This is a genomic window from Bacteroides sp. 1001136B_160425_E2 (assembly GCF_015559655.1).
Taxonomy (GTDB): domain Bacteria; phylum Bacteroidota; class Bacteroidia; order Bacteroidales; family Bacteroidaceae; genus Bacteroides; species Bacteroides luhongzhouii.
In genome coordinates, this window is sequence record NZ_JADMQH010000011.1 from 1 (window position 1) to 57,671 (window position 57,671).

The window sequence follows — 57,671 nt, forward strand, 5'->3', positions numbered from 1 at the left end:
TTTTATAGATAAAAAAGGAGATAGTATAGAAAATAATAAAATAAAAGGTTATAAATCTACCCTCACCACCCCTCACCTTTGACCCATATCTTATAATAAAAAGATAACGGGGAATCTTAAAAACTCAATCATCTTTTTCAGATTTACCACAACGTTTCCAGAATACTCCATTATTTTATTCAAAACTGTGCGGATATGAATTAAATTTTGGTGCGGTTGCCCTGGATAAAATATCAATAGACTAACTCAATAAAATGCATTGTTCGACACCAATTTCCTGAATAAAATAATTGTCGTGTGAGATTGCTATCACAGTACCTGCATAATTTTTGATAGTAGCGGTGATAATTTCAATACTTTGTATGTCCAAATTGTTGGTAGGTTCATCCAGGATAAACATATCAGGGGTATTGTTACTAATCATCAGACAGCAGAAAGCGAGACGCATTTTCTCACCACCACTAAGTTTCCGGCAGGATTTGTCCCATTCGGATGCAGGAAACAAGTAACGGTTTAGAATAATCTTTATTTCATGCTCCGGCAGATTCCGGCTGTTGAAAGCGTAAGCCTGTTCAAGAATACTGTTCCGGTCGTCAATGATCGAATACTCTTGATTCAAATAGACATAGCTAAAGTCCGTCCGTGTCAGGGTTCCTTCCTGTGGTTGAAGTTGGCCGGTGATTAATTTCAATAGAGTTGTTTTCCCGCTACCGTTGGCTCCTTCTATACGGAGGCGGTCTCCGCTCTTTAGCTGAAAGCTGACAGGAGCTTGCCAAAGCTGTTGTTTTGAGATACTATTTTCCTGAATATCATTGTTAATCGAATTGGAATGATAACTGAAGTTAATCTCTTTTGCTGTCACTAATATCTTCCCGGTATGAAGCGAGGAACTGTTGAAATCGGTTTTTAATGCCGCAGTCGGAGAGAGCGAACCTCGAAGCTGGTTGCGTTCATTTGTTAACTTCTCGGCTTTCTCCTGATGAACGCCAGTCAGTTTACTAGTGCTCTTCTCGGATTTCCCTTGGAGTGCGTTCAATACAATGCGTGGAACTCCTTTTTTTATATTACTCTTTTCGCCGCGTACATTCTGTTTGTCCCTGCGTTCGGCCGTTTCGCGAGCCACTTTACGGGCAATACGTAGTGCCTTTTCTTTTTCTTCAATGCGTTGTTGCAATGCTTCCTGCATCAGCGTTTTTTGTTCTTTGTAGAATTCGTAATTTCCGCCATAATAATTGATTTGATGCTTCTCCAATTCGCAAATTTCGGGGAGAAGATTGAGCAGAGTACGGTCATGACTTACCACCAACAGGGTGGAACGATATTTTTCTACCCAGTCATATAAACGTTGTCTGCCGGAAGAGTCGAGATGGTTGGTCGGTTCATCCATAAGTATGACAGATGGATGATGAATGTCCATACCTGCCAGGAATACGCGGGTCTTTTCACCACCACTAAGCAGATTCATCGGGTAGGATAGCGTAAACTGTCCTAATCCCCATAAATCGAGAGCGGCGATGGAACGTTCTTCGATATTCCAGTCATCATTTAGAATGGTGAAATTCTCGTTTGAGACATCTCCTGCCAGGATAGCGTGCAGAGCTTGCTGTTTGCGCTCTATTTGAAGAGCCTGTGCGATGGTCAGTGAATCATATTGCCCGAAATGTTGCGGGATATAATATAGGTCGTTCGGGCGGACAATGACACCGGAAGAGGGTGATAACTGTCCGGCAATAATTTGTAGCAAAGTAGACTTGCCACAGCCATTGTTACCGACTAATCCCAATTTCTGCCCTTTACTGATGGCGAAATTGAGGTCACTGAATAATACTTCTTTATCCGGATGGATATAGCTGATTTGTTGGATACTGATAGACATGATGATCTATTGGGTTTGAGGTTGAAAATAGAGTGAAAAAAATCACAGGATAGGGGAACGACAAACACAATACTGGCTAAACAACACGGATTTCGTGATGCTTAACAAAATAGAAAAAGCATATAAGAAAAGTGATGTTTACTTAGAAGTGTTGTCTTACTTAGTAATTCTCATTGCGGTAGGTATATAGTTTAACTTGGCTGCAAAGATAACACTTTCTATTAGATTTTACTCTGTTGAAGTTGAAAAAAATGAATTTCATTTATTTAAAGGTTCCGTTTACCTCATTCAGAGCCTTCGATTACTACAAATAGAGCCTCTGTTTATCCTATTCAGAGGCTCTGTTTTAGAAATGAGTTATACTCTTTCTTATTCTTATACATCAAACAGTTGATTTAATCCCTCACTCATACTGGGATGCGTGAAGATAAAATCGCGCAAGAATGTAGAGGTTTGCCCTGTTTTTATCGCCATAGCTACGATATTGATGATTTCTGAAGCATCGGCGCAGAATAGAGTACAGCCCATAATCTTCCCGTTATGATTATTGATGATAGCTTTTAGCATACCATCAGTCTGCCTCAATGTACGGGTACGGACGATGGAGGAAGCCGGCAACCGGGAAACCTTAAATGAATATCCTCTTTTCAGAGCTTCTTCTTCACTGATTCCGATATGTGCCAATGGCGGATCAATAAACACTGCATATTGCACAGGATCACGGTCTCCGATATCACGTTTCTTGTCGCCGAAGAGCTGGTCACGGATAATCCGGAAATCATCCAGCGAGAGATATGTAAATTGCGATCCGCCTTTCACATCTCCCATTGCCCATATATGAGGAACAGTAGTGCGTAACTGATCGTTTACGATGATAGCTCCGTGAGCATCAACTCCTACACCCGCTGCTTGCAGATTCAATCCCTCAATCATCGGTTTACGTCCCGTTGCGATAAGAATGGCATCTCCATCTACATAATAAGGAGTACCGTCGGATATGTCCGAGTAAGTCAGTGTCACTCCGTCATTCGTGTCATGGATAGACTGCGCACGAGCGTTCAGATGGATTTCAATACCTTTCTTCTCCATCACTTCTTTGACGCTGTTTGCAATATCCCGATCTTCACGAGGCATAAATTTGTTTCCTCCTTCGAGTATCGTCACTTTACTGCCGAAACCGGCATACATAGAAGCGAACTCCAGTCCGATATATCCTCCACCTATGATAATCAGGTGATGAGGAAGTACGCTTAAGTCCAGAAGCGTGCTACTGGTATATACATGCTGACTTTGCTGAATGCCATCTATTGCCGGGATAATAGGAGTAGACCCCGTATTGATAAAAATCTCTTTTCCTTGCAGCTCGATATATCCTTCAGGTAGTGTTACCTTTATAGTATTCGCGGATATAAAAGAACCCATCCCGGTGTAGATAGTCACATTAGGACGTTTGCTTAGTCTTTCGTAATTATCATTCCTAAGAAAGGAAGTGAGGCGGTTCTTTCGGCCGATGGCCTGTTTGTACATATTCGCCTGCTTCGGAAAATCATCGTGGTAAAGCAAAGCGGAAACCTCGGCTTCATGCACCAGTGTCTTTGTTGGGACACAGGCTACATTCGGACAGCTTCCTCCATACATCATGTTGGAACGTTCTACGATGGCCACTTGCCATCCGCGGTTGGAAAGTTCGGCAGCCAGGGTTTTCCCTGCCTTGCCGAATCCTATAATAATTGCATCATATTGTTTCATAACTTCTTGTATTAACGATTCGTATGAGACTATATAACAGTCTGAAAATACGATTTGTTCCGCAATGGCAAGAAGTCAGAATCCTCTTTAGTGGTTGTCTTAGTCTTTTTTAAGTGTTTTGAGTACGCGTTGTGACGAGTCGGATAATAACACTACGGCACTGGCCAGGATCACAATGTCTTTAATCACCAACCGTCCTGCACCGGACAGTAACGGGAAACCGAATTCTCCGCTTCCCAAGTCGGGGACCCAGACTTCCGGGGTGGTGACAAGAAAAGAAAGTGTTCCGAGCGTCATGATAATAGCCAGGGTGTCGCCTGCCAATCCCACTTTTGGGAAAAAGATTCCCAGGAATACCAGTATGCCAATGCTCATAATAAGAGCTCCCAGTCCGTAAGAGAAAGTATAAGTGCGGTTTGCTTCGTGCCATGCACGATTTTCCGGGACGAAAGCACCCTCCGCATTTTTATGTTCTTTGTATTCGGGTGCACCTTTAGCATAGAAGAAACTCATAAAAGGACTGTTGGCTACAAACGGAACAATCCCGTCGGCTTCATAGTGGAAATACTTCAATCCGCCTATCCATACAAATACTACCAGGATGGCAACGCGGATAAATTTAATACCAAAACTTTTCAGACTTGAAGTGAAGGTCAGTAAAGCGATCAATTTCTCTTTCATTTTGTTGGGGTTTTAATGGGTTTATCTTATGTGGCAAAGGTCGTCCATTCCCACTACCCCCCAAATAGCAATACTTCCGTATACCTTATCAATTTTTCCCTTCCTGTGTATTTCTGAATTGCACGGCGCTCTGTCCGGTCATATTTTTGAAGAAACGGCTGAATGAAGCCTGGTCTTCAAATCCCAGAATATCGGCAATTTCTTTGGCACTTTTGTTGCTGTAAAGCAGGAGACGTTTAGCTTCCGCTTCCACCCGTTCGTGGATAACCCGAAGCGGCGAAGGCAGTTTGCAGGTAGAAAAGATGTTCGATAGTGTCTTGGGAGATTTATGAAGCATATCGGCATAGTCCTGTACCTGTTTTTTTGTCCGGTAATGCTCGTCGACCAAGTTATAGTATTGGCGGACAATCTCGAAGCCGGATTCTTTTTCACGGGTGATATTCATGCGATGACGTGCAATCCGGGTACATTGAATAATGAAACGTTTCAGCAGGATGCGCAACATCTCTTCCTGCAGGCTGTCGGAAACAGTAAATTCGTTTTCCAGTGCTTCGGTAATAGTGTCGAGTTCTTTACGTTCTTTTTCATTCAGTGTGAAACGGATCAGGTGAGATGAGCCGTTGAACAGGAAACCGCTGCATGACACTTCATGGTCGTTGCCATAGATACAATAGAAATTGCTGTTGAACAACAAAGTCAGGTATTCGCCGTCAATCGATTTAAATTCGAGATGTTGCAGATGGGTGAGTGAAATCACTTCATCTTTGGTAAGCGTCATTTCCTGGTGGTCGATTTCTACCGTGATGCTTCCGTTGCGTACCCATATAAATTTATAAAGCCCTTTTTCTTTTTGCAGTGCTTTTTCTGTCAGATAAGAGTCTGTAAGTGCGAGTGTCCCTTTTAGTTTCGTGTGATATTGTTGTAACATAATTAATCCTCCATTGCTGATGCGTCAAATGATAATGGCAGTAGATCGCCTATACTTTTTACTTCGTAGATACATTCTTTGCCATATAATAGGATGCGGATGGGCTGTTTGTAACGCTTTTCCGTTTCCAGAATCACTTGCCGGCAAGCCCCGCAGGGAGGAATCGGATGGTCGATAAAGTCCTTTTCCGTTCGTGCCGCAATGGCAAGAGTGACAACCGGTTGGTCGGGATATTGAGAGTTGGCATAGAATAATGTAGTACGTTCTGCACAAAGTCCCGACGGATAGGCCGCATTTTCCTGATTGGTTCCTGTCACCACCGTCCCGTTGCCTAATAGCGCGGCGGCACCTACGGAGAAATGGGAGTACGGAGAATAACTACGAGCTGTTGCCTCCATGGCAGTCTTCATAAGTGCCCGATCGGCCTCATTCAACTCATCATATTGATATACTTTAATAATAGCGGTAATTGTGAGGTCTTTCATATACGTCAGGGTATTGGTTTCTACAATTAATGTTACAAAGTTAGGAAAGAGATTGATAATCCCAATTATTTTTCGGATTTTTGTGCCATCTAATCCACATCTGAATAAAAATGGAGAATAAACTGCATAGACTTATCTTTTTAACCGTCGTTTTCTTCTTTGCCGTAGGAGTGCAGGCGCAGAAGCGGAATGCCCGTTACATCGAATATATAAATAAGTATAGTGATTTGGCTGTTGAACAGATGAAGCTTCATAAGATTCCGGCTAGTATCACGCTGGCACAAGGATTGCTGGAAAGCGGTGCCGGATATAGCCAGTTGGCGCGAAAGAGCAACAACCATTTTGGTATTAAATGTGGAAGCAGCTGGCGGGGACGTACGGTTCGTCATGATGATGATGCACGCAACGAATGTTTCCGTGCTTATAAGCATCCCCGTGACTCTTACGAAGATCATTCTGACTTCCTTAGAAGAGGTGCCCGTTACGCCTTTCTTTTCAAACTCGATATTACCGACTATAAAGGCTGGGCGCGTGGACTGAAAAAAGCAGGCTATGCTACCGATCCTTCTTATGCTAACCGTCTGATTACAATTATCGAAGATTATGACCTGTATAAATACGACCGTAAGGGGGTATATTCGGAACGGAAACTGAAAAAGAATCCTTGGTTGATGAACCCGCATCAAGTGTATATCGCTAATGATATCGCTTATGTGGTAGCCCGCAACGGTGATACCTTTAAAGATTTAGGCAACGAATTTGATATTAGTTGGAAGAAACTTGTGAAGTACAACGACTTGCAGCGTGATTATACTCTGGTGGAAGGAGATATCATCTACCTGAAGAGCAAGAAGAAAAAGGCTTCCAAACCTTATACTGTATATGTTGTGAAGGATGGAGATTCCATGCATGGCATCTCTCAAAAATATGGTATCCGTCTCAAAAATCTGTATAAGATGAATCGTAAGGATGGTGAGTATGTTCCGGAGATAGGAGACCGTTTGCGTCTGCGATAGAGACTTCTCTCAAAAGTTTCGAATTTCGAAAACTTAATGACTCATTCATGTGTTATTATCTGGATAAAACATGATTAGAATATGAGTCTTAACATTACAAAAACTAATAAGAAACGTGTCGTCATAGTAGGCGGTGGTTTCGGTGGCTTGAAACTGGCTAACAAGCTGAAAAAGTCAGGCTTTCAGGTTGTACTGATAGATAAAAACAACTATCATCAGTTTCCTCCTTTGATTTATCAGGTGGCCTCGGCCGGTATGGAGCCAACTTCCATCTCTTTCCCCTTCCGTAAAATATTCCAGCACCGGAAAGATTTCTATTTCCGTATGGCGGAAGTACGTGCCATTTTCCCGGAAAAGAATATGATTCAGACTTCCATCGGAAAAGCGGAATATGACTATCTGGTGTTAGCGGCAGGTACCACAACCAACTATTTCGGTAATAAACATATCGAAGAGGAAGCCATGCCAATGAAAAATGTGTCAGAAGCGATGGGATTGCGAAACGCTCTTTTGGCTAATCTGGAACGGGCGCTGACCTGTTCAACGAAACAGGAACAACAAGAACTACTGAATATCGTAATTGTAGGAGGTGGAGCAACCGGAATAGAAATAGCCGGAATACTTTCCGAGATGAAGAAATTCGTCTTGCCGAATGATTATCCTGATATGCCCAGCAGTCTGATGCATATCTATTTGATTGAAGCCGGGCCGCGATTGCTTGCCGGAATGTCGGAAGAATCTTCTGCACACGCTGAACAGTTTCTTCGTGAAATGGGAGTAAATATCCTGTTGAATAAACGTGTTGTGGATTATCGTGACCATAAAGTAGTACTTGAAGATGGTACAGAGATTGCCACGCGTACTTTTATTTGGGTGAGTGGTGTCACCGGTGTGACTATCGGCAATCTGGATGCCTCTTTGATTGGACGTGGAGGACGTATTAAAGTCGATTCATTCAACCGTGTAGAAGGGATGAGCAATGTGTTTGCTATTGGTGACCAATGTATTCAGTTGGCTGATGAAAATTACCCGAACGGGCATCCTCAACTCGCACAAGTGGCGATCCAGCAAGGAGAACTGCTGGCAAAGAATCTGATTCGTATAGAGAAAGGGCGGGAAATGAAACCTTTCCATTACCGTAATCTGGGCTCGATGGCGACTGTCGGGCGCAATCGTGCCGTGGCAGAGTTTAGTAAAGTAAAGATGCAGGGATGGTTTGCCTGGGTGATGTGGCTGGTTGTTCATCTGCGTTCTATCCTTGGAGTGCGTAATAAAGTCATTGTGCTCTTGAATTGGATCTGGAATTATTTCACTTACGATCAATCTATGCGTATGATTGTCTATGCCCGTAAAGCAAAAGAAATTCGTGATCGTGAAAAGCTGGAGGAGACTAATCATTGGGGAAAAGAACTGATACAGGAACCGAAGCAACACTCTCCGCAGGAGAGCCGGGAACCTTCCGGACAAGAGAAAAAATAGTAAATGAGAAGTCATTATACCGTAGTTGACAATCCGTCATTATCCAGGTATACTGACATTCCGCCAACAAGTGGATAGATTCATATTCTGAACGGTAAATTCGTACAGGGTGTCCGATATCGGACACCTTTGTTTTTTGTTATATTCTATTTATCAATCACTTACGGTTTTGGCATAGATTTGGTATATGAAATGCTAAATTGATACATGATAAAATCGTAAACGATCAGATATGGACAGAGAAATTCCTAAAGAAGTACGTCAGAAAGAGCGTAATAAGAAGATCATTCGTTATTCATCCATTGGAGCGGCAAGTATTATTGTCGTTGGTGTACTTATATCTGTACTAAGGGCAGGAGTGGAGGCAAAAGATCTTGTCTTTTCCACAGTCGATAAAGGAGTTATTGAGGTAAGTGTCAGTGCTTCCGGCAAGGTGGTTCCTGCATTTGAAGAAATAATCAATTCTCCAATCAACAGTCGTATTCTTGAAGTTTATAAAAAAGGAGGAGATAGCGTAGATGTAGGTACTCCGATTCTGAAACTCGACCTTCAGAGTACGGAGACCGAATATAAAAAGTTGCTGGACGAAGAGCAGATGCGTCGGTATAAGCTCGATCAGCTTCGTGTCAATAATCAGACGAAGCTTTCCGATATGGCGATGCAGATTAAAGTTTCGGCTATGAAATTAAACCGGATGAAGGTGGAGTTGAGAAATGAACACTATCTGGACAGTCTTGGTGCGGGAACAACGGATAAAGTGCGCCAGGCTGAATTGAGTTATCATGTTGCCCAGTTAGAGTACGAACAACTCCAGCAGCAATATAAAAATGAGAAGGAGGTGGCGGCTGCCGAACTGAAAGTCCAGGAACTTGATTTTAATATCTTCCGCAAGAGTCTCTCCGAAAAGAAACGTACTTTGGATGATGCGCAAATCCGTTCTCCGCGCAGAGCTATTCTTACCTATATTAATAACCAGATTGGTGCGCAGATTTCTGAAGGCGGGCAAGTCGCTATCATTTCCGATTTAAGTCATTTTAAGGTAGAAGGCGAGATTGCTGATACGTATGGCGACCGTGTGGCAGCCGGAGGAAAAGCAATTGTTAAGATAGGAAGCGATAAACTGGAAGGAACGGTCAGTAGTGTAACACCGTTATCCAAGAATGGCGTCATATCATTCACGGTTCAGTTGAAGGAAGATAATCACCGTCGTCTGCGCTCCGGATTGAAGACAGATGTTTATGTGATGAATGCTGTAAAGGAGGATGTGATGCGTGTTGCCAATGGCTCATTCTATGTTGGACGTGGTGAATACGAACTGTTTGTCTGCAACTCTGACGATGAACTGGCCAAACGTAAAATACAGTTGGGTGATTCAAACTTTGAATATGTAGAAGTTTTGAGTGGATTGCAACCGGGTGACAGGGTAGTGGTAAGCGATATGAGTGCATATAAGAACAAGAATAAGTTGAAGATCAAATAAATTAAATACTAGAAGTTATGATAACATTGAACTCTCTTTCCAAAATCTACCGTACTGATGAGATTGAAACGGTAGCGTTGGAAAATGTGAATCTGACGGTAGAACGTGGGGAATTCTTAAGTATAATGGGACCTTCCGGGTGTGGAAAATCTACGTTGTTGAATATAATGGGATTACTTGACACACCTACTATGGGAATGGTAGAAATCAATGGGATACGTACCGAAGGGATGAAAGACAAAGAATTGGCCGTTTTTCGTAATAAAACGCTTGGTTTTGTGTTTCAGTCTTTCCATTTGATTAATTCGTTAAATGTTATGGATAATGTGGAGCTGCCTTTACTTTATCGTTGTGTTGGCAGTAGTGAGCGAAAGCGGTTGGCACAAGAGGTATTGGAAAAAGTAGGGTTAAGTCATCGTATGAGACATTTTCCTACACAACTTTCCGGTGGTCAGTGCCAACGTGTGGCTATTGCCCGTGCTATTATCGGTAATCCCGAAATAATCCTTGCCGATGAGCCGACAGGTAACTTGGATTCAAAGATGGGAGCCGAAGTGATGGAGCTGCTTCACCGGTTGAATAAAGAAGATGGACGCACCATCGTCATGGTCACCCATAATGAAGAACAGGCGAAGCAGACTTCGCGTACCATTCGTTTTTTTGACGGACGACAAGTGCAGTAGAACCTGCGTTTTATACATGAAACTAAATAGAAAAACAAATTGATATATCTCTAAATTAAAAACCACCATGACAAAGAATATTTTCATCATTGCGATAGCTATCCTGTTAAGTGCTGCTTTTTGTTCGCTATCAGCACAAAATGTGAGTAAAGATTATAATGTAGGCGACTTTTCTGCCATCAACCTGCAATCTGTCGGAAATATTATTTTCGCTCAATCGGCAGAATGTACCTGCCGTTTGGAAGGACCTTCCGAATTTGTAGAGAAAACCCGGGTAACGGTGAAGAATGGTACACTGGTTATCGATTATAAAGAGAAGAATGCAAAGAATGTCAAGAATCTGATTTTTTACATAACTGCTCCCGATTTGAGTAAAGTGAAAATCGACGGGGTAGGGAACTTTGATGCAAAGGAAAAATTGAATCTTAAAAATATAGCTTTCAAACTTGACGGAGTGGGAAATTGCAACGTGAAAAATCTTCATTGCGATGAACTGAAACTCGATGTCGATGGAGTAGGCAATATGAAAATGAATGTTGACTGTGGTATTATCAAGGCTAAAGTGGATGGAGTAGGAAATATCACTTTATCGGGTAAGGCTGATACTGCTTTCTTTAAAAAGGATGGTGTTGGTAAAATCAATCACAAAAACCTGAAATGTAAGGATATAACAAAGAAGGGCTGGAATTTCTAATGTGGAACGTTCTTTGACGAACTCCTGTGGAACCTAATCGAAAAAGAATAAAAAAGACGGGTAAGAAATATACTGAACTCTATACTGGTAACGATAATGATAAAACTCTATTTTAAACAAGCATTCCATCTGTTGGGAGAAAATAAACTGCTTTCTTCTATTTCCATTATTGGTACAGCTTTGGCTATTGCTATGATAATGGTGATCGTGATTACTTTACGTGCGACTATTACTCCCTTTGCGCCGGAAACCCATCGTGACCGGATGCTCATTTTCCGGTTTGTCGGACTTCAAAGTAAGTCCAACGTGAATTGGCAAAGCAATGGCCCTATCGGATACAATACGGCAAAGGCTTGTTTCAAAGCAATGACAACTCCCGAAGTTGTTTCCATTACTAACATTTCACAGGAAACAATGCTGGCCGCTAAACCGGCAGGTGAGATGAAAAGTTGTAGTGTGTTGCAAACAGACGATGCCTTCTGGAAAATATTTGAATTTGAGTTTCTATCCGGCAAACCATACGATAATGCCGATTTTGATGCCGGAGCAGCAAAAGCTGTGATTTCCGAAGATATGGCTCGCCACCTGTTCGGGACATCAGAAGTGGTTGGAAAAACATTCCTTCTGAATCATTCTGCCTATATTGTTTGCGGAGTGGTACGTCCGGTCTCTAAACTGGCGAAGTACGCTTATGCGCAAGCCTGGATTCCTTTGAGTTCAACAAATGCCTTTACAGAAACTTGGGGCAATGACGATATCATGGGCATGACTGCCGTTTACATTCTGGCTAAATCAAAAGACGATTTTCCGGCTATTCATCAGGAAGCAGACCGCTTGCGGGCTATCTTTATGGCAGGGCATCCCAATTTCGATTTACTCTATCGTGGACAGCCTGATACTTATTTCGTAGCCGCGCAACGCTATTCCGCCAACAATCCTCCGGCTGTGAAAGAAGCAGTACGGCAATACATACTGACATTGCTTGTCTTGTTGATTGTCCCTGCCGTCAACTTGTCCGGACTCACTTTGTCACGTATGCGTAAGCGTATTTCTGAAATAGGAGTGAGAAAAGCCTTTGGTGCACCCAGACGGGAGCTTATGATGCAGGTATTGTCCGAAAATATGCTTTATTCCCTGTTCGGGGGAATTCTTGGACTGGTATTAAGTTATGTCGCTGCCTTCCTTTTGGGAGGAATGCTTTTCTCCATAGACTTTGTATCCAATGGGGTGGAAGATTTGCGGACCATGTGTGTCGACTTACTGTTTGACCCTGTCATGTTCCTATTGGCATTTCTGGCTTGCTTCTTGCTCAATTTGCTAAGTGCCGCCATTCCGGCATGGAAAGTAACTCGCACCAATATTGTGGATGCCATCAACGAAAGATAATTCTTCAACTCATTAATTCTAAAGAAAATGCAACTATTAAAACAAATATGGAATGAACGCCGGTCAAACGGATGGTTATGGTCAGAACTATTAATTGTTTTTGTTGTCCTGTGGTATGTGGTCGACTGGACGTATGTGACGGCGCGTACTTATTACGAGCCAGTAGGATTTGATATTACCGATACGTATTATTTAGAGCTAAGTCTGAAAAACGACAAGAGTGATTCCTATCTTTCGAAAGAGCAAAAGAGTACAACTTTAGGACAAGATATCATCGAGTTGGCCAATCGTCTCCGGAGGTTGCCGGAAGTGGAAGCTGTTTCTGTATCCAGCAATTCGCGTCCCTATATTGGAAATAATTCCGGTATAATGCTGCGTCTTGATACATTGGTTAGTAACCCGTTGCAGCGGGTGATGACTCCCGATTTTTTTCAGGTATTTCGTTATCAAAGTACCGATGGACGCGGTTATCAGCCATTGGTGCAGGCTTTAGAAAATGGCAATGTGGTAGTCGGTGAAAATTTCTGGCCCAAAAAATATAAAGGAGACCGCATGCTGTTGGGTAAGGAAGTAGTTGATGTGGATGATTCTACGGAAGTATATAAAATAGGAGCTTTGTCAACGAAGGTACGTTATAATGACTTCTGGGCTAATTATAGTGATCGATATGTGGCTATTGCTTTTACGGAAAAGGAAATGGCGAAACTGGAAGGAGAATTTTATCCTTCAAATATAGAAGTATGTCTGCGCGTGAAACCAGGGACCTCCAAAGACTTTGCGGAATATTTGATGAAATTGTCCGCCAACCAGTTGAGTGTCGGCAACTTGTTCATCCTGAAAGTGCATGATTATGAAGATATACGAAATGACTTCCAGCAAGAGAGCTATAACCAGGTACAGGTACGTTTCTGGATGATGGGCTTCTTATTACTCAATATCCTGCTGGGTATTGTCGGCACATTCTGGTTTCGTACGCAACACCGTCGTGCCGAGTCTGCGCTTCGTATAGCAGTCGGGTCCAGTCGGATGCAGCTTTGGCAGCGTTTGAATAAAGAAGGACTACTATTATTGACTCTGGCCGCTTTGCCTGCCGCCGCCATATGTTATAATATAGGCTATCTGGAATTGACTGGAGGGGTTATAGAGTGGGGAGTAGTGCGTTTTCTAATCACGTTTATTATAACCTACTTCCTGATGGCTTTGATGATTCTCATTGGTATTTGGTTTCCTGCTCGTCAGGCAATCCGCATACAGCCTGCCGAAGCGTTACGCGAAGAATAAAAAACTTAGGCTATCTATTTGTTTTCAATAGATTTAACGTATCTTTGTCGGCATAATATTGAAAACACCGCAGGTTTTAATTATATGAATCGACGCTACTATTGTATGTTTATAGTTCTGTTTTTTGCTGTTCTTACTCAGGCGGTGGCAGCGGAACGTACATTCAATATCCTTTTTATACAGTCTTACACCTCGCAGACCCCTTGGCATAGTGACCTTAATCAGGGCTTGGCAAAAGGATTTAAAGAGAGTGGCCTGAAGGTGAACATAACAACGGAATATCTTGATGCAGATTTTTGGACATTCAATTCCGAGAAAGTAATCATGCGTCGTTTTTGTCAGCGTGCCCGCGACAGGCAGACAGATTTGATTGTAACAGCGAGTGATGAAGCTTTTTATACCCTTTTTGCATGTGGGGATTCATTGCCTTTACAGATTCCGGTAGTGTTTTTCGGTATTAAGTATCCCGACACGAAATTGATTAACACTCATCCCAATGTTTGCGGATTCACTGCCAATCCGGATTTCGATGTTATATTACGTCAGGCACAAAAGATATTTCCCCGGCGGAAAGAAGTTGTTTGTGTGATAGATAACAGCTTTTTAAGCAACAAAGGGCTTGAAGATTTTGAGGAGGAGTGGAAAATCTTTCAGAAAGACAACCCGGATTATAGGATGAAAATCTATAATACCCAAAATCATACGACTAGTCATATCATCGCCGCAATTTGTTACCCTCGTAACAGCTACGAGCGTTTGGTCGTTGCTCCTAAATGGTCGCCTTTCCTTTCATTCGTAGGTAAAAACTCAAAAGCGCCCGTATTTTCAACTCAGAATGTGGGACTGACTAATGGCGTGTTTGGTGCTTATGATGCCGACAGCTATACATCAGCATTATTGGCAGCTCAAAGAGCTGCTTTGATTTTGAAAGGTACATCTCCCAAGGACATAGGAGTGACGGAAATTACACAGGGATTCATCTATGATTACAAGCAATTAGATTTTTTCCATGTCGATCCTGATAAAGTATCCTCTAGCGGAACCATAGTCAATGAACCATATTGGGAGAAATATAAATATCTTTTTATACTTCTTTATCCGTCTATCCTCGCATTGTTGATAGCCTCTATCGTGTGGCTGATGCGTGCTAACCGGCGTGAATCCAAACGACGGATTCAGGCACAGACCCGCTTGCTGGTACAGAACAAACTGGTGGAACAGCGTAATGAGTTCGATAATGTATTTCATTCTATCCGTGATGGTGTGATAACGTATGATACTGATTTGCATATTCATTTCACAAACCGTTCCTTATTACAAATGCTTCACTTGCCGTATGAGTCAGGTGGGCGTTTTTATGAAGGAATGATGGCAGGCAGTATCTTCAAGATATATTATAACGGTCGGGACATTCTTCATAGAATGCTGAAGCAGGTAGCTTCAAAAGGAGAAAGTGTGAAGATACCTCAGGGAGCTTTCATGAAAGAAGTGCATAGTGATAAGTACTTCCCGGTGTCGGGGGAAATTGTTCCGATCCGTTCAAAGGATGTGATTACCGGCATGGCACTTTCTGCGCGGAATATTTCGGATGAAGAAATGCAGAAACGTTTCTTTGATATGGCAGTGGACGAAAGCTCCATATATCCGTGGCAGTTTGATATGGAAACGAACTGTTTCATTTTCCCGCAAGGTTTCTTGAAACGGCTTGGATACGATGAATCGGTTACTACCATCCCCCGTGAAGAAATGGATCGCACTATCCATCCTGAAGATCTGAAAGAAATAAGTCCGTTGTTTGATAGAGCATTGACAGGGGAAGATTCCAACACCCGTCTGAACTTCCGTCAGCGAAATGTCAACGGAGAGTATGAATGGTGGGAATACCGTTCTTCCGTAATCACGGGGTTGACACAAGATTCATTGTACAATATATTAGGTGTTTGTCAGAGTATTCAGCGATATAAGACTGCCGAGCAGGAGATGAGAGAGGCTCGTGATAAAGCCCTCCAGGCTGACAAACTGAAATCGGCGTTCCTTGCCAACATGAGTCACGAGATTCGGACTCCGCTGAATGCAATTGTAGGTTTCTCCGATTTGCTAAGCGATACGAGTGGTTTTACAGGAGAAGAGATTGCCCAGTTTATCGGAACCATTAATAAGAATTGCGGCCTGTTGTTGGCTTTGATTAATGATATTCTTGATTTGTCACGTATCGAATCGGGAACCATGGAATTTATGTTCGCCGAGCATAACCTGCCGCTGTTATTAAAGACCGTCCATGATTCTCAACGCTTGAATATGCCACCGGGAGTAGAGCTGGTGTTACGTATGCCCGAAAGTGATAAGAAATATCTCACAACAGATAATGTACGTTTGCAGCAAGTCGTGAATAATCTGATAAATAACGCAGCTAAATTTACGAGTAGCGGTTTCATTACTTTCGGCTATGAAGATGATGAAGTTCCCGACTACACCCGCATCTTTGTGGAGGATACCGGAGTCGGTATTTCTAAAGAAGGTATCCGTCATATATTCGAACGATTCTATAAAGTCGATAATTTTACGCAAGGAGCAGGTTTGGGATTAAGTATTTGCCAGACCATCGTCGAACGTCTGGATGGCACCATCTCTGTCACCTCCGAAGTAGGTAAAGGCACTCGTTTCACAGTGCGCCTTCCTAACTACTGCGAATAATCGGACGTTCACTTTTGGGCATAGTGTCCGAAAATGAACACTTTCCTTATTTTCTAATCTGTTGATAATAAAAACTTTACTTCTTTGGCACATCGTTTGATTCTCTCATAGTGGAAAATACTGTGCATGATGAAAAAGAAAAGTATATTGTTTGCTCTTGTTGCCGTTTGCCTGCCGTTGGTATTGTTGGCACAGAAGGAAAGGAAAATAACCTTGAATGAAGCTATTGCTATGGCGCGTGCTCAATCTGTTGACGCTGCTGTTGCCTTGAATGAATTGAAAACGGCCTATTGGGAATTCCGTACCTTTCGTGCCGATCTTCTGCCAGAAGTCAATCTGACCGGAACCCTACCTAATTATAACAAATCATATAGCTCCTATCAAAATTCGGACGGTTCTTATGGTTTCGTTCGTAATAACACATTGGGGCTTACCGGCGATCTTTCCATCGACCAAAATATCTGGCTTACCGGTGGCAAACTCTCGCTGACTTCCTCTCTCGACTATATCAAGCAATTGGGAGCCGGAGGAGACCGTCATTTTATGTCGGTTCCTGTTACATTGCAACTCACACAACCCATCTTTGGAGTCAATAATATAAAGTGGAACAGACGTATCGAACCGGTTCGTTATGCCGAAGCAAAAGCTGCTTTTATCACTGCTACCGAAGAAGTGACGATGCGTGCCATCACCTATTACTTTAATCTTTTGTTGGCAAAAGAAAATCTTGGCACGGCGAAACAGAATCAGACAAACGCCGACCACCTTTATGAAGTAGCCCTTGCCAAACGTAAAATGGGACAGATCTCCGAGAATGAACTCTTGCAGTTGAAACTTTCCGCCTTAAATGCAAAAGCAGCATTGACGGAAGCAGAGAGTGATCTCAATGCCAAGATGTTCCAGCTCCGTGCATTTTTGGGAGTAGGGGAGGATGAAGTTCTTAGTCCTGTTCTTCCCGAAGCTGTGGATGGGCCGAAGATGGAGTATAATCAGGTGTTAAATAAAGCATTGGAACGTAATTCATTCGCACAGAATATCCGTCGTCGCCAGTTGGAAGCCGATTATGAAGTAGCTACCGCACGCGGAAATTTGCGTAGTGTCGATTTGTTTGCAAGCGTAGGATATACGGGTGAGAACCGGAATTTTCCAGCTGTTTACAGGAATTTGCAGGACAATCAGATTGTTCAGGTAGGCGTTAAGATTCCGATTCTCGATTGGGGAAAACGTCGTGGGAAAGTACGGGTAGCCAAGAGTAATCGGGATGTAGTGCTTTCAAAGATTCGTCAGGAACAGATAAACTTCAATCAGGATATTTTCCTGTTGGTGGAGCATTTCAATAATCAGGCACAACAATTGGACATAGCCAAAGAAGCCGATGCGATAGCCCAGCAACGATATAAAACAAGTATTGAAACTTTCCTGATAGGTAAAATCAATACTTTGGATTTGAATGATGCGCAGAACTCTAAAGATGATGCGAGGCAGAAACATATTTCCGAACTTTATTATTATTGGTATTACTATTATCAGATTCGCAGTCTGACGCTATGGGATTTTCGTACCAATACCGAACTTGAAGCTGATTTTGATGAAATCATCCGGCAATAAAAAGGGTAGAGAAAAGCTTTTGAATTTTATGGAGGAACTTGTTGGAAATAGTATTATTTTGTGGAAAATCTTAAATACAATAATAAGATAACAGTTTTATTACGTAACTTGTATTATTGAGGCGTGTATTCCGTGATTTATATATCAATCATTTGGTAGCTAACTATTTATTAGTACCTTTGAAGTGTGAGAAAAAGTTGTTAATTGACTGGGCAAAACTCAAATTGAACTATGATTCTGATAATTGATGATGATAGCGCAGTGCGTTCTTCGCTTAGCTTCATGTTGAAGCGGGCAGGATATGAAGCACAGACCGTTCCCGGTCCACGGGAAGCTATAGAAGTAGTGCGTTCCGTAGCTCCGGATTTAATCCTGATGGATATGAACTTCACTCTTTCTACAACGGGTGAGGAGGGTTTAACCCTGCTTAAACAAGTAAAAATATTCCGTCCTGAAACACCAGTGATATTGATGACCGCTTGGGGAAGTATCCAGCTTGCCGTGCAAGGAATGCAGGCAGGAGCTTTTGATTTCATTACGAAGCCCTGGAATAATGCCGCCTTGTTGCAACGTATCGAAACGGCACTCCAACTTTCGGGCATTCCACAGGAACCAACACTGGAACAGAGTGATTCTTTCAACCGCAGCCACATCATCGGGCGTAGCCAGGGATTGATGGATGTGTTGAACACGATTGCCCGCATAGCAAAGACTAATGCTTCTGTTCTCATTACAGGAGAAAGTGGAACCGGTAAAGAATTGATAGCCGAAGCCATTCATATCAACAGTCAGCGTGCCAAACACCCTTTTGTGAAAGTGAATCTTGGAGGTATCTCTCAAAGCCTGTTCGAAAGTGAAATGTTCGGGCATAAGAAAGGAGCTTTTACCGATGCTTCCGCAGACCGTATCGGACGTTTTGAAATGGCAAACAAAGGGACGATTTTTCTGGATGAAATAGGAGATCTCGATCTTTCATGCCAAGTGAAGTTACTGCGTGTATTGCAGGATCAGACCTTTGAAGTGCTTGGTGACAGCCGTCCGCGAAAGACGGATATCCGGGTAGTATCGGCCACCAATGCCGATTTGCGCAAGATGGTGGGCGAACGTACTTTTCGTGAAGACCTCTTTTATCGTATCAATCTGATAACAGTGAAATTACCTGCCCTGCGCGAACGTCGTGAAGATATTCCCTTGCTGGCACGTCACTTTGCCGACCGTCAGGCGGTAACCAACGGATTGCCTCGTACGGAATTCTCTGCCGATGCTATGCAATTCTTGAGCCGTTTGCCCTATCCGGGGAATATTCGTGAATTGAAGAACTTGGTGGAACGTACCATTTTGGTAAGTGGTAAACCGCTTCTCGATGCTTCCGACTTCGATGCGCAGTATATTCGCCACGATGGTGCAAGAGTAACTGAAGGCGCGGCTTTGGCCGGTATGACTTTGGATGAAATAGAACGCCGGACCATTCTCCAGGCGTTGGAACGTTACAAAGGAAATTTGAGTCAGGTAGCTACAGCATTGGGTATCAGTCGTGCAGCACTCTACCGCCGTCTCGAAAAATATAATATAACAGTGTGACAGATTAACCGTTAACCATAAGATAACGTGCGTATAAAAGGATTTTTTTACATCTTGGTCTTTTTGCTGCTGGCATTAGGTAGTGTATTGCTGCTCCTTTCCAGTCAACTGAATGCAATCTTTTTCTACATAGGGGAGGGGCTGATACTTTTCATCCTCATTTATCTGACCTTTTTCTATCGTAAGATCGTGAAGCCGTTGAATACAATCGGAAGTGGTATGGAACTGTTGCGTGAACAGGATTTCAGTAGCCGTCTTAGCCCTGTAGGTCAATATGAAGCCGACCGTGTGGTGAATATCTTCAACCGCATGATGGAACAGCTCAAGAATGAACGTCTCCGCCTGCGTGAACAGAATAATTTTCTCGATTTGTTGATTAAAGCTTCTCCGATGGGAGTGATTATAACTTCTTTGGATGAAGACCTTTCAGAATTGAATCCGATGGCTTTGAAGATGCTGGGTGTCCGTTTGGAAGACGTACAAGGCAAGAAGATGAAAGAGATTGATTCTCCGTTAGCACTGGAATTGGCCGACCTGCCGAAAGGAGAGACGGTAACCGTCCGTCTGAACGACTCGAATATCTACCGGTGCACTCATTCTTCATTTGTTGATCGTGGATTTCAGCATCCCTTCTACTTGGTAGAAACCCTCACCGACGAAGTGATGAAAGCGGAAAAGAAAGCCTATGAGAAAGTGATCCGCATGATTGCCCACGAAGTGAACAACACGACTGCCGGCATTACTTCCACACTGGATACGGTAGAACAAGCCCTTTCCTGCGAAGAAGGAATGGAAGACATCTGCGACGTGATGCGTGTATGTACCGACCGTTGTTTCTCGATGAGTCGTTTCATTACCCGCTTTGCCGATGTGGTGAAAATCCCCGAGCCGACACTTTCTTCTGTCAACCTGAATGATTTGGTTTTCACCTGCAAGCGGTTTATGGAAGGAATGTGCAATGACCGTCGCATCACCCTCCGCATGGAAATAGACGAAAGCATGAAAGATGTGATGCTGGATGCCGCTTTGTTTGAACAAGTACTTGTGAATATCATCAAGAATGCTGCGGAAAGCATTGAAACCGATGGGGAAATAATAGTCCGCACCCTCGCTCCGGCCACTGTTGAAGTGATAGATAACGGTCAGGGAATCAGCAAAGAAACAGAAGCTAAACTGTTCAGTCCTTTCTTCTCCACCAAACCGAACGGTCAGGGAATCGGACTCATCTTTATTCGCGAAGTGCTGATGCGTCATGGATGCACATTCTCTTTGCGAACCTATGCCGACGGACTGACCCGATTCCGTATTATTTTCCCCTAATTGTGTCAAATAAGAACATTTCTTCCATCAAATAGACCTTTTTTTGTCTTAAAATCACTCATACCTTTGCCTCGCTCAATTCAATAGGATTTAAGGTATGAGATTAATGAAAAAAGGCACATTGACGCTCTTTCTTTTATTGGCTATCAGTATTCCGCTTAGTGCGCAGTATGTGGTACAAGGGGTAGTGACTGATTCTCTGACCAAAGAACCTTTGCCTTATGCATCTGTACGCTTAAAAGATACGACTGAAGGAACTACTACCGGAAGCGACGGGTGTTTTTACTTCAAGACTCATCGCTCGGAAGCAGTGCTTGTAATCTCTGTAATCGGTTATGATGACTATATCCGTACCATTCGTCCTGCCCGTAATGCATTCTATAAAGTAGCACTTGCGCCTACCGAATACGCGCTTGGCGAAGTAGTGGTCAAACCCAAACGTGAGCACTATCGGAAGAAAGATAATCCTGCCGTAGAATTTGTCCGCCGTATGATTGAAAGCCGTGACAACTACTCTCCCTATGAGAAAGACTTCTGGCAACGCGAACGTTATGAAAAGACCACCTTTGCGTTGAATAACTTCGATGAAGAGAAACAGAAAAAATGGCTATATCGTAAATTTGATTTCCTGACCGAATACGTAGATACTTCTGCCGTTACCGGTAAACCGATTCTGACGGTATCAGCCCGTGAACTGCTTGCCACAGACTATTACCGGAAATCTCCCCGTTCTGAGAAGCAATGGGTGAAAGGACGCAAACAGGCCGGTGTTGATGAATTTCTCTCTAAACAAGGGATGCAGGCAGCCATCAATGAAGTCTTTAAAGACGTCGATATCTACGAAAACAACATTTCACTGTTTACAAATAAGTTTGTCAGTCCCTTGTCCCGTATCGGTACAGGCTTTTATAAATATTACCTGATGGACACGTTGCAGATTGCCGGAGAGCCTTGTGCAGACCTCGCTTTCACACCTTTCAATTCCGAATCTTTCGGTTTCAACGGACACCTGTATGTGACGCTCGACTCTACTTACTTTGTTAAACGTGCCGTATTCAACTTTCCCCAAAAGATAAACCTGAACTTTGTGGACTATATGTTGCTCGAGCAGGAATTTAAGCGTGCCGAAGACGGAACGCGCCTGCTCGATCATGAAAGCATCACTGTTGAGTTTAAACTGACCGAAGGGCAGGACGGTATTTTTGCCCGCCGGGTAGCGGATTACAGCAACTACACCTTTACGCCGACTGCCGAATCCGACAAAGCCTTCACCAAACCCGAACGTATTATTGAAGAGACGGAAGCCCTGTCGCGTCCCGAAACATTCTGGGCTGAGAATCGCCCGCAAGCCGCCATCTCCCGGCAGGAGAACTCGGTAGACCGCCTGATGACACAATTACGCAGTTATCCGGTATACTACTGGACAGAGAAAGTGCTTTCCATTCTCTTTACGGGATATATTCCTACCTCCAAAGAAGCGCCGCTTTTTTATATCGGCCCGATGAATGCCACTATCAGCGGTAACGCATTGGAAGGCCCCCGTATCCGTGCCGGAGGTATGACTACCGCCTGGCTCAATCCGCACCTGTTTGGCAAAGGTTATGTGGCTTACGGTTTTAAAGATGAAAGAGTGAAAGGATTGGCGGAACTGGAATATTCTTTCAAAAAGAAAAAAGAATACGCCAACGAATTTCCTATCCATTCACTGAAATTGCGTTACGAATCAGATGTGAACCAGTACGGACAAAATTACCTGTATACAAGCAAAGACAACGTGTTTCTGGCTTTGAAACGCGAGAAAGACGACCGTATCGGCTATTTCCGGCAGGCGGAGATGACCTATACCAATGAGTTCTATTCCGGTTTTTCTTTCCAGTTGACAGCACGCACACGGAAAGATGAGTCTTCCTACCTGATTCCTTTTTTAAAGAAAGAAGGAGATGCCTACACTCCGGTAAAAGATTTCTCTATCAGTGCCGCAGAGTTGAAACTGCGTTATGCTCCGAACGAGAAATTCTTCCAGACCCAATGGAACCGTTTTCCCGTATCGTTGGATGCGCCGGTGTTTACCCTGTCGCATACCATTGCCGGAAAAGGAGTGTTGGGTAGCGATTACACTTACAATCATACCGAAGCCGGTGTCCAGAAACGTTTCTGGTTTTCCGCGTTCGGCTATACGGACGTTATATTGAAAGCTGGTAAAGTGTGGGATAAAGTTCCTTTTCCGTTGCTTATCATGCCTAACGCCAACCTTTCTTATACCATCCAACCGGAATCCTACTCGTTGATGAATGCGATGGAGTTTATGAACGATGAGTATTTCTCGTGGGATGTTACTTATTTCCTCAACGGCTGGCTGTTCAACCGAGTGCCGTTGTTGAAAAAACTAAAATGGAGGGAAATAGTTTCCTGCCGTGGATTATATGGACATTTGAGCGATAAAAACAATCCGGCTTTGAGTGACGGTTTGTTTGCTTTTCCGATAGAAAACACGCAAACAATGGGGAAAACGCCTTACGTGGAGGCGGGTGTCGGTATCGAAAACATCTTCAAGGTATTGCGTTTAGACTATATCTGGAGGCTCACTTATCGTGATTCGCCCGGGATTGACAGATCAGGCTTGAGGATAAGTCTCCACATGACCTTTTAAAAGTTAAATCCTGCTAATTGCAATGTTTATATGACAAACAAAGACCGTATTAGTAATTAATTAATCTTATTTTTGCATCAATTTTAGTTTAATTTTAATAGAATAGAAATGAAACAAGAAATTAAACCCGCTACCGGGCGTCTTGGCGTACTGGTAGTTGGAGTGGGTGGCGCGGTAGCTACCACAATGATTGTAGGTACACTAGCCTCTCGCAAGGGACTGGCAAAACCGATAGGATCTATTACACAGTTAGCCACAATGCGTATGGAGAACAACGAAGAAAAACTCATCAAGGACGTTGTGCCCTTGACGAATTTGGAAGACATTGTTTTCGGAGGATGGGATATTTTCCCGGACAACGCATACGAGGCAGCTATGTATGCCGAGGTTTTGAAAGAAAAGGACCTGAATGGAGTGAAAGAAGAGTTGGAAGCTATCAAACCGATGCCGGCTGCTTTCGATCACAACTGGGCAAAACGTCTGAACGGTACACACGTAAAGAAGGCCGCTACCCGCTGGGAAATGGTGGAACAACTTCGTCAGGATATCCGCGACTTCAAGGCTGCTAACAACTGCGAACGCGTAGTGGTGCTTTGGGCTGCAAGTACTGAAATTTACATTCCGCTGTCTGACGAACACATGTCACTCGCTGCTTTAGAGAAAGCAATGAAGGAAAACAACACAGACGTGATTTCTCCGAGTATGTGTTATGCGTATGCTGCCATTGCAGAAGGTGCTCCGTTCGTAATGGGTGCTCCTAACTTGTGTGTAGATACTCCTGCTATGTGGGAATTCTCTAAACAAAAGAATGTACCTATCTCCGGTAAAGACTTCAAGAGTGGTCAGACACTGATGAAAACCGTATTGGCTCCGATGTTCAAAACCCGTATGCTGGGTGTGAACGGTTGGTTCTCTACCAATATCCTCGGTAACCGTGACGGTGAAGTGCTCGATGATCCGGACAACTTCAAGACAAAAGAAGTCAGCAAGCTGTCTGTAATCGACACTATCTTCGAACCGGAAAAATATCCGGATCTCTACGGAGATGTTTATCATAAAGTACGTATCAACTACTATCCTCCCCGCAAAGACAACAAAGAAGCATGGGACAACATCGACATCTTTGGATGGATGGGCTACCCGATGGAAATCAAGGTGAACTTCCTTTGCCGCGACTCTATCCTTGCAGCTCCTATCGCTCTTGACCTTGTGTTGTTCAGCGACTTGGCAATGCGTGCAGGCATGTGTGGCATCCAGACTTGGTTGTCATTCTTCTGCAAGAGCCCGATGCACGATTTCGAACATCAGCCCGAACACGACTTGTTTACACAATGGAGAATGGTAAAACAGACATTGCGTAACATGATTGGTGAAAAAGAACCTGATTACTTAGCTTAATCAGTAACCCCAAATACTAAGTTGAGATTGAGATTTACCATCCTATAAAGCCTGGTGGATGCTCAACCTCAACTTTTACTTTTTTATTGTACAAATTCCCCATTTGTTTTGGGGGACTCGTGACACAACCGACTCGTAGTTTGTAATTAGTAATTAGTAATAAATGAAGCGTCCTCCCTTTCTACCTGTTTTTATAGGCACGGGCTTTGGCTCCGGTTTTTCTCCTTTTGCTCCCGGCACGGCTGGGGCGTTGCTTGCTTCTATCATTTGGATTGCACTTTATTTTCTCCTTCCTTTCTCTTTGGTATTATGGCTGACTGCCGCTTTGGTGATTGTATTTACATTCGCCGGCATTTGGGCTGCCGATAAGTTGGAGACTTATTGGGGAGAAGATCCTTCGCGTGTGGTAGTAGATGAGATGGTGGGAGTGTGGATACCGTTGTTGGCTGTTCCCAATGATGACAAATGGTTTTGGTACGTGATTGCGGCTTTTGCTCTGTTCCGTATCTTTGATATAGCCAAGCCGTTGGGCATACGCCGCATGGAAAGCCTGAAAGGTGGAGTAGGGGTAATGATGGACGATGTTTTGGCGGGAGTGTATAGTTTTATTTTGCTAGTGGGAACGAGATGGGTGATTGGCTGAAAAAAGTTGCACGGATGATTTCCCAGAAAGGTGGCATCTTCATGTTCTTGAGGGCGCAGCTTTCTGCTCAAATGGCAACTATTGCAGACTTTCTCGTTACGATTCTTCTGGTCAGGCTGTTTGATGTCTACTATGTATATGCCACCTTGGCGGGAGCTATCTATGGAGGAATCGTAAATTGCGTTATCAACTATAAATGGACTTTTAAATCGAAAGGAAAGAAAACGCACGTTGCCGTAAAATTTATCCTTGTATGGGTTTGCAGCGTTTGGCTCAATACGTGGGGAACGTATGCGCTGACGGAATCATTAGCGAAGATTCCCTGGGTACGCGACACACTTAGCCTGTATTTCGGAGATTTTTTCATTATCCCTAAAGTGGTAGTGGCAATCATCGTTGCACTGTTTTGGAATTATAATATGCAGCGCTTTTTTGTTTACCGGAATATAGATATCAGAAGTTTATTCGGAAAAAGAAACTGAAAAAACGGATTGAAAAGACTGATGGAAAAACGAAAGAATTAGATATATACAGATTGAAAATACAGAAGATTTAGATATAAACAGATTTAAACAGATGAATTACAGAGATTATTTACAACAGCTGATTTATAAGATTATCAATCCCCTGATACGCGGAATGATTAAAATAGGGATCACTCCTAACTTTATCACCACTACCGGATTTGTGCTCAATGTAGTAGCGGCAGGTATGTTTGTGTATGCCGGCATTTATGGCGGACAAAACGATTTGGCCATTATCGGCTGGGCAGGAGGTGTGATTCTGTTTGCCGGATTGTTCGATATGATGGACGGACGTGTGGCTCGCCTGGGCAATATGGGTTCCAAGTTCGGTGCGCTTTACGATTCGGTACTCGACCGTTACAGTGAATTGATGACTTTCTTCGGCATCTGTTACTATTTGTCAATGAAAGATTATTTCCTTTATGCACTCATTGCTTTCGTGGCACTCATCGGCTCGCTGATGGTAAGCTACGTACGTGCCCGTGCCGAAGGCTTGGGGATCGAATGTAAAGTAGGATTCATGCAACGTCCGGAGCGTGTAGTGCTGACCAGTCTCGGAGCTTTGTTCTGTGGTGTTTTCAAAGATATCACAGCTTTCGAACCAATCCTGATTATGATTGTCCCTCTGGCTTTTGTTGCTCTGTTTGCCAATATTACGGCTTTTGCACGTGTCAGACATTGCTATAAAGCGATGAAAGAATAAATTAATCGTCTAATCAAAACGTTATAATGATAAAGAACATTCAAATGCCGTCGAAGAGAGAAGCCCTGACTGTGGCAGTCATTATGGTTCTTTTCCTTTTATTGACAGGTATCTTCATCGGGCTTCGTTCTGAGCATCTGTTAATGGCGGTACTCTATTTAGCCCTATTCTTTGCCGGATTGCCTACTCGTAAGCTGGCAGTAGCCCTGCTGCCTTTCGCCATTTTTGGAATTTCGTATGACTGGATGCGTATTTGCCCTAATTACGAGGTGAACCCGATTGACGTGGCCGGACTGTATCATCTCGAAAAGTCCCTTTTCGGAGTACTGGATAATGGTCTTCTGGTTACTCCTTGCGAATATTTCGCTGCGCACAACTGGCCGATAGCGGACGTCTTTGCCGGAATCTTCTACCTTTGTTGGGTTCCCGTTCCTATCCTGTTCGGTCTTTGTCTGTATTTCAAGAAGAAAAGAAAAACCTACCTTCGTTTTGCGTTGGTATTCTTGTTCGTCAATCTGATTGGTTTTGCCGGTTATTATATTCATCCGGCAGCTCCGCCCTGGTATGCCATCAACTATGGCTTCGAACCGATATTGAACACACCGGGCAATGTTGCAGGATTGGGGCGTTTTGACGCATTCTTCGGAGTGACCATCTTCGATTCCATCTACGGGCGTAATGCCAATGTATTTGCGGCAGTGCCTTCACTGCACGCGGCCTATATGGTAGTTGCATTGGTGTATGCCATTATTGGTAAATGCAGATGGTATGTGATTACCCTTTTCTCCATTATTATGGTCGGCATTTGGGGAACAGCTATTTATTCATGCCACCATTATATCATTGATGTATTACTTGGTATCTCTTGCGCATTAATCGGCTGGCTGGTATTCGAATATGTATTGATGAGAATCCCGGCGTTCAAAAGATTCTTCGAAAGATATTATGCGTATATAAAGTAAGCATATACTCATATAAAAGTAGATATATACCTATATAAGAATAGATATAAGTCGTATAAAATAGTGAAGAACAAGTACCGGAATATATTCCTCGCCTTTGGTATTATCGCCGTCCTGATAATGATATTCACTTTCGATATGGATTATCAGGAGCTTTGGGCGAATCTGAAGCGTGCAGGGGTATATTTGCCTTTGATTTTGTTGCTGTGGCTATTTGTCTACCTTATCAATACAGTATCGTGGTATATAATCATCCGCAGTAGTGGTAAAACCGGTTTTTCATTTGCCCGGCTCTACAAATTCACGGTAACAGGTTTTGCGCTTAATTACGTGACTCCCGTCGGACTGATGGGTGGCGAGCCATACCGCATCATGGAACTGAAGCCCTATATAGGAATAGAACGCGCCACTTCTTCCGTGATTCTTTATGTGATGATGCATATCTTTTCCCACTTTTGTTTTTGGTTAAGTTCAGTGTTGCTTTACGTTTGTCTGTATCCGGTGGGGTGGGTGATGGGAGTAATTCTGGGGGGCATTGCTGTCTTTTGTCTGCTGATTGCTACTCTTTTTATAAAAGGCTACCGGCATGGGATGGCTGTGGCTTTTGTCCGTATGGGTAGTCGCGTCCCTTTTCTGAAAAAGAAAGTCCTCCGCTTTGCAAGCGTGCATAAAGAGAAGTTGGAAAATATAGACAAACAAATCGCTCTTCTTCACCAACAAAAGAAACAAACCTTTTATGGTGCTCTCTTATTGGAATATACCGCCCGCGTAGTCAGCTGTCTTGAAATATGGCTGATACTGAACATACTAACCACCAATGTCAGCTTTGCCGATTGCTGCCTGATTGCAGCTTTCTCTTCTTTGCTTGCCAATCTTCTGTTCTTCCTACCCATGCAATTGGGAGGTCGTGAAGGAGGTTTTGCCCTCGCCGTAGGCGGTCTTTCCCTTTCCGGAGCTTATGGAGTCTATGCCGCTTTGATTACCCGGGTACGCGAGATGGTCTGGATTGTAATCGGTCTTGCGCTTATGAAAGTAGGAAATTTTAAACAATCAAAAGAAAAATATAATGAATAATTTTATCTTTTACAGCCCTACCGAATTTGTGTTCGGTCGGGATACGGAAGCGCAGACCGGAGCATTAGTGCAGAAATACGGTGCACGTAAAGTCATGATTGTTTATGGTGGCGGTTCTGTAATACGTAGCGGCTTGTTGGCTCGTGTAGAGAAATCATTGCAGGAAGTGGGCATTCCCTATTGCCTGCTGGGCGGTGTACAGCCTAATCCGGTAGATACGAAAGTGTACGAAGGAATCGACCTTTGCCGGAAAGAAAATGTAGATATGATGCTTGCCGTGGGCGGTGGCTCCGTAATCGATACAGCGAAAGCCATTGCAGCCGGAGTTCCTTATGCCGGAGATTTTTGGGACTTCTACATCGGAAAAGCCATTGTTGCGGAAGCACTGAAAGTGGCTGTTGTATTGACAATCCCTGCAGCCGGAAGCGAAGGTTCCGGTAACACTGTAATCACTAAAGTCGACGGATTACAGAAATTAAGTCTCCGTGCTCCCGGTGTATTACGGCCCGTTTTCGCCGTGATGAACCCTGAACTGACCTACACACTTCCTCCTTTCCAAACCGCTTGCGGCGTTGCCGATATGATGGCGCACATCATGGAACGCTATTTCACCAATACAAAAGAAGTAGAAATAGGCGACCGCCTGTGCGAAGGCACCCTGCTTGCCATCATCAAAGAGGCAACCACCGTCATGAAAGACCCCGAAAACTATGGAGCCCGTGCCAATCTGATGTGGTGCGGAACGATTGCCCATAACGGAACCTGTGGCGTAGGCTGTGAAGAAGACTGGGCTTCTCACTTCCTTGAACATGAAATCAGCGCGATTTACAATGTAACTCATGGTGCGGGACTTTCCGTCATCTTCCCTGCCTGGATGACATGGATGACAGAACATAATGTAGATAAGATAGCCCAATATGCAATCCGCGTATGGGGAGTGGCAGATTCAGCTGATAAAAAGGCGGTGGCCCTTGAAGGTATTTCCCGCTTGAAGGCCTTCTTTGCTTCCATCGGTCTGCCTGTCACTTTCAAGGAACTCGGCATTGAAAATCCGGATATCGACCGTCTTGCAGATAGCCTGCACCGGAATAAAGGAGAGTTGGTTGGCAACTATGTCAGATTAACGAAAAAGGATAGTAAAGAAATTTACCGTCTGGCATTATAAGGAAACAGATGTTATGACTATATATTATCCATTATGCAAAAGCTAAAATCGTATGTCGCAAAAAACGTGCCCCATTTCAGCGAAGGCAGTAGCGTTATTACGCTATTTCTATGAAGAATTACCTGATATTTATGTGATTGCTGCTGGTTCGTTATTAGAAAATCCGATAGATGTACGTGTCTCATTTCCAGTGGGGAGGGTGCGATATATGGCATTGCGTCCTTGTTTCTTTCGTGAGTTTCTGGGTGCGTAATAAAAGTGGTTCTAATGCAGAAGTCGATTATGTGTGGGTGCAGGATTCCATGGTTTGTCCCATTGAAGTCAAATCAGGGCATAACGCCCATTTGCGTTCCTTACATTCTTTTATGAATCACTCTATGCAGACAGTTGCAGTCAGAATATGGTCGCGGCCTTATGCAGTGGATGAGGTAAAGACTGCGGACGGAAAAGAATTCAAATTGATAAATCTACCTTTTTACCTCGTTGGGAAATTAGACAGCATATTGCGTCGGTTCTAAACGGCTTTTGATAATAAGAAAACTCCAACTAACCGATTGATAATCCGAGTTTAGTTGGAGTTTTCTTTTTCAGGCTCGAGAGAAGCAGTTTATTTCTTTTCAGGCTTGAGAGGGATTTTTCTTTCAGACTTTTCCCCAGTCCGTTTCAGCATTAAAGCAGGGACAGACCTTGATCCATTCTTCCGGTTCTATCTCACCGTTTCCGTTCAGGTCGGGGCTGAGATCCCGATGTCCGCATATCCGGCAATTCGGATAATCTTTCAATAAAGCGAGAATCAATACCCGGAGCGAATGTTTCTGCCATTCAGTACGAGTGTCTTTCGGTTGTCCTTTGCGGTCGAGTCCACCCTCATAGCAAATCCCTATACTTTCCTTGTTGAAACCGCGGCAGTGCGCACCGACCTTTTCTATCGGACGGGTAGATTTTATATCCCCGTTCTTGCGGATATAAAAATGATACCCCGCTCCGTTGAATCCCCGTCTGCGATGACAGACGTCCAGGTCATATTCTGTGAAACTTTTATCTTCGCGTGTGGCGGAGCAATGGATTACTATCAGGTTTATAGTTCTCATGCCTCTGTCGCACTACGTTGCGCACACTTCTTATTGATGCATTGTAAGGCGGCAGCCTGCGCCAACTGGTCTCTTAGCGAGAATATCTCCGTATGCATCTCTTTCACTTTCGAGCTGAGGTCGAAATAATCCTTCAACACTTTTTCCAACTGCTTCATCAGAAAAGTATATTGGTCTTTCACCAGTTCGCTGAACTCTTTCACTTCTTGCGCCATTGCTTTGCGCTTCTTCCGGTTATTACCCAGAAAGGGCAGGATCGTCATTATGATCTCTATGATTTTATCGAGCATATTAATAAATTGAGAATTGAAAATTGAGAATTAAAAAATAAATGTAGGAGCAAACAGAAACCGCATGGAGAGTAACTTTAGAAATCACTCCGTAATCTCCATGCGGAACTGTTTTTAATGATTACTCTGCCGGGTCCGGTGCTTCTCCGTTTCCGCCGCTACCGCTGTTTCCACCGCCATTACCGCCGTCTGCGTCTTCTCCGTCACCCTTTCCGGCCAGGATGAAATCGACATTATTCTCGCCTCGGGTAGTGGCATGACTCGTATTCACCAACTGAAGTGCCTTGTCTGCCACAAAACGCACATTTACCTTACGGATATTGCGCACCGTGCAATCTTTCTCCTTTTCCGCCCCTTCACTGCTCAACGTGATGTGAAACGTACCCAATCCGTCAATCTTCACTTTGTCGCCCTGGGTAAGCGACAGGCGCAACTGCTCTACAAAAGCCTCGATGGAATGCTTCACGTCTCCTGCTGTAAGCGATGAGTTCGCTTCGATGGCGTCGGCCAGCTTGTTGATGTCCATCACTCTCACTGTACCCGATTTCTGGCGTACATAATACAACATCTGTGAATTCGGCTGATTCACATACTTTCTGCGCTGATAGCGCTCCACTAATACATTCATACAATTAAAAAAGTTAAGGTTTAAGTAATAATATTTTCTGTCATAATCGACATTACAAATATACGAATTTTGAAGGGCAAAGTCAAGTATTTTTCTATTTATTTTTATCAATAATGAAATAAAAAAAGAATTCAATTCAGCTATATGTTGTAATATAAAATTGTATGAAATTGGAGGTGGCTCTATGTTTATTTGGCATGTTTCAGCATATATTCCAGCGGCGGGACATATTCGGTGATCTTGGTCATTTCCGGATTGTGTCTGAAGTATACGTTTCCTGTCTCTCCATTACGCTGTTTGGCTATGATGACCACTCCCAGGCCTTCGGTAGGGTAGCCGCTTTCACGGTCGGTTGTTACCCGTGCAAGGGCAGGACGGTAGAGCAGCATGACGACGTCCGCATCCTGTTCAATCGCTCCGCTCTCGCGGAGATGAGCCAGTTCGGGGCGGCCGGCAGGTCGGTTTTCCGATTCGCGGTTTAGCTGGCTGAGCAGTATCACCGGCACGTTCAGTTCTTTGGCAAGCAACTTCGCTTTGCGGGTGGCTTGCGCCACTTCCTGTTCGCGGTTGCGGTTGCTTTGTCCGGTTGTCATGTCGCAGAGTTGCAGGTAGTCGATAATGATTGCGTCGCACGCGTGTTGGCTTTGCAGTAGTCGCGCGCTGGAACGTACGTGTTCCATATTGACCGAAGTACTGTCGTCTACGTGTATCGGAAGGCGTTTGAGTTCGGTGGCTGCCGTGCGTGCTTCTGTAAGCTCCTGCTGGCTGACGGTTCCCGACCGCCAATGGCGGGCGCTGACTTCGCTGGTCGCTGTCAGCCATCGGTCTGCCAGTCTTTCCCCCTGCATCTCGAGGCTGTAGACGGCTACGGCATATCCTGTCATGGCTGCGCTTCGTGCTATGTGTAGCGCGAATCCTGTTTTTCCTACACCGGGACGGGCGGCAATCACTACTAACTCACCGTTTTGGAGTCCGGACGTCATGCGGTCCAAATCCGCCAGTCCGGTAGGGATGCCGGTCACACCGTTTGTATTGTTGGCAATACGCCCTTCGGCTTCGGTCATGGTGGCAGTCATTAGTTCATCCATGTCTCGCATGTGGCTGTTGTGGCCGAATTCGCCTTCCAGACGGTCGAGCAGGTTGTGTGCGTCTACCAGAGAGTCGTCGATGTCCATTGTTTCGTCTAGCAAGCAGGCGAGGAGTTTGTTGAATCCCAGGATCATTTCGCGTCGCAGATATTTCTCGTGTACGATCTGTGCGTGATATTCGATGTGGGCGGAACTCGCCACTTTGCTGCTCAACTGGGTGATGCCGAACGCTCCGCCCGCCTCTTCGAGCTTTCCACGGTGGGAAAGCTCTTCTTTTACGGTGAGGATGTCTATCTTCATTCCTGCGTGGTACATCGCTAATATGGCGGCATAGATCACCTGGTGACGCAGGACATAGAACATTTCAGGGCGCAGTTTGTCGGCTACCAGTGGGATGGCTGCCTGTTCTATCAGGCAGGCGCCGATGATGGCTTCTTCTATTTCGGGGGCCTGTGGCGAAACTCTGTTTTCGGTATTCATAATCAGTATTGGTTTAATTAATATTCGTTCAGGAAGGCTTTGTTGGATAAATAACTGGTGGCATGAAGCAGGAAATGGATGTTCGTTTGATGGAAATAATATTCCTCTATCTTGTCGATGGCGAGTTGTTGTTCCTTGGCGCTCAACTTTTTCCATTCGCGTTGTGCTTTGGCGATGTTCTCTTTGGGAAGTTGCGTGATGCTGTGAAACTCATCCCAAAACAGATGGAATTTATCGTTGACGGCTTTCTTTTTCTGTTTTTCGCTGTCGGCAGCTCCCACCCACTTGTCGTATTCGACGACACGAATGTGTAGGGAGGAGTTGTTGGGATGGGGGACGATCTCGATAACTCCCAGGGCGGCAAGTTCGTGGATGAATCGAAAAGTTTTTCCGATAGACCAGCGGAAGATGTGGCTCCAGTCGCGGTAGCTAAACAGGCTTTCTCCCCTTTTGCACGGGCAGTTGCTATTCTGGCGGTCGTTGTACAACGTATCTGAATAATTGACTTTCATCAGGATTTTCAGGAGAGCTTCTATCTCTCCTTCCGGTAGGCTGCGGTCTTCTATCTGCTGTTGTAGTAAGGCTTTAGGGATAATGAGAAAGCCATATTTCATCATGGCTTGAAAATTGAAGTTGTTCATTGCGGTATCGTTTAAATTTTCTGTAAATGTACGCTATTCTCATGCGGTCTGCAAGGGTTGTGGCTCTGTGTGGACGGGTGTGGACGAATAAATATAGTTGCGGTACGTAAGTAGCTGTTTTCTTCTTTTTCTTTCATGAAGCAACGGAGAGGGGGGAGATGAAACGGATGCTCTGTTTGTGTGCGGCTGAGCTTCTGCCGGAGATAAACAAAGCCTTCGTTTGGGGGATTCGGAGGCTTTGTTTGGGGTGAAAAAAACGGTCATTTTTGTGGAACGCTTTGTGGAACGCTTTTTTCTTTCGGTAAATAGCTGTATGATTGGTAGTTATCTTCGTTTTGAAAAAAAGTGGTGAACGCAAAGTGGAACATATAATAAACAATAAAAGATAAATGATATATTTAAAAATATATAGTTCGATTTTCCTTTTATTTCTTGTCCGTGTTTTCGTTTTTTGTTATTTATTAAACGCTTGTCGGCAAATCAATGTGGGGAGGTCCCCAATGTCGGTAGATGATTAGCTGCATTTCAGGACTGACGTCGGTTGTTTGGCTGGTGTAATACGCGGCGGTCAGTTGTTCGTTCAATGTCGTGTTTGCTTTAATGCGTTTACGCATTTTTTTGCTGGCGGAAGAAGCATTTGCCAGATCGGGAAAATATTCCTTCGCCAACTCGGAGAAATACTTGAATCCATTAATGCTGTAATGTTCGGCAGCCGGTTCATTAGTGTTCATAATTTCTTAGTTTTTTTGATTAATAAAATGTTTGTTATTTAAAAAACTTTGCAAATGTATGAAAAAAATATTTAATGAGCGATGTAAAAATGTAGTTTTTATTTTTGTAGATTTATGTGTGTAATTTTTTATATATAAATTTTTATATTTTACTAAAGTAAAGTGTGGGAAAAGTAAATACTAATTATTAAATTGTTTTTTAATGAAAAAGGAAAGTTTTACTTCGTTTATGAAACAAGTGGCTGTTGATTTGCAGCAGAGTGGAAATTTAGGGACTGCTCATGTATACAGAAGTACTTTGAATGCGATTCTTGCTTTTCAGGGTTCCGATCGTTTGTTATTTCGGGAAATAACTCCAGAGTGGCTGAAGCATTTTGAGGGTAGTCTTCGTGCACGTGGGTGTAGTTGGAATACGGTGTCTACGTATCTTCGCACGTTGCGTGCGGTTTACAATCGCGCTGTTGATCTTCGGAAGGCATCTTATGTGCCGCATCTTTTTCGATCCGTATATACAGGTACGCGCGCAGACCGCCGTCGGGCATTGGATCTGGAGGATATGAAGAAGGTGTTTGCCCGTCTGTTACAGTCGGCTGCCATCACTCCTGCCATGAAGGGTGCACAGGAATTGTTTATTCTTATGTTTTTGCTTCGGGGACTGCCTTTTGTCGACTTGGCTTATTTGCGCAAGGGCGATCTAAGGGGAAATGTGATCAGTTATCGTCGTCGTAAAACGGGGCGTCCATTGTCTGTGACGTTAACGCCGGAAGCGATGTTTCTTTTGCGGAAGTATATGAATCGGGAGGAGCAGTCGCCTTATTTATTCCCGATTCTTCACAGTGATGAAGGTTCGCCTCAGGCGTACAGGGAATATCAACTGGCGTTGCGCAATTTCAACTATCAGTTGGAACTGTTAGGGAAAGTGCTGGGACTCAAAGATCGGTTAAGCTCGTACACCGCCCGGCATACCTGGGCTACGACAGCTTATTATTGTGAAATCCATCCGGGTATTATCTCCGAAGCGATGGGACATTCATCTATCACAGTGACGGAAACTTATTTGAAACCTTTCCGAAATAAGAAAATTGATGAAGCGAATAAACAGGTACTTGATTTTATAAAACGATCTGTTGTAGGTGTAAGTGCTTGATTATTATTCTGTTACTTTGTAGGTAACGGATCGAAATACCGGTGCAAATATGAGCATATTTCTTAAAACAACCAAACTAAATCGTACATTTTTTCCAATAAACTACTCGAAACTGGAATTAAACAAATAAAACAAGCGGATTCTTTGTATTAGGGCTTTGTTAACTTCTAAATTTTGCAAAAGGTCTCCCGCCCCTCTGCCGCTTCTTAGAAGCAGGGGTAAAAAATGTAATCGCATATTGTCTCGTTTTTCCGTATTGACTACTCTAAAAGAGCAGGCACAAAGGTTTCTCCGTTACCTACAAAGTAACGGATGGCCTATTATTGAAACTTAGTGTTTAATAATATATTATTAATGTAATTTTTAAGTAGTTATGAAGAAAAAATTTGTTAGGGTAATGCTTTTCGGGGCATTGGCGCTTGCAGTCAGTACAACTGTAACGAGTTGTAAGGATTACGATGATGACATTAAAGGCTTGCAGGAGCAGGTCGATAATATTAAATCAACCAATCCTGTAAGCACAGAAGACATGAAAGCTGCTGTTGAGGAAGCAACAAAAGCTTTGGAAAAAAAGGTTAGTGATTTGAAGGCCGTGGTGGATGGTAAGGTTACTACCACTGATTTGGAAGCAAAGATTCAAGCCTTGGAGACAAAGTTGGCGGCAGGAGACAAGAGTGTAGCCGATGATTTAATAGCAGCAAAGAATAACCTTCAGTTAGCGATAGATGGCAAAGCTAGTCAGAGCACCGTTGATGCTATGACTGATGATATTACAGCACTGAAAGAAATGAAGACTACTCTTCAAGCTTTGATTGACGCTGAAAATAAATTTAAAGCCGATCACAATGATTTGAGCGGCTTCGAAAACACTAGCTTTGACAAGTTTATCAATCAAAGCATCCTAAATGCATTGAAAGATGAGGGTGACAGTAAAGGGGAAATTGCTGCCTATGTAATCAAAGCTGTACAAGACGGTGTTGCTTCGAATGGTAAAGTATTAAATGACCATATCGAAGGGCTTGGAATCACAGGTGTAACAAGTCTGACGGATTTTGTAGATAAAATCTATAATGAAATCTTTAAAGAGGACGGCGTTATCAAATCTAAATTGGATGATTTGGATGAACTGTTGCAGGCTATTAATGCATACGTAGGTAGTGGTGAAGGTCAGCTTGCAGACTATCAAACTATTATCGACGAAATTATGGCAACAAGAGATGCTGTGACGGCACTTGCTCTTCCCGAAGGCAAGAACTTGACACAGGCTGTGCAGGACATTATTGCTACTGAACTAGGAGATGCAAAGGCCACATTAGGTAAGTTGCAAACAGAATTGAAAGCAGAAATCACTGCCCTGAAAGGTATGATTCAGAGTATCGTATATGTGCCGGAATCAGCAGACAGAATAGTAGAATTTACATCATTGAAAGTCGCCGAAACATCTCAATATACTACGGGGATTGATCAAGGCCAAACTTGGCACGAAGTAGGTAATACCCTTGAAAAGAAAGTAAGATTCCGTGTATCTCCGGCTTCGGCAGTTGCAGAGCTGACTAAAGCGGATAGTAAATATACAATTACTACAGATGCTCAAGTGTTGACTCGTGCGGCTGGTGTATTCACGGTAGGTGCAGTAAAAGCAGTAGCTAATGAACCTAATTTGATAGAGGTGACTTTGAAGAAAGCAAGCGCTATCGAAGGCAAAGGGTTTGCCGTAGCTCTGACTGTGATAGGTAAGGATAATAAAACAGAATATTCAGATATCTCTTCTGATTATTTTGCAATGACTCAGCAGACACTTCATATCAATAAGATTGATTATAAATGGGCAGGTGGTACTGAACCGAACAGCCTTATAAAAGAAAACGCAGAAGATAAGATTGACTATGCGGCAGGGAGTGCTTATGTATTTACTGTAACTTCAGACGCTGACGGAACATCTGCCAATGAAGTAAAGAAAACTGTAGACGAACTGGGTATTGACTTGTCTAAGTTTAAAGTTACCTATGCTAAATCTGGAGCGAATGAAGCTAAATTCACTTTAACAGAAGGTGTTTTAAAAGCTAATACAGATGCAGCGGTTGGTGATGTATGTCAGGTAACTCCTACTATTACAGTTACTCGTGATGGCGGAACAACAGAATTAAAAGGTACTGCCTATGCTCAAGTTACTCTAACAAGTAAGGGTGCTCCTGTAACTCTCACATTCGATAAACTGAAATGGAACAGCGCTGCAAAGGTATACACGCTTACAGCCGATGGTACCGGTGCCGATAATCTGACTGGTTTGACTGCTATTTTAACAGCACTTGGTACAACAGGGGCACCTGCTTCAAATTTGAGTGGTGCTACCAGTGTGTCTGATCCTGCTGATAACGCTGTAACACCTTGCATGATACTGGAAAGTGATGCCGTTAAAATCAAAGTGCCCGCAAATTATGTGACAACTAGTGAAAGTGGCATTGATAAAGTATCTGTGATCTTGACAAAGGATAACAAGACTGTGACAGTTAGTGCCGATATTAAGGTCAGCGCAACTACAGCTAGTGAACTCGTTTGGGATTGGAACTCATTGAACTCTACTCCGGGTCAGGAAATGATGATTATGTCACGTGAAGGTGGTGATAACGTGTCATCTGTGAAATTAACAAGAAACTTGACACAGGCTTATGAGGCTTCAGTCTTTACAGATCTTAACAAGAGAAAAACTGCCGGTGAGATTGTTATTGCACCTGCGATTTCTCCGGCAGGTATAGGAAGTGTAGATGGTTCTTCCTACGTTTATACTATTACTGCTGGTACTGTTGACTATTCTTATAAGAAAGAAGGTAAAGCAAATCCGATTTCAGTGACATTTGGTGTGACATCTAATGGTAAATCAATTGCTCCTGCTGATAACAAGAATGTAGTAAATATGCTTATGCCTGTTGAGGAATTGAATGGTACATTAACTCTTCCGAAGATTCGTCTTAAAGAAACTTCAACTAAGGCTGATGAAATAGAATTGTCAAAAGCTTTCAATCCAGCGGCTGAAAGTGAAAAGAATGGTTACAATTTCACTTGGAAAGACTCAAGAGGTGAAGAAATGTGGCCGACTAACGCTGCTGGTCAATTTAATGTTTCTGATGCTAAAGCTGCCCTTAAATTATACGGCCTGTCTATCAGTTTCGAACCGAAATCTGCGGATGACTTCAAGAAGTATTTTGATGTTGATGAATTGAAGGATAACGGTAAAGTGAAACTGAATACTGCTACTGCTGCACAGGAAATTATTGGTAGTGACATCTCGGCGGTGGTTGTTCTGAAAGCAACTTCTAAATGGGGAGATGTAGCCGGTAATGGAACAGAGTTCACAGTAACCTTTAAGAAAGGTGCTAAATAATAGAGATTGAAAATAAACCCTTCTTCACCTATGTGTGAAAAAGATATTTTTTACCCCAGAACAAAGCGAAGGACACAGCTTGTGAAAGTCCATCCTTCTATCTTTGTTCTTCTATTAGAAAAGGGATGCCTCCCCACATTTCCCACTGGCATCCCTTTTATCTTTACTCTTGGAACGTCTTTTTTTGTTGTACTAGAATCAATTGCTAGTCGCCCATTTCCCTATAGGTAAAGGAGACGTCCCCAAGATACAGAAAGCCCGAGCTTGCGAAAGTCCGGGCTTTTCGTAATTTTGTGCAGTCACCATCCCCTTATTTTATCGTCCCTAAGTTTCCGGGGAAATGTGCAGAATGAATTATTGAAAAGAATCTTTTAACCTGTCATGACAAAGAGTTCTATTAAAAATATATATCTTTGCAAGAAAGGCATTGATTAATAAAAGAAGAGAATATGAGCCATAAAATTTATCCTATCGGTATTCAGAATTTCGAAAGCCTTCGTCAGGATGGCTATTTTTATATTGATAAAACGGCATTGATGTATCAAATGGTAAAAACCGGGCGTTATTACTTCTTGAGTCGTCCGCGCCGTTTCGGAAAGAGTCTGCTCGTCTCCACCTTAGAGGCCTACTTTCAAGGAAAGAAAGAACTGTTTGAAGGGCTGGCTGTAGAAAAACTGGAAAAGGACTGGATAAAATATCCTATACTGCATCTGGACCTTAATATCGAGAAATATGATACATCCGAAAGTCTGGATAATATACTTGATAAATCGCTGACAGCATGGGAAAAACTATATGGTGCCGAGCCGTCCGAACGCTCGTTTTCCTTGCGTTTTGCCGGTATCATAGAGCGTGCCTGTAAGTTGGCGGGGCAACGTGTGGTTATTCTTGTCGATGAATATGACAAACCCATGTTGCAAGCCATCGGTAATGAAGAATTGCAAAAGCAATTTCGGAATACATTAAAGCCTTTTTATGGAGCGCTTAAAACAATGGACGGTTGCATCAAGTTTGCATTCCTGACCGGAGTGACAAAGTTTGGCAAAGTCAGTGTGTTTAGTGACTTGAACAACTTGGATGATATTTCAATGCGAAAAGATTATGTTGAAATCTGTGGGGTCAGCGATCAGGAACTTCATGATACTTTGGATGCCGAGCTTCATGAATTTGCTGATGTTCGAGGTGTGACGTATGATAAACTCTGTGCAGAATTGAAAGAATGTTATGACGGCTATCACTTTACGCACCATTCAATCGGCATGTACAATCCGTTTAGTTTGCTCAATGCTTTTAAGTATAGAGAATTTGGCAGCTATTGGTTTGAAACGGGCACACCGACCTATCTGGTGAAATTGCTGCAAAAACATCATTATAACTTGGAGCGGATGGCGCATGAAGAAACCGACGCCCAAGTATTGAATAGTATAGATTCTGAATCTACTAATCCCATTCCGGTGATTTATCAGAGTGGTTATCTCACTATTAAAGGGTATGATGAACGTTTTGGTATATATCGTTTAGGTTTCCCGAATCGTGAAGTGGAAGAAGGCTTTGTCCGTTTCCTGCTTCCTTATTATGCGAATGTAAATAAGGTAGAGTCTCCGTTTGAAATTCAGAAGTTTGTTCGTGAAGTGGAATCCGGCGATTACAGTTCTTTCTTCCGTCGTTTGCAAAGCTTCTTTGCCGATACCACCTACGAAGTGATTCGCGATCAGGAATTGCATTACGAGAATGTGCTTTTCATCATCTTTAAACTGGTCGGCTTCTATGCCAAAGTGGAATATCATACGAGTGAAGGACGCATCGACCTTGTCTTGCAGACAGACAAATTCATCTATATCATGGAATTTAAACTGAATGGCACGGCAGAAGAGGCTTTACGGCAGATTAACGATAAGCATTACGCTCTTCCTTTCGAGATGGATGAACGGAAGCTCTTTAAAATAGGAGTGAACTTCAGTGCGGAAACTCGCAATATTGAAAAATGGATAGTTGAAGAAAAATAAGTAACATAAAAAGAACTTGTTCGTTCCCCATTTTCTTATTATAGATAAAGAGATGCTTTTCGTTATTTTGTGCAGTCATCATCCCCTTATTTTATCGTCCCTAAGTTTCCGGGAAAATGTGCAGAATGAATTATTGAAAAGAATCTTTTAACCTGCCGTGACAAAGAGTTCTATTAAAAATATATATCTTTGCAAGAAAGGCATTGATTTATAAAAGAAGAGAATATGAGCCATAAAATTTATCCGATCGGTATTCAGAATTTCGAGAAAATTCGTAATGACGGTTATTTCTATATTGATAAGACAGCATTGATGTATCAAATGGTAAAGACGGGAAGTTATTACTTCTTGAGCCGTCCGCGCCGTTTTGGAAAGAGTCTGCTCGTCTCTACCTTAGAGGCCTACTTTCAAGGAAAGAAAGAACTGTTTGAAGGGCTGGCTGTAGAAAAGTTGGAGAAGGACTGGATCAAATATCCTATACTGCATCTGGACCTTAATATCGAGAAATATGATACGCTTGAAAGTCTGGATAATATACTTGACAAATCGTTGACAGCATGGGAAAAACTATATGGTGCCGAGCCGTCCGAACGTTCGCTTTCTTTGCGTTTTGCCGGTATTATAGAGCGCGCCTGTAAGTTGGCAGGACAACGTGTGGTTATTCTTGTCGATGAATATGATAAACCCATGTTGCAAGCCATCGGTAATGAGGAATTGCAGAAGCAATTTCGGAATACATTAAAGCCTTTTTATGGAGCGCTTAAAACAATGGACGGTTGCATCAAGTTTGCGTTTCTGACCGGAGTGACGAAGTTTGGTAAAGTCAGTGTGTTTAGTGACTTGAACAACTTGGATGATATTTCAATGCGGAAAGATTATGTTGAGATCTGTGGTGTCAGCGATCAGGAACTTCATGATACTTTAGATGCCGAGCTTCATGAATTTGCTGATATTCGGGGGGTGACGTATGATAAACTCTGTGCGGAATTGAAAGAATGTTATGACGGTTATCACTTTACGCACAACTCAATCGGCATGTACAATCCGTTCAGTTTGCTCAATGCTTTTAAGTATAGAGAATTTGGCAGCTATTGGTTTGAAACGGGTACGCCTACCTATCTGGTGAAATTGCTGCAAAAACATCATTATGACCTGGAACGGATGGCACATGAAGAAACTGATGCCCAAGTCCTGAATAGTATAGACTCCGAATCGACTAACCCTATTCCGGTGATTTATCAGAGTGGTTACCTCACCATTAAAGGGTATGATGAAGAATTTGGAATGTATCGTTTAGGTTTTCCAAATCGTGAAGTGGAAGAAGGCTTTGTCCGTTTCTTGCTTCCTTATTATGCGAATGTAAATAAGGTAGAATCTCCGTTTGAGATTCAGAAGTTTGTTCGTGAAGTACGTTCCGGAGATTACAACTCTTTCTTCCGTCGTTTGCAAAGTTTCTTTGCAGATACCACCTACGAAGTGATTCGCGACCAGGAATTGCATTACGAGAACGTGCTTTTCATCGTTTTTAAACTGGTCGGCTTCTATGCCAAAGTGGAATATCATACGAGTGAAGGACGCATCGATCTTGTCTTGCAGACAGACAAATTCATCTATATCATGGAATTTAAGCTGAACGGCACGGCAGAAGAGGCATTGCGGCAGATTAACGATAAGCATTACGCTCTTCCTTTCGAGATGGATGAACGGAAGCTCTTTAAGATAGGAGTGAACTTCAGTGCGGAGACCCGCAATATTGAAAAATGGATAGTTGAAGAAAAATAGACAAAAAAGGCGGCTCGTTTTGAACGGGCCGCCTTTTCTGTCTATTTGATTTCGATTTCTTCCTTCATATCGATTTCCTCTCCATGTGTATCATAGAACACATATTGCAGGAATGCGAGTTTCTGACTTGGAATAATCTTGATACCGAATCCGTATTTCATCTGCCACTTCCGTTTCAGGGAAACGAGCCCCTGGTTGATGTAAGCGGCCACATACGGATGGACGTGTAACGAGAATTTCTTAACCTTCAGTTTATTGACCAGGTAATCAATTTTACTCTCCAAAGTGTCCGTAAAGAGAATGGACGACTTGATAGTGCCTTTGCCGAAGCAAGTAGGGCAGGTTTCGGTCGTGTTGACGTCCATTGCCGGACGTACACGTTGGCGTGTAATCTGCATCAGCCCGAATTTGCTGAGCGGCAGAATATTATGCCGTGCCCTGTCTTTCTGCATATTGGCACACATTCGTTCATAAAGCTTCTGACGGTTTTCGGCTTCATTCATGTCGATGAAGTCTACGACAATGATACCACCCATATCTCTTAATCTCAGTTGGCGGGCCAGCTCGTCGGCGGCTCCCAGATTTACTTCGAGTGCGTTACCTTCCTGCCCGTTGGCATTCTTGGTGCGGTTACCGCTGTTCACGTCTACTACGTGAAGCGCCTCAGTGTGCTCAATAATCAGATAGGCACCACTCTTGTAAGAGATAGTTTTACCAAACGACGATTTAATCTGCTTGGTGATACCGAAATTGTCGTAAATGGGAAGTTGACCTTTGTACAGTTTCACGATATTAGCCCGGTCGGGCGCAATCAGTGATACATAGTCTTTAATTTCATTGTACACAGCCTCATCGTTGACGTGGATATTCTCAAAAGAAGGGTTGAAGAGGTCGCGCAACAAACCTACGGCGCGGCTGGTCTCTTCATAAATCAACGTCGGAAACTTGGTGGCTTTCTGCACTTTTACCATCGCATCTTCCCAATGCTTAACCAGGACTCTAAGCTCTCCGTCGAGTTCGGCTACGCGTTTGCCCTCAGCTACTGTGCGGACGATGACACCGAAGTTTTTCGGCTTGATGCTCATCAGCAATTGTTTAAGGCGGGCGCGTTCTTCGCTCGATTTAATTTTTTGTGAAACAGAAACCTTGTCATTAAAAGGGATCAGTACGAGATAGCGTCCGGCAAACGAAATTTCCGACGTCAGTCGCGGTCCCTTAGTGGAGATCGGTTCCTTAACGATTTGCACCACTACTTCTTGTCCTACCTTGAGGGTGTTGGATACGGTTCCATCCTTGTCAAGATCGGGAAGCAGGGTTGCTTTGCTGATGGAGGTCAGCTTCTTTTTGTCGCTTAAAGTCTGCTTTACAAACTTTTCGAGTGAGTTAAATTGAGGACCCAAGTCCAAATAATGAAGGAAAGCATCTTTCTCGTAACCGACGTCTACAAAGCATGCATTCAGTCCGGGCATCAATTTCTTGATACGTCCCAAATACATATTGCCCACAGAGAAAGAAATATTTCTTCCTTCGCTCTGAAGTTCCACCAGACTCTTATCTTCGAGAAGGGCGATGGATACCTCTTTGGGCTGTACGTCAACTACTAGTTCACTTGTCACTGTTTTGTTTCCTTATTATTGATTGAATCTCATTTATATGAACAACATTTTTTACAAATTGTTCATTTTGGGTTAGCTACTTAAACAAAGAACAAACTTGAAAGACATTAGCTTCGCAAGTTTGTTCTTTATTTCTGTGTGATCCAGACTTAAAAATTATTTTTTGCTTTTATGTCTGTTCTTTCTTAGTCTTTTTTTACGCTTGTGCGTAGACATTTTATGTCTTTTTTTCTTTTTTCCGCTTGGCATAGCTTCACATTTTATGGGTTAATACTCTTGTTTATTATTTCTTTACTGAAATTGTAAATGTCTTAGCCGGTTTGAAAGCCGGAATATTGTGCTCCGGAATAATGATCGTAGTATTTTTAGAAATGTTACGAGCAGTCTTTTGCGCTCTTTTCTTTACTACGAAACTACCAAATCCACGCAAGTATACGTTCTCATCGTTAGACAATGAATCCTTTACTGCATCCATAAATGCCTCGACTGTTGTAAGAACTGTCTGCTTATCAATCCCAGTTTTCTTTGTAATCTCGTTTACAATATCTGCTTTAGTCATTTTTCCTTAAAAAAAATATTATTACTATGTTATTGCTAATTTTTTGGACTGCAAATATATAGCTTTTTAAGCTCCTAAAAAAATATATTCTGCACATTTTTCTAAAAAAATAGTGGCATAGAGTTTTCTTAGAACCAAAAGAGTTACTTTTGTGTGCCTTTTGGCTAGGATAGGCAAGATAAATGTTAGATAATACACTAGGAACGAGGATATGAACGAGTTTACTAAAACAATTGTAGAGTGGTATAAAGAGAACAAACGTGAACTGCCCTGGAGGGAATCTGCCGATCCGTATCTGATCTGGATTTCGGAGATTATTCTTCAACAGACGCGGGTGGCGCAGGGGTATGATTATTTTCTTCGTTTTATCAAACGTTTTCCCGATGTGCGAACTTTGGCGGCTGCGGAGGAAGATGAAGTGATGAAATACTGGCAGGGATTGGGATATTATTCACGTGCCCGCAATCTTCATGCCGCCGCCAAAAGCATGAATGGGGTTTTCCCGAAAACGTATCCGGAGGTGCTGGCTCTGAAAGGAGTGGGGGAGTATACAGCGGCAGCGATCTGTTCGTTTGCTTATGGCATGCCTTATGCGGTGGTGGACGGTAATGTGTACCGGGTGCTTTCGCGTTATTTTGGCATCGATACTCCGATTGATTCGACGGAAGGAAAAAAAATCTTTGCAGCATTGGCGGATGAGATGCTGGATAAGAAGCATCCGGCTGTTTATAATCAGGGAATAATGGATTTCGGAGCGGTTCAGTGCACTCCGCAGTCGCCTGATTGTTTGTTCTGTCCGTTGGCGGGCAGTTGCTCGGCACTTTCGAAAGGCTGGGTAACAAAACTTCCGGTGAAGCAACATAAAACAAAGACAACGAACCGTTACTTTAATTATATTTATGTACGTGCGGGCGCGTATACCTTTATAAATAAACGGACGGGCAATGATATTTGGAAAAATCTGTTCGAACTGCCATTGATCGAAACTCCGATGCCTCTTTCGGAAGAAGATTTTTTGACTTTACCGGAATTCCGTGCACTCTTTGCACCGGGGGAAGTACCGGTGGTACGTACGGTTTGCAGAGAAGTAAAGCATGTGTTGTCTCACCGGGTTATTTATGCTAATCTATATGAAGTAACATTATCTGAAAATTTGACTTCTTTCAGTAGCTTCCAAAAAATAAAAGTCGAAGAACTGGAACAATACGCTGTGTCAAAATTGGTGCAAACCCTGTTACAAGCAATGGATAAGCATTGAGTATTAGGTTTTAAGTATTAACCATGCAGTTCATGACGCAGCCTAATACTTGTAAACTTAATACTTGATTTTATACTTAATACTTAAAATTCTTGCATCCTATTGTTATTCTGTTTAATTTTGGCGACAGATTTGATTTAAGAATCATAAACGTGATACAGGTATGTCAGTAAATAAAGTGATATTGTTAGGATACGTAGGACAAGATCCGCGGGTGAAATATTTCGATGCAGGTTCGGCTGTGGCAACATTTTCGTTGGCTACGACAGAACGTGGATATACTTTGGCTAATGGAACCCAGATTCCCGACAGAACAGAATGGCACAATATCGTTGCATCCAACCGCTGGGCGGAAATTGTGGATAAGTATGTACACAAAGGAGAAAGGTTGTATCTGGAAGGAAAGATAAGAACCCGTTCTTACAGTGACCAGTCTGGTGCTATGCGTTATATCACCGAAATTTATGTGGACTATATGGAAATGCTGTCTTCGAAAGGAGCCAATCCGGGTGCGGGAGCTTCTGCTTCCGGACAACCGGCTATGGGGCAACAGCAGCAACCGGTTGCCGGTCAGCCGCAACAGGCGCAGCAGGCACAGCCTATACAAGATAATCCGGCAGATGATTTGCCGTTCTAGGATAATGTGATAGTGTGCCAATCGGTTTTCGCGAGCTTCTTGGCACATTATCTTTTGTTTAATTAAAATATAGACTCTTTGGACTCAGATGGTTATTTAAGCCAATTGGCTGACATTTTCAACGGTATTACCGTAAACACTCCTTCTATCTCTGCTATTATTGCCATAGTACTGGCAGGTATACTCCTGCTTGCTTCCGGCTTTGCTTCGGCTTCCGAAATAGCATTTTTCTCACTTACTCCTTCCGACCGGAATGATATTGATGAACATAATCATCCTTCCGATGAAAAAATAAGTGCCCTGTTAGGGGATTCAGAACGCCTCCTGGCAACGATATTGATTACAAACAACTTTGTGAATGTGACCATTATCATGCTCTGCAACTTCTTCTTTATGAATGTATTTGTTTTTCATTCTCCGTTGGCAGAGTTCCTGATACTGACTGTCATCTTGACTTTTCTGTTATTATTGTTCGGTGAAATCATGCCGAAAATCTATTCGGCACAGAAGACATTGGCTTTTTGCCGTTTCTCGGCACCGGGGATTTACTTTCTGGAAAAGCTGTTTCGTCCGATAGCTACTGTGCTTGTACATTCAACTATTTTTTTAAATAAGCATTTTGTAAAGAAGAGCCACAATATTTCTGTCGATGAACTGTCGCACGCATTGGAGCTGACAGATAAAGCGGAGCTTTCTGAAGAGAATAATATTTTGGAGGGTATTATCCGTTTCGGCGGTGAAACTGTGAAGGAGGTGATGACATCACGTCTGGATATGGTTGATCTGGATATCCGTACCTCTTTCAAGGAGGTGATGCAATGTATCATTGAAAATGCTTATTCGCGTATTCCTATCTATTCCGGTTCGCGGGATAATATCAAGGGGGTATTGTATATTAAAGACCTGTTGCCTCATGTCAGCAAGGGGGATAATTTCCGTTGGCAGTCATTGATCCGTCCGGCTTATTTTGTGCCGGAAACAAAGATGATTGATGATCTGTTGCGCGATTTCCAGGCGAACAAGATTCATATTGCCATTGTTGTGGATGAGTTTGGAGGAACTTCCGGACTGGTGACAATGGAGGATATTATCGAAGAGATTGTGGGGGAGATTCACGATGAATATGATGATGAAGAACGTACATACGTTGTCTTGAATGACCATACCTGGATATTTGAAGCGAAGACGCAGTTGACGGATTTCTATAAGATTGCGAAAGTAGACGAAGACGAGTTTGAAAAGGTGGTAGGAGATGCGGATACATTGGCGGGTATGTTGCTCGAAATTAAAGGAGAATTCCCGGCATTGCATGAGAAAGTGACTTATCACCATTATGAGTTTGAAGTGCTCGAAATGGACAGTCGTCGTATCTTGAAAGTGAAATTTACAATTCTGCCGAAGGATATGGAAGGCTCGGAAGAGAAAGAATAATCTTGGAATAATAGTTTTGAGAGCATAATCAAGCAAATGTAAGATGGCGTTATTTCTGCAATATAAGACGGATGATATACAGTGGGCTGTCTGGAAGATGGAAGAGTCTTTGGAGGTTCTATTGGCTCTCTTGCCGGATGCGCGCAGAGTTTTCTGTGAACAGGAATTGAATCGCTTTGTCTCCGAACGCCGTAAGATGGAATGGGTGTCTGTTCGTGTTTTGTTGTATTCTATGTTGCAGGAGGATAAGGAAATCGGTTATTCTCCCGAAGGAAAACCTTATCTGACGGACCATTCTTTTTTTATCAGTATTTCTCATACGAAAGGTTATGTGGCGGTAATGCTTGCTTCTTTGACTCCGGCGGGCATTGATATTGAGCAATATGCTCAACGGGTTCATAAGGTAGCCGATCGGTATATCCGTTCTGATGAGCAAGCGGAACCTTATCAGGGAGACGTGACCTGGGGACTGTTATTGCATTGGTCGGCAAAGGAAGCCGTTTTTAAACGGATGGAAAACGCGGACGCTGATCTTCGTAAACTCCGATTGACGCATTTTATTCCTCAAGAGGAGGGAACATTTCAGGTTCAGGAGTTGGCGACGGAGCGGCAGGTACTTTACTCTGTGGGTTATCGTATCTGTCCGGATTTTGTATTGACGTGGACATTGAGTTGAATGTCACTTCACTTTAGGACGTCCTCATTATTTTATGAACCCACGGTTTTCGGACGACCTCTATTACTGTTGGTTTACTTCTCTTTTTTGTTAAGTCGGTAGCTCAATGCTCCTGACGGACATTTACTGATTTGTGCAATTAATTCTTCCGTTGTCGCATTTTCTATTTGCACCCAGGGTCTTTCTTTAGGATGATAAACATTGGGTAACATCTTTACACATATTCCGGCGTGCTGGCATAATTCCGGCTGCCATACAATGGTTAGTTCACCATTGGTGTATTCTATTTTCTTTCCCATATCCGTATTTATTTAATATGAATACCACGCATTACAATTCGCTTCCACTCCGGATATTTGTGAATATATCCGGCTACAAACGGGCAAAGCGGTACCAGACGTAAACCTTGTCGTTCAATGTCTGTCAGCACTTTTTCTGCAAGTTGTGAGCCTACTCCCTTGCCGCCTAATGAGGCGGGTACTTCCGTATGTACAAGGTATATTTCTCCATTGTTTGATTTGATATAGTCTATTTCGGCTATTTTACCATCGATCTGAAATTCATACCGATGTTTATCTTCGTTGTCTATTAATTTATAATCTTCTGCCATAATTTAGCGTATTAAGTTCGATTATAACATAAACACGTTTGGAACACTTTTGTTTTATGCGAACAATTATTCTTGTTAATGGAGAAAGTATTGCCTGTTCATACCGACTGTTCCGATTCCTTTCTGTTTTTAATGAGATAATTTATTTAGTGCAATAATAATTTTATTTAGTTCACTGGTTGATCGGAACAATCACTTCCTCAACTGATGTTTATTATTACTTTTCTAAATTTATAATCTTTCTAATTGAACTGTGAAATGTCTCATTAAAGGTGCTTCCCAAGCGATGCGCACTCCATGGGTTATGCTTTCTCTGCGTTCATATACGTTTTTGAGAGCGGCAGCTATTACGTTCATATGATTGTCTGTATATACTCTGCGGGGAATGGCGAGGCGGAGTAAATCAAGACCGTTAAAACGATTTTCATGGGTCACCGGATCGCGGTCGGCAAGGATATAACCGATCTCGCATCCACGGATGCCGGCTTCCAGATAAAGTTCTATGGTCAGCGTCTGTGCCGGGAATTCTTCTTTGGGAACGTGTGACAGTACTTTAGGCGCATCAATGAAGATGGCGTGGCCTCCGGCCGGTCGTTGGTAAGGAATTCCGTATTCATCCAGTTTCTTTGCCAGGTATTCCACTTGTTTGATACGTGTTTCGAGATTGTCGAATTCGGTGTTTTCATCCAGGCCGATGGCAAGGGCGTTCATATCTCGTCCGTTCATTCCTCCATAGGTGAGATAGCCTTCGTATTGTACGCAGAAACCTTTTGCGCCTTCGTACCAGTCTGCACGTCGTGTGGCAATAAATCCACCCATATTGACGATTCCATCTTTCTTGGCACTCATTGTCATACCATCGGCTAGAGAGAACATTTCCCGTGTGATTTCTTTGATGGTTTTGTCTTGATAACCTTCTTCGCGCATCTTGATGAAATAGGCGTTTTCGGCAAAGCGTGCAGAGTCGAAAAGTACAGGTTTGCCGTATTTGTCAGCGATGGCACGTACTTCATGCAGGTTTTGCATGGACACAGGTTGTCCTCCGGCTGTATTGTTGGTGATGGTTACGATGATAAAAGGAATTCGTTCTGCATATTCTGTCAGGGCTTTCTGCAATTTATCAGGGTCTACATTTCCTTTGAACGGGATTTCCAGTTGAGTTTGTTTGGCAGCGTCGATGGTACAGTCTAATGCGATGGCATGACGTCCTTCGATGTGCCCTTTGGTGGTATCAAAGTGTGAGTTGCCAGGTACAATGTCTCCTTCATGCACGAGATAAGAGAAAAGCACGTTTTCTGCGGCACGTCCTTGATGGGTAGGTATGATATATTCGAATCCTGTCAGTTTCGTAATCATCTCTTTCAACTTAAAGAAGGAGGTTGCTCCGGCGTAGCTTTCATCGCCTAGCATCATTCCCGCCCATTGACGGTCGCTCATCGCTCCGGTTCCGGAATCGGTGATGAGATCGATATAAACTTGTTCTGACTTGAGTTGAAAGACATTATAATGTGCTTCTTTAATCCATTGCTCGCGTTCTTCACGTGTGCTTTTCCGGATGGGTTCTACCATCTTTATTTTCCATGATTCAGCAAAAGGTAATTCCATTGTCGTAGATTTAATAGTTTTGAACGACGAATATAGCTAAAATTTGTGTGATTAGCAAATGTATAGTATCTTTTTGTTAGTGAAAGTTATTGGAATTACTTCTCTATGGGCTGGTAATATACCAAAATGTAGTGGGTAGATAGAAAGAGAGCCGGATTTCTTAAAAGAATATCCGGCTCTTTAAAATTATGCGGTCGATTGATGTCAATCCCGATCAAGCAAACAGTTGGTTATTTAGTCTTCGATAGTAATACCGTCAAGACAGAAATAGGTTGGGGTCATTGCACCCCACTGGTTTTCTTTGGTAGTCTTGATATTGAATTTCAATCCCTCAGTTTCGCCTAATGAAGTTAGGTCTACCCATTTCCATGTAGTTACAAATTGGGTTCCTTCACCTAAAGTGCACTCTACACTTTGAGTTTTATCCATATTATAGATGATGATTTTGAAAGAATCTGTATTTCCAAATTTATCTTTTCCTTCGAATATAGAACTACCTTCCTTCATACTATTGTAAGCATAGACACAGTTTGTTAAATATAGTCCTTTTACTCTATAGGATTCCAATTTGTTCGAGTTGTCGTGGTCTCTGAAACGGATTGCGGCTTCTTTATCAGAATTTTCTCCAATTTTATATCCGGCAGCTCCCACGATAACGTATGTATTATTGATTACTCCTTTTTTAGTGATAGCGCGATAATCATAAGTTGCGAAGTCTGGGCAATCTTTTTCTGTACAATTTGTAAATGCAAAACTATCTGAATAGAAACCGTATGTTGAAGATACACAGTCAAATTCAAAGATTCCACTAGCGTCTGTTAATAGATTATATTTGTAGTTAGTTGTCCCCCAGTCGCTACTAACAGACCATGAATCATCCGGATTTTCTTGATCGCCCATATCAAGTGTATGAGTTTCGTAATTGGGCAGGCTAAGCACGTATGTTTTTGTATCGTCATCATCGCTACAGCCACAAAATACAAATACTGATAACAGTAATAATAAAGATAATTTCTTCATGTTCTTTTCTGATTTTAGTTATTAATTAATTATTGATTATTTCTTGAAATGTAAGTTCTCGATCGTTGTGACTTCGGTTGATATTTCACCCATTTGTCCTGCATCCTGATTGACTGCGGTCATAATCTTCACGAAGTCGATTTGATCCAAGTCTGCCGGACTGCCATTGCTATCCACAGCCCAATCTATCTTGAAATTACTTCCTTCCTTGCTGTTAGGATGGTTGTCTGCATATCCCCACGGATAGCAATATCCTACCCATAATCCATTCTCCAAAACGGCATTATCTTTTAGACGTGTTCCCTGAAATGTGATTTCATCACTTTCTATCCAAAGTGGATAATATGATTCTTGGTTATGGAAGCTGTTACGGAAGATATATCCTTCGTTGCCTTGATTGTCTTTCCAAAAAACTTTTAGGTTGGCAGGATTCGGACGGTGATAGGTTATTTCATATCCGCGTGTTTCTGTGTCTTTCCCGTATTCGCTTCCTTTCAATTCATACCACTCATCATCAGGCTTTCCATTACCATTTACATCTTTGGATACAAATACGATCCCCGGTTCGGCACTTCCGCCCAATGCTCCTGTTCCGGTTTTGGAGTTATAATAAGCATTGCCTTTTATCTTGAAGTCATATTCTCCTGTTACATTCGGAATGGGTTGTGGGAATCCTAAAACAATGTAACCGCCGAATCCTCCCAATGTAAGGAGTGATTTTTGCTGGATTCTGCGGGTTGCTTCTTCTAGTATATCATCATAAGTAAAGCCCTCCTTATATGCTGAAGTGGTAGTGTTGATAAACTGTCCGGGAGCTGGGCGATATTCCCATACTTTATTGGCGAAAGCCAGAGGGTTTTCTTTCTCATCATCGTTGTCATCAATATCGCTTTGTGAGGCTTTGTCACTGAATGCGATTGTATTCGGGTTAAGTCCGATGTTGTTCAGACGGAACAGGAGTTGTCCTTGTTGGTTGAAACAAAGTAGGTCACCGTAAGTGGTGTAATCACGGGCTTCGGTGATATATACATTGTTGCTGTAAGGGTTGATATTGATACCGTAAGGTGTCTTTATTACAGTTCCATCGGTTATGAAATTCTCACGGATTGTTTCTTCTGTTTTCAGATTGAACATCTTGATAGAAGAAGTCTGTGTGGTATAGTTGTAATTGTATAGGTAGGCTATGTCTCCGTCGATGGCGAAGTTTTGCACTTTCTCGTTAGATTGAGTAACCTTGTTTGTCCGGCAATCTATCTTGACGAAGTTATAATCGCCGGCTTCTACATCTTCGCCACGGGTGGCTACATAAACGGTTTCGTCCGGACCTGCTGCTATTTTACCGGGATTCGGGCCTACTGTTAGTTTCCTACTTTCTTTAAATGTGGCAATATCGACAACAGATACCGTGTTGTCTACACCCAATCCTGATGAATAGTCCAATCCGCCGGAATTGGAAATATATAACTTTTCGTTTTGTACACAAATACCGTCGGGGTTGCGTCCCACTGATGTGATAGCTTCTATGGATAGGGAGGTGGTGTCTATGCGTGCAACGGTTCCATCGTATGAACATACGTATGCCTTTTCTTTGTGAAAAGCGATGTAGCGTGGCTGACGGGAACTTCCGTTTTCTGCCAACATCTGAATCTGTTTCAATGAGCTTCCCGTACGAAAGTCTATCACTTCTATCGTACTGGAGATATTGACTATCACATATATCTTGCTTCCATAAATAGCCATATCGTTGGCTGTATCTCCTAATCCCCGATGGTTGACTGCTTTGAAATAGTCACGAACCATTTGCTGGTTGCCGAAAGAAAAACGTGCCAGCGAGCTATTGTTCTGATTGAACAGTCCTTCGCATAATACATATAATTCGGCGGTACCCGTTTCTGTCGGATCGCCTATAATGCCTGATGTGAAGGGCTTGTCCTCCATATCATCACATGCCACAAATAAGATTATGAATGACAGCCAGCACGAGAATATATATATTAGTTTCCTTTTCACGTCAATATCTTACCTTTATAATAGTTAATATCTTATTTTTATTGTAGCCCTTACGGATCGTCCGGGCATTGGGAAGTATTTCACAATCTCGTAATTCTTATCCATCAGGTTCAATACTTCCACGCTGAGAGAGGTCGTGATTTTTCTGATCTGAAAATCACGGCTTGCAGAAATGCTGTGGTCGCTATAGCTATCCAATCTGTTTTCGGCAATGTTTTGTCCTAATGCATAGCGTTTTCCGGAAAAAAGGAATGAATAAGACAGATTGATCCACGGTGTTTCGACGCCTGCCTGTCCCGAAGCGGAGACGCGGGGAGTGTAAGCTATTTGATGTTTGTATGTCGATTCATACGTGCTTGGATCGGGTGGGGTAACGTCTAATGCTCGTTGGTATGTGTAGTTACCCGAGAGGTTGATGCGGATTTTTTCCCAGGGTTGGAGGGAGAGACTTCCTGTAGCATCAATGCCTTTGATGTCAACTTCACCCAGGTTTTTCATGCTCCATACGGCAAGGTTCTTGGTAGGATAAGCGATGATTTTATCTGTAACCTTATTATAATAAGCATCGACGGTTGCTGACAAATAGGGTAGGAATGGGCATACATTCTTGCTGTATGTCAGTCCGATGTTGTATTGTTTGGCTTTTTCCGGCTTTAGTTGGGTATTGCCTACTTCTTCGTAATATAAGTCGTTGAAACTTGCCAGGCGGAAAATATCTTTATAGAAGAAGCGTACACGGAATTCTTCATGATGAAAAGGTTTGAATGCGGCACTTACGTAAGGGGTTAGTTTACGGTGATTGCCGGCACTGCCGCCTTTCTTTACATCTTCATTGATAACGGTTGCCAATGCGGATGCGGAGATTGTTAACCAGTCATTCACGTATTTGCCGGCGAATGCCGTTAGCCATGAATAGCGCGTGGGATGTACAAAGTTGTTTAGATCGGCGTTCATGGTGTTGATGCTTCCGTCGGTGGAAAGAGAGAATGAGAGGTTGCTCAACAGTCTGTATAGTACAGAAGCGGAAAGGTAATATTCCTGCTGATAATAGCTGTTTTCCGTTTTCTTTAAAGAGTTCTTGGTATCGGGGTCCAGATAACGTTGATAGCTCCAATTCCACTTGGCAGAGGTTTGGAACACCCATTGCTGACTGAATTCTTTCTTGTATTGACTTTGTATGAAAGTGTTTTTATCCCACAAGTGTTGTGTGGAGTGGTCGTTATAGAAGGTTGTAGCTTTGGGTAGTCCCCGGGAGGACTGGAAGTAGTAGGCTTTCAACCGCCATTGTTCTTTATCGGAGAAGTTGCCGTAAAGTCCGGCTTCAGCACGGAATGTCTGTACGTCTGTATTTTTCCGTTTCTCACGTGAGGACAGATCTCCTTCTGCACTTCCATAGCGCAGTGTATATGGATAATGTCCGTCAGAGGACATCCATTCGCCACTGACTGACATGCTCCATGTTTTATTGAATTGTTGTTCCAGCAGGAGGGAGGGATTGACTAATCCCCAGGAACCTGTTTTGAAAGCTCCTGCTACGTTGGTCTTTTTGTCCTTCGTGAATAGTGGGGTAAGTGTCTGGATATTCAGTATGCCTGCTGCTGCAAAGAAGCGGGCAGGTTGGAAGATATTATCGCTTTGTCCGTTGTTTAGAGAAAGTCTGTCAACATTATCGAGCGAGAAGCGACCTATATCAATTTGGCCTGTTTGGCAATCGGTCAGGGTAATTCCGTCATAGCCGACAGCGGTATGTTGGGCTCCCAGGCTTCGTATGGATACTGTTTTCAGTCCGCCGATGCCTCCGTAATCTTTTACAGTCACTCCGGCAAAGTGTTTCACCGCGTCGGAGACTTGCAGGGCGTGCAGGTTTTTCAGGGCGTCTTTGGAGAAGACTTGCAGGGGAGCGGTTGAGCGTACTTCGCGGGTCTGATAGATATCTGATACTGTTATTTCGGGAATAGAATATGTATGTGTCGTATCTACCTTTTGCTGTTGTGCAAAAAGTGGTATGGATAAGAATTGGCAGCTGAATACTGCAAAGATCACTTTATTAAATGTTCTTTTTTTCATTTATTCCTTTTTCAGTATGTTGTTGTTTATAAGTGTCCGGGCGAAATCCCTTCGACCGGACACGCATAAATAAACTTGGCAGAGTTTATTCGTTTTAACACACTTTCTCTGAATCAGAGTGATGAATGAAATGATAGACGACTTGTCCGGTTCATTAGACTCAACGCTTTTTCCTCGAAAGCAGTGAAACTTATTTGCATGGTAGGTCTTCTGACTTATTCCTGTTACAAACGCCTTCCCGGATTGGTCTCCAGTGGCAATGAGTGAATTGCTTGTAACTTGTATGGAACTTACAGCAGCGGGACTGTTCAGGACTTGCACCTGATTCCCTTTTAATTGCTTCCCCCGCATGGGAGTCGCAAACCAATGCGCGACAAAGATAGGGAGTTTATTTGTTTTTTCCAAGGGGATGTTCTTTTTCTTTCGTCTTGATACGAAAGAGAAAGAACCAAAAAGAAAGGATCAAGGCTGCGTTTTTTCAGCTACTCCGGTGCTTCCTCCGGCTAAAGGGCAGAAACTCGCTACGCTCAAACAGTCTGCCCTTTTTGACGCCGAAGAAAACACCTGCGCTTGACGCTGAAAAAACGAGGCCGGGGAGGCGTGTGGGGTGGGTGTGAGGTAGGCGTGAGGTGGGTGTGAGGTGGGGGGAGGTAGGTTGGTTGTTGGTGGGGGAGAGTCTTTTGGGAAATGGTGACGCTATCCGGTGTAAATAGTGACGGTATATGGTAAGGATACCGTTAGTATCTTGAGCATATACCGTCACTATCTTTTCTATGTTAATCAAGCGGCCTATGTTGGCTTATATGCTGTATGTCAACAGGGATTTCTTGTGTATGTTTATTTATTGCTTTTCATT

At 43.0% G+C, this 57,671-nt stretch carries 49 protein-coding genes and 1 riboswitch (1 of these 50 running past the window's edge); of the genes, 29 read left to right on the top strand and 20 right to left on the bottom strand.

Annotation, left to right across the window (positions count from 1 at the left end):
• Positions 1-241 precede the first annotated feature (241 nt).
• The 5 genes from I2I04_RS12270 to cdd all read right to left on the bottom strand — a co-directional run bounded on the left by I2I04_RS12270 (position 242) and on the right by cdd (position 5,719).
• On the bottom strand, positions 242-1,876 hold the full coding sequence (locus tag I2I04_RS12270; RefSeq protein WP_195655123.1) for an ABC-F family ATP-binding cassette domain-containing protein: 1,635 nt from the start codon (positions 1,874-1,876) through the stop codon (positions 242-244).
• Between the two features lie 375 nt (positions 1,877-2,251).
• Entirely contained in the window at positions 2,252-3,625 is a 1,374-nt protein-coding gene (locus I2I04_RS12275) for an FAD-dependent oxidoreductase (RefSeq protein WP_143259501.1), read from the bottom strand.
• Positions 3,626-3,724: 99 nt separating this feature from the next.
• On the bottom strand, positions 3,725-4,306 hold the full coding sequence (locus I2I04_RS12280; protein ID WP_195472614.1) for a DUF417 family protein: 582 nt from the start codon (positions 4,304-4,306) through the stop codon (positions 3,725-3,727).
• A gap of 88 nt (positions 4,307-4,394) precedes the next feature.
• A complete protein-coding gene (locus I2I04_RS12285) occupies positions 4,395-5,234 on the bottom strand; it encodes an AraC family transcriptional regulator (RefSeq protein ID WP_008025757.1) in 840 nt (279 codons plus the stop codon).
• 2 nt (positions 5,235-5,236) lie between these two features.
• Entirely contained in the window at positions 5,237-5,719 is a 483-nt protein-coding gene (gene cdd, locus I2I04_RS12290) for a cytidine deaminase (protein WP_143259503.1), read from the bottom strand.
• Positions 5,720-5,829: 110 nt separating this feature from the next.
• On the opposite strand from cdd, the gene I2I04_RS12295 reads away from it, so the two are divergent.
• The 21 genes from I2I04_RS12295 (at position 5,830) to I2I04_RS23665 (ending at position 30,578) form a co-directional block, all read left to right on the top strand.
• On the top strand, positions 5,830-6,735 hold the full coding sequence (locus I2I04_RS12295) for a glucosaminidase domain-containing protein (RefSeq protein WP_143259504.1): 906 nt from the start codon (positions 5,830-5,832) through the stop codon (positions 6,733-6,735).
• A gap of 81 nt (positions 6,736-6,816) precedes the next feature.
• Complete coding sequence (locus I2I04_RS12300; RefSeq protein WP_195655124.1) at positions 6,817-8,214, top strand: NAD(P)/FAD-dependent oxidoreductase; 1,398 nt, start codon at positions 6,817-6,819, stop codon at positions 8,212-8,214.
• 232 nt (positions 8,215-8,446) lie between these two features.
• A complete protein-coding gene (locus I2I04_RS12305) occupies positions 8,447-9,694 on the top strand; it encodes an efflux RND transporter periplasmic adaptor subunit (RefSeq protein WP_195655125.1) in 1,248 nt (415 codons plus the stop codon).
• 17 nt (positions 9,695-9,711) lie between these two features.
• The gene (locus tag I2I04_RS12310) at positions 9,712-10,377 is read left to right on the top strand and encodes an ABC transporter ATP-binding protein (RefSeq protein ID WP_195655126.1); all 666 of its coding nucleotides are present in this window, start codon (positions 9,712-9,714) and stop codon (positions 10,375-10,377) included.
• A gap of 67 nt (positions 10,378-10,444) precedes the next feature.
• Complete coding sequence (locus I2I04_RS12315; protein WP_195472622.1) at positions 10,445-11,071, top strand: GIN domain-containing protein; 627 nt, start codon at positions 10,445-10,447, stop codon at positions 11,069-11,071.
• A gap of 96 nt (positions 11,072-11,167) precedes the next feature.
• Positions 11,168-12,457: an ABC transporter permease gene (locus I2I04_RS12320; protein ID WP_195655127.1), complete on the top strand. Its 1,290-nt coding sequence runs from the start codon at positions 11,168-11,170 to the stop codon at positions 12,455-12,457.
• A 27-nt stretch (positions 12,458-12,484) separates the two neighbouring features.
• Positions 12,485-13,738 (top strand): ABC transporter permease, encoded by a 1,254-nt coding sequence (locus tag I2I04_RS12325; RefSeq protein ID WP_195472626.1) that lies wholly within the window; start codon positions 12,485-12,487, stop codon positions 13,736-13,738.
• A gap of 84 nt (positions 13,739-13,822) precedes the next feature.
• Positions 13,823-16,432 (top strand): PAS domain-containing sensor histidine kinase, encoded by a 2,610-nt coding sequence (locus tag I2I04_RS12330; protein WP_195472628.1) that lies wholly within the window; start codon positions 13,823-13,825, stop codon positions 16,430-16,432.
• Positions 16,433-16,561: 129 nt separating this feature from the next.
• Positions 16,562-18,040, top strand: coding sequence for a TolC family protein (locus I2I04_RS12335; protein ID WP_195655212.1), 1,479 nt, complete (start codon positions 16,562-16,564; stop codon positions 18,038-18,040).
• A 231-nt stretch (positions 18,041-18,271) separates the two neighbouring features.
• A complete protein-coding gene (locus I2I04_RS12340; RefSeq protein ID WP_195655128.1) occupies positions 18,272-19,621 on the top strand; it encodes a sigma-54-dependent transcriptional regulator in 1,350 nt (449 codons plus the stop codon).
• Positions 19,622-19,648: 27 nt separating this feature from the next.
• On the top strand, positions 19,649-20,941 hold the full coding sequence (locus tag I2I04_RS12345; protein WP_195655129.1) for a sensor histidine kinase: 1,293 nt from the start codon (positions 19,649-19,651) through the stop codon (positions 20,939-20,941).
• Positions 20,942-21,038: 97 nt separating this feature from the next.
• Positions 21,039-23,591: a DUF5686 and carboxypeptidase-like regulatory domain-containing protein gene (locus tag I2I04_RS12350; RefSeq protein WP_195655130.1), complete on the top strand. Its 2,553-nt coding sequence runs from the start codon at positions 21,039-21,041 to the stop codon at positions 23,589-23,591.
• 108 nt (positions 23,592-23,699) lie between these two features.
• A complete protein-coding gene (locus tag I2I04_RS12355; RefSeq protein WP_004314280.1) occupies positions 23,700-24,989 on the top strand; it encodes an inositol-3-phosphate synthase in 1,290 nt (429 codons plus the stop codon).
• Between the two features lie 163 nt (positions 24,990-25,152).
• Positions 25,153-25,632 carry a phosphatidylglycerophosphatase A gene (locus I2I04_RS12360; RefSeq protein WP_143259515.1) on the top strand — a complete coding sequence of 160 codons (480 nt, stop codon included), beginning with the start codon at positions 25,153-25,155 and terminating at the stop codon, positions 25,630-25,632.
• Between the two features lie 14 nt (positions 25,633-25,646).
• Positions 25,647-26,114, top strand: a complete 468-nt coding sequence (locus I2I04_RS12365) for a GtrA family protein (RefSeq protein ID WP_143259516.1) — start codon at positions 25,647-25,649, stop codon at positions 26,112-26,114.
• Between the two features lie 94 nt (positions 26,115-26,208).
• Positions 26,209-26,859 (top strand): CDP-alcohol phosphatidyltransferase family protein, encoded by a 651-nt coding sequence (locus I2I04_RS12370; protein ID WP_195472637.1) that lies wholly within the window; start codon positions 26,209-26,211, stop codon positions 26,857-26,859.
• A gap of 44 nt (positions 26,860-26,903) precedes the next feature.
• Positions 26,904-27,821, top strand: a complete 918-nt coding sequence (locus tag I2I04_RS12375; protein WP_195655213.1) for a phosphatase PAP2 family protein — start codon at positions 26,904-26,906, stop codon at positions 27,819-27,821.
• Between the two features lie 63 nt (positions 27,822-27,884).
• Positions 27,885-28,895 carry a lysylphosphatidylglycerol synthase transmembrane domain-containing protein gene (locus I2I04_RS12380; protein ID WP_195472639.1) on the top strand — a complete coding sequence of 337 codons (1,011 nt, stop codon included), beginning with the start codon at positions 27,885-27,887 and terminating at the stop codon, positions 28,893-28,895.
• Complete coding sequence (locus I2I04_RS12385; protein WP_195655131.1) at positions 28,888-30,060, top strand: iron-containing alcohol dehydrogenase; 1,173 nt, start codon at positions 28,888-28,890, stop codon at positions 30,058-30,060. The genes I2I04_RS12380 and I2I04_RS12385 overlap by 8 nt, the downstream gene beginning before the upstream one ends.
• Positions 30,061-30,112: 52 nt before the next feature.
• Positions 30,113-30,313 carry a hypothetical protein gene (locus tag I2I04_RS23660; protein WP_229126985.1) on the top strand — a complete coding sequence of 67 codons (201 nt, stop codon included), beginning with the start codon at positions 30,113-30,115 and terminating at the stop codon, positions 30,311-30,313.
• A complete protein-coding gene (locus I2I04_RS23665) occupies positions 30,306-30,578 on the top strand; it encodes a DUF4143 domain-containing protein (protein WP_229126986.1) in 273 nt (90 codons plus the stop codon). The genes I2I04_RS23660 and I2I04_RS23665 overlap by 8 nt, the downstream gene beginning before the upstream one ends.
• Before the next feature lie 123 nt (positions 30,579-30,701).
• Here the strand turns inward: I2I04_RS23665 and I2I04_RS12395 are convergent, their stop codons facing one another.
• From I2I04_RS12395 to I2I04_RS12420, 6 genes are all read right to left on the bottom strand, one after another.
• On the bottom strand, positions 30,702-31,151 hold the full coding sequence (locus tag I2I04_RS12395; protein WP_195655132.1) for an N-acetylmuramoyl-L-alanine amidase: 450 nt from the start codon (positions 31,149-31,151) through the stop codon (positions 30,702-30,704).
• Positions 31,148-31,441 carry a hypothetical protein gene (locus I2I04_RS12400; protein ID WP_195655133.1) on the bottom strand — a complete coding sequence of 98 codons (294 nt, stop codon included), beginning with the start codon at positions 31,439-31,441 and terminating at the stop codon, positions 31,148-31,150. The genes I2I04_RS12395 and I2I04_RS12400 overlap by 4 nt, the downstream gene beginning before the upstream one ends.
• 121 nt (positions 31,442-31,562) lie before the next feature.
• Positions 31,563-32,069: an HU family DNA-binding protein gene (locus tag I2I04_RS12405; RefSeq protein ID WP_195655134.1), complete on the bottom strand. Its 507-nt coding sequence runs from the start codon at positions 32,067-32,069 to the stop codon at positions 31,563-31,565.
• 188 nt (positions 32,070-32,257) lie between these two features.
• A complete protein-coding gene (gene dnaB, locus I2I04_RS12410) occupies positions 32,258-33,637 on the bottom strand; it encodes a replicative DNA helicase (protein ID WP_195655135.1) in 1,380 nt (459 codons plus the stop codon).
• Positions 33,638-33,654: 17 nt separating this feature from the next.
• Entirely contained in the window at positions 33,655-34,278 is a 624-nt protein-coding gene (locus I2I04_RS12415; RefSeq protein ID WP_195655136.1) for a hypothetical protein, read from the bottom strand.
• Between the two features lie 461 nt (positions 34,279-34,739).
• On the bottom strand, positions 34,740-35,009 hold the full coding sequence (locus tag I2I04_RS12420) for a DUF4248 domain-containing protein (RefSeq protein ID WP_195655137.1): 270 nt from the start codon (positions 35,007-35,009) through the stop codon (positions 34,740-34,742).
• A 202-nt stretch (positions 35,010-35,211) separates the two neighbouring features.
• Here I2I04_RS12420 and I2I04_RS12425 point away from each other — a divergent pair, with 202 nt between their 5' ends.
• The 4 genes from I2I04_RS12425 to I2I04_RS12440 all read left to right on the top strand — a co-directional run bounded on the left by I2I04_RS12425 (position 35,212) and on the right by I2I04_RS12440 (position 43,326).
• On the top strand, positions 35,212-36,156 hold the full coding sequence (locus I2I04_RS12425) for a tyrosine-type recombinase/integrase (protein WP_195655138.1): 945 nt from the start codon (positions 35,212-35,214) through the stop codon (positions 36,154-36,156).
• 373 nt (positions 36,157-36,529) lie between these two features.
• Positions 36,530-39,538, top strand: coding sequence for a hypothetical protein (locus I2I04_RS12430; RefSeq protein WP_195655139.1), 3,009 nt, complete (start codon positions 36,530-36,532; stop codon positions 39,536-39,538).
• Between the two features lie 449 nt (positions 39,539-39,987).
• The gene (locus I2I04_RS12435) at positions 39,988-41,544 is read left to right on the top strand and encodes an ATP-binding protein (RefSeq protein WP_195655140.1); all 1,557 of its coding nucleotides are present in this window, start codon (positions 39,988-39,990) and stop codon (positions 41,542-41,544) included.
• A gap of 225 nt (positions 41,545-41,769) precedes the next feature.
• Positions 41,770-43,326: an ATP-binding protein gene (locus tag I2I04_RS12440; protein WP_195655141.1), complete on the top strand. Its 1,557-nt coding sequence runs from the start codon at positions 41,770-41,772 to the stop codon at positions 43,324-43,326.
• A gap of 41 nt (positions 43,327-43,367) precedes the next feature.
• Here the strand turns inward: I2I04_RS12440 and I2I04_RS12445 are convergent, their stop codons facing one another.
• Positions 43,368-44,942: a ribonuclease E/G gene (locus I2I04_RS12445; RefSeq protein ID WP_143259521.1), complete on the bottom strand. Its 1,575-nt coding sequence runs from the start codon at positions 44,940-44,942 to the stop codon at positions 43,368-43,370.
• Positions 44,943-45,225: 283 nt separating this feature from the next.
• Complete coding sequence (locus tag I2I04_RS12450) at positions 45,226-45,501, bottom strand: HU family DNA-binding protein (protein WP_004300646.1); 276 nt, start codon at positions 45,499-45,501, stop codon at positions 45,226-45,228.
• Between the two features lie 211 nt (positions 45,502-45,712).
• Between I2I04_RS12450 and mutY the strand changes: the two genes are divergently transcribed.
• The 4 genes from mutY (at position 45,713) to I2I04_RS12470 (ending at position 49,503) form a co-directional block, all read left to right on the top strand.
• Positions 45,713-46,759, top strand: coding sequence for an A/G-specific adenine glycosylase (gene mutY / locus I2I04_RS12455; protein ID WP_195655142.1), 1,047 nt, complete (start codon positions 45,713-45,715; stop codon positions 46,757-46,759).
• Positions 46,760-46,922: 163 nt separating this feature from the next.
• A complete protein-coding gene (locus tag I2I04_RS12460) occupies positions 46,923-47,396 on the top strand; it encodes a single-stranded DNA-binding protein (protein WP_195655143.1) in 474 nt (157 codons plus the stop codon).
• A gap of 78 nt (positions 47,397-47,474) precedes the next feature.
• Positions 47,475-48,827, top strand: coding sequence for a gliding motility-associated protein GldE (locus I2I04_RS12465; RefSeq protein WP_143259524.1), 1,353 nt, complete (start codon positions 47,475-47,477; stop codon positions 48,825-48,827).
• Between the two features lie 43 nt (positions 48,828-48,870).
• Positions 48,871-49,503: a 4'-phosphopantetheinyl transferase family protein gene (locus tag I2I04_RS12470; protein WP_143259525.1), complete on the top strand. Its 633-nt coding sequence runs from the start codon at positions 48,871-48,873 to the stop codon at positions 49,501-49,503.
• 74 nt (positions 49,504-49,577) lie between these two features.
• Here the strand turns inward: I2I04_RS12470 and I2I04_RS12475 are convergent, their stop codons facing one another.
• From I2I04_RS12475 to I2I04_RS12505, 7 genes are all read right to left on the bottom strand, one after another.
• Complete coding sequence (locus tag I2I04_RS12475; RefSeq protein ID WP_122135864.1) at positions 49,578-49,802, bottom strand: (4Fe-4S)-binding protein; 225 nt, start codon at positions 49,800-49,802, stop codon at positions 49,578-49,580.
• An 8-nt stretch (positions 49,803-49,810) separates the two neighbouring features.
• Positions 49,811-50,113: a GNAT family N-acetyltransferase gene (locus I2I04_RS12480; protein WP_143259526.1), complete on the bottom strand. Its 303-nt coding sequence runs from the start codon at positions 50,111-50,113 to the stop codon at positions 49,811-49,813.
• A gap of 231 nt (positions 50,114-50,344) precedes the next feature.
• Positions 50,345-51,718, bottom strand: coding sequence for a tryptophanase (locus I2I04_RS12485; RefSeq protein WP_143259527.1), 1,374 nt, complete (start codon positions 51,716-51,718; stop codon positions 50,345-50,347).
• A 234-nt stretch (positions 51,719-51,952) separates the two neighbouring features.
• A complete protein-coding gene (locus I2I04_RS12490; RefSeq protein ID WP_143259528.1) occupies positions 51,953-52,738 on the bottom strand; it encodes a DUF4465 domain-containing protein in 786 nt (261 codons plus the stop codon).
• A gap of 36 nt (positions 52,739-52,774) precedes the next feature.
• Positions 52,775-54,748 (bottom strand): YncE family protein, encoded by a 1,974-nt coding sequence (locus I2I04_RS12495; protein ID WP_195655144.1) that lies wholly within the window; start codon positions 54,746-54,748, stop codon positions 52,775-52,777.
• 24 nt (positions 54,749-54,772) lie between these two features.
• Entirely contained in the window at positions 54,773-56,815 is a 2,043-nt protein-coding gene (locus tag I2I04_RS12500; protein WP_195655145.1) for a TonB-dependent receptor plug domain-containing protein, read from the bottom strand.
• A 182-nt stretch (positions 56,816-56,997) separates the two neighbouring features.
• A riboswitch (cobalamin riboswitch) is annotated at positions 56,998-57,198 on the bottom strand.
• Positions 57,199-57,652: 454 nt separating this feature from the next.
• A protein-coding gene (locus tag I2I04_RS12505; protein ID WP_195655146.1) for a DUF5106 domain-containing protein crosses the window boundary here: on the bottom strand, positions 57,653-57,671 show its 3' end. Its footprint extends 926 nt past the window's final position; the window shows 19 of its 945 coding nt (coding positions 927-945); its start codon lies off the right edge, out of view — the gene reads right to left on this strand; it ends in the stop codon at positions 57,653-57,655.

What these genes read in the sequence shown, in the direction of transcription:
- I2I04_RS12300 (WP_195655124.1), top strand. Translation starts at nt 6,817, where the DNA reads ATGAGTCTTAACATTACAAAAACTAATAAGAAACGTGTCGTCATAGTA.
- I2I04_RS12285 (WP_008025757.1), bottom strand. Translation starts at nt 5,234, where the DNA reads ATGTTACAACAATATCACACGAAACTAAAAGGGACACTCGCACTTACA.
- I2I04_RS12405 (WP_195655134.1), bottom strand. Translation starts at nt 32,069, where the DNA reads ATGAATGTATTAGTGGAGCGCTATCAGCGCAGAAAGTATGTGAATCAG.
- I2I04_RS23660 (WP_229126985.1), top strand. Translation starts at nt 30,113, where the DNA reads ATGTCGCAAAAAACGTGCCCCATTTCAGCGAAGGCAGTAGCGTTATTA.
- cdd (WP_143259503.1), bottom strand. Translation starts at nt 5,719, where the DNA reads ATGAAAGACCTCACAATTACCGCTATTATTAAAGTATATCAATATGAT.
- I2I04_RS12480 (WP_143259526.1), bottom strand. Translation starts at nt 50,113, where the DNA reads ATGGCAGAAGATTATAAATTAATAGACAACGAAGATAAACATCGGTAT.
- I2I04_RS12310 (WP_195655126.1), top strand. Translation starts at nt 9,712, where the DNA reads ATGATAACATTGAACTCTCTTTCCAAAATCTACCGTACTGATGAGATT.
- I2I04_RS12340 (WP_195655128.1), top strand. Translation starts at nt 18,272, where the DNA reads ATGATTCTGATAATTGATGATGATAGCGCAGTGCGTTCTTCGCTTAGC.
- I2I04_RS12315 (WP_195472622.1), top strand. Translation starts at nt 10,445, where the DNA reads ATGACAAAGAATATTTTCATCATTGCGATAGCTATCCTGTTAAGTGCT.
- I2I04_RS12320 (WP_195655127.1), top strand. Translation starts at nt 11,168, where the DNA reads ATGATAAAACTCTATTTTAAACAAGCATTCCATCTGTTGGGAGAAAAT.
- I2I04_RS12490 (WP_143259528.1), bottom strand. Translation starts at nt 52,738, where the DNA reads ATGAAGAAATTATCTTTATTATTACTGTTATCAGTATTTGTATTTTGT.
- I2I04_RS12375 (WP_195655213.1), top strand. Translation starts at nt 26,904, where the DNA reads ATGCCGTCGAAGAGAGAAGCCCTGACTGTGGCAGTCATTATGGTTCTT.
- I2I04_RS12355 (WP_004314280.1), top strand. Translation starts at nt 23,700, where the DNA reads ATGAAACAAGAAATTAAACCCGCTACCGGGCGTCTTGGCGTACTGGTA.
- I2I04_RS12370 (WP_195472637.1), top strand. Translation starts at nt 26,209, where the DNA reads ATGAATTACAGAGATTATTTACAACAGCTGATTTATAAGATTATCAAT.
- I2I04_RS12350 (WP_195655130.1), top strand. Translation starts at nt 21,039, where the DNA reads ATGAGATTAATGAAAAAAGGCACATTGACGCTCTTTCTTTTATTGGCT.
- I2I04_RS12400 (WP_195655133.1), bottom strand. Translation starts at nt 31,441, where the DNA reads ATGCTCGATAAAATCATAGAGATCATAATGACGATCCTGCCCTTTCTG.
- I2I04_RS12360 (WP_143259515.1), top strand. Translation starts at nt 25,153, where the DNA reads ATGAAGCGTCCTCCCTTTCTACCTGTTTTTATAGGCACGGGCTTTGGC.
- I2I04_RS12280 (WP_195472614.1), bottom strand. Translation starts at nt 4,306, where the DNA reads ATGAAAGAGAAATTGATCGCTTTACTGACCTTCACTTCAAGTCTGAAA.
- I2I04_RS12270 (WP_195655123.1), bottom strand. Translation starts at nt 1,876, where the DNA reads ATGTCTATCAGTATCCAACAAATCAGCTATATCCATCCGGATAAAGAA.
- I2I04_RS12500 (WP_195655145.1), bottom strand. Translation starts at nt 56,815, where the DNA reads ATGAAAAAAAGAACATTTAATAAAGTGATCTTTGCAGTATTCAGCTGC.
- I2I04_RS12440 (WP_195655141.1), top strand. Translation starts at nt 41,770, where the DNA reads ATGAGCCATAAAATTTATCCGATCGGTATTCAGAATTTCGAGAAAATT.
- I2I04_RS12385 (WP_195655131.1), top strand. Translation starts at nt 28,888, where the DNA reads ATGAATAATTTTATCTTTTACAGCCCTACCGAATTTGTGTTCGGTCGG.
- I2I04_RS12425 (WP_195655138.1), top strand. Translation starts at nt 35,212, where the DNA reads ATGAAAAAGGAAAGTTTTACTTCGTTTATGAAACAAGTGGCTGTTGAT.
- I2I04_RS12460 (WP_195655143.1), top strand. Translation starts at nt 46,923, where the DNA reads ATGTCAGTAAATAAAGTGATATTGTTAGGATACGTAGGACAAGATCCG.
- dnaB (WP_195655135.1), bottom strand. Translation starts at nt 33,637, where the DNA reads ATGAATACCGAAAACAGAGTTTCGCCACAGGCCCCCGAAATAGAAGAA.
- I2I04_RS12295 (WP_143259504.1), top strand. Translation starts at nt 5,830, where the DNA reads ATGGAGAATAAACTGCATAGACTTATCTTTTTAACCGTCGTTTTCTTC.
- I2I04_RS12450 (WP_004300646.1), bottom strand. Translation starts at nt 45,501, where the DNA reads ATGACTAAAGCAGATATTGTAAACGAGATTACAAAGAAAACTGGGATT.
- I2I04_RS12275 (WP_143259501.1), bottom strand. Translation starts at nt 3,625, where the DNA reads ATGAAACAATATGATGCAATTATTATAGGATTCGGCAAGGCAGGGAAA.
- I2I04_RS12475 (WP_122135864.1), bottom strand. Translation starts at nt 49,802, where the DNA reads ATGGGAAAGAAAATAGAATACACCAATGGTGAACTAACCATTGTATGG.
- I2I04_RS12470 (WP_143259525.1), top strand. Translation starts at nt 48,871, where the DNA reads ATGGCGTTATTTCTGCAATATAAGACGGATGATATACAGTGGGCTGTC.
- I2I04_RS12305 (WP_195655125.1), top strand. Translation starts at nt 8,447, where the DNA reads ATGGACAGAGAAATTCCTAAAGAAGTACGTCAGAAAGAGCGTAATAAG.
- I2I04_RS12330 (WP_195472628.1), top strand. Translation starts at nt 13,823, where the DNA reads ATGAATCGACGCTACTATTGTATGTTTATAGTTCTGTTTTTTGCTGTT.
- I2I04_RS12325 (WP_195472626.1), top strand. Translation starts at nt 12,485, where the DNA reads ATGCAACTATTAAAACAAATATGGAATGAACGCCGGTCAAACGGATGG.
- I2I04_RS12420 (WP_195655137.1), bottom strand. Translation starts at nt 35,009, where the DNA reads ATGAACACTAATGAACCGGCTGCCGAACATTACAGCATTAATGGATTC.
- I2I04_RS12435 (WP_195655140.1), top strand. Translation starts at nt 39,988, where the DNA reads ATGAGCCATAAAATTTATCCTATCGGTATTCAGAATTTCGAAAGCCTT.
- I2I04_RS12415 (WP_195655136.1), bottom strand. Translation starts at nt 34,278, where the DNA reads ATGAACAACTTCAATTTTCAAGCCATGATGAAATATGGCTTTCTCATT.
- mutY (WP_195655142.1), top strand. Translation starts at nt 45,713, where the DNA reads ATGAACGAGTTTACTAAAACAATTGTAGAGTGGTATAAAGAGAACAAA.
- I2I04_RS12485 (WP_143259527.1), bottom strand. Translation starts at nt 51,718, where the DNA reads ATGGAATTACCTTTTGCTGAATCATGGAAAATAAAGATGGTAGAACCC.
- I2I04_RS12365 (WP_143259516.1), top strand. Translation starts at nt 25,647, where the DNA reads ATGATTTCCCAGAAAGGTGGCATCTTCATGTTCTTGAGGGCGCAGCTT.
- I2I04_RS12335 (WP_195655212.1), top strand. Translation starts at nt 16,562, where the DNA reads ATGAAAAAGAAAAGTATATTGTTTGCTCTTGTTGCCGTTTGCCTGCCG.
- I2I04_RS12395 (WP_195655132.1), bottom strand. Translation starts at nt 31,151, where the DNA reads ATGAGAACTATAAACCTGATAGTAATCCATTGCTCCGCCACACGCGAA.
- I2I04_RS12430 (WP_195655139.1), top strand. Translation starts at nt 36,530, where the DNA reads ATGAAGAAAAAATTTGTTAGGGTAATGCTTTTCGGGGCATTGGCGCTT.